Here is a 54,955-nt window from a genome sequence, read left to right as displayed (position 1 = left end):
CCGACGCCAGGGTCAGCACATGCGCGCCGAAGCCGCCGATCGCATTCTCCTCGATCGTGACCGCCACTTCATGGCTAGTCAGCATCCGGCGGATCAACGCCTCGTCGAGCGGCTTGGCGAAGCGAAGATCGGCGACCGAGGTCGACAACCCCTTGGCCTCCAGCGTGTCGGCGGCGCGCAGGGCCTCCGCCAGGCGGGTGCCGAGCGAGAGGATCGCGACCGTCTTGCCCTCGCGCACGACCCGCCCCTTGCCGATCTCCAGCAGTTCGGGGGTCTGGGGCAGCGCCACGCCGACGCCATTGCCGCGCGGATAGCGGACCGCGATCGGCCCCGAGTCATGATTGACGCAGGTATGGACCATATGGACCAGTTCCGCCTCATCGGCGGCGGCCATCACCACCATGTTGGGCAGGCTGGCCAGATAGGTGACGTCGAACGAGCCCGCATGGGTCGCGCCGTCCGCGCCGACCAGCCCCGCGCGGTCGATCGCGAAACGGACCGGCAGGTTCTGGATCGCGACGTCATGGACCACCTGGTCATAGGCACGCTGGAGGAAGGTGGAATAGATCGCGCAGAAGGGCCGCATCCCCTGCGCCGCGAGCCCCGCCGCGAAGGTCACCGCATGCTGCTCGGCGATACCGACATCGAAGAACCGCTCGGGATGGCGCGCCGCGAAGCGGTCCAGCCCCGTCCCGGAGGGCATGGCGGCGGTGATCGCGCAAATCCGGGGGTCGCTCTCGGCCTCGCGGGAGAGCGCCTCGCCAAAGACATTCTGATAAGCGGGCGGTCCGGGGGGCGCCTTGGCCTGCGCGCCGGTGATGACGTCGAACTTCTGGACCCCGTGATATTTGTCCGCCGCGGCCTCGGCCGGGGCATAGCCCTTGCCCTTCTTGGTGACGACATGGATCAGGATCGGGCCCTCTTCGGCGTCGCGGACATTCTCCAGGACCGGGATCAGATGGTCGAGATTATGGCCATCGATCGGACCGACATAATAAAAGCCCAGTTCCTCGAAGAAGGTGCCGCCCATGGTCATGCCGCGCGCGAACTCGTCGGTCTTGCGCGCCGCCTGCTGGAACGGGCGCGGGAAGCGCTTGGCGAGCTTCTTCAGCGCCTCACGCACGCCCAGGAACTCACGGCTCGACACGATACGCGACAGATAGGCGGAAAGGCCGCCGACCGGCGGGGCGATCGACATGTCGTTGTCGTTCAGGATGACGATCAGGCGGTTGCCCGCCTGTTCGGCGTTGTTCATCGCCTCATAGGCCATGCCCGCCGACATCGCGCCGTCACCGATGACCGCAATGCCCTTGCCCGGTGTGCCTGCCAGCTTGTTGGCAACGGCAAAGCCGAGCGCCGCGGAGATCGAGGTCGAGCTGTGCGCCGCGCCGAACGGATCATATTCACTTTCCGCCCGCTTGGTGAACCCCGACAGGCCACCGCCCTGGCGCAGCGTGCGGATGCGATCGCGCCGTCCGGTCAGGATCTTGTGCGGATAGCATTGGTGCCCGACGTCCCACACCAGACGGTCGGCGGGCGTGTTGAACACATAATGGAGCGCCACGGTCAGTTCGACCACGCCGAGCCCGGAACCCAGATGACCGCCCGTGGTGCCGACCGCCGAAATCGTCTCGGTCCGCAACTCATCGGCCAGTTGCCGCAACTGCTCGGGCGCGAGCCGCCGGAGATCGTCGGGCGTGTGAACCGTATCGAGCAACGGGGTCTGAGGAATATCTGCCATCACACCGGCTTATCGCACCAAATCGGTGGTGTCGATTGCAACCGCCCTTCCATGTCATGAAGATGACAGGAAGCGAGACGCCAGAAACGGGACAATCCCCCGGACGGTGGTGACGGGTCTCGGCCCATGCCCCCGATCGACGGCCAAGGCGCGAGGCGTCTCGACCCCGCCCGGTTCGGCCGCGCGACTAAGCCAACACGGATCCAGCCGGGCCAAGCATTCCCCGGCTAGAGCGACGTGAACAGCACATAGCCGCCGACCACGATCACGACGGCCGCGAATCCCTTTTCCAGCAGCCCCTTACGGGTCGCCAATCGCCGTCCCAGCGCGATCCCCGCCGCCGTGCCCAGGACACCGCCGGCGACCAGCAGGCCGGTGATCGGCCAGTCGACCATCTCAGACAGCGCATAGGAGGACGCCGTGGTCAGACCCAGCGCGCTGACCACGACCAGCGAGGTGCCGATCGCATAGGGCAAGGGCATGGCAGTGGCGAGAATGAGCCCCGGCACGATCAGGAAACCCCCGCCGATCCCGAAGAACCCCGCCGCCAGCCCGACGCCCAGCCCGATCGGCACCAGCCGGGGCAGCAAGGTCGTCGCGCTCTCCCGCGTCAGCCGCACATCGGGGGCTTCCGTCCCGCGCCGCTTGCGCAGCATCGACAGGCCGACCCCGATCATGAGCAGGCCGAACAGCGCGAGCAGCCGCTTGCCGTCCATCGCCTTGCCCAGCTCGGCGCCCAGCGCGGCCCCGATCATCCCCGCCACCGCGAAGACACCGGCACAGCGCCACTTGACGCGACCCGCGCGGGCATGGCCGACCAGGCTGGCGAGCGCATTCACGGTGACCGCCACCGCCGCCGTCCCGATCGCCGCATGCGGCGAATCGACGCCGACGACATAGACGAGCAGCGGCACCGCCAGGATCGATCCGCCGCCGCCGACCAGCCCCAGGACAAGGCCGATCAGTCCACCCGACAGCAGCGTGGCAAGGATGGTATCCATCGCCCGGTCAGGCCGCCACGCGGCGATTCCAGGGCATGACGCGCAACAGATGCGCCATGCCGCACCAGCCGCTGACCCCGGCAAGGAGGAGCCCCGCCCCGACGAGCCCGGACAGCGCGAAAAAGCCGGGTGACACGAACAAGCCGAGCAGCACGCCGATCAGGACCAGCGAACCCGTCGTGATCTGCACCTGCCGCATGATTTCCATCGGCTGAGACCGGTTGGCGACGACCGGATGCCCGGCGCTACGCCATGCATCGATGCCGCCGGTCAGCACATAAGACGGCACGCCCCGCGCCGCCGCCGCCAGCGCCGCGGCATTCGCCGAGGTCCGCATGCCGGTACGGCAATGGAACACCACCGGCCGCCCGTCGGATTTCAGGTCGCTCATCCGGTCGAGCGGCACGTTCTGCGCACCGGGGATATGCTGGCGCGCATGTTCGTCGGTGCCGCGAATGTCGATCAATCGTGCGCCCGCCGCGATCGCGGTCCGGGCATCGGCGGGCGAAATCGCCTTGAGGGTCATCGCATCAATCCTTGCAATAAAGCTGATACAGGGTGGCGAGCAGCGTCTCCACCCGCGGATCGGTGATTCGATACCAGAGGGTCTGGCTCTCGCGTCGAAAGCTGACCAGCCCTTCGTCCCGCATCCGGGCCAGATGCTGCGAACAGGCCGATTGCGACAGGCCGACGTCGCGCGCGAGATCGCTCACCGCCATCTCCCCAAACTCGACCAGCTTGCACAGCAGCATCAGCCGCCGGGCATTGCCGATCGCCTTGAGCATGGCCGCGACCTCGCTCGCCTTCGCTTCGAAGGTCGCCAGATTCATGGGCGGTTTCAGCATTAAGGCTACTCCATTAGGTATTGCTAATTTAGATATAACTCACATATAGTCAAGACCATCAGGAGGAACATCATGGCGCAACCCTTCATCGAGGCGTTTTTCGACGAGCCCACCAACACGATCAGCTATCTGGTCGGCGATCCCGCGACGCGGGTCGCGGCAGTGATTGACCCGGTCCTGGACTTCGACATGGCCAGCGGCGCGGCCGACACCCGGTCGGCCGAGCGGATCGTGCATTTCGCGGAGGCCCAGGACTGGCGGATCGCCATGGTGCTGGAAACCCATGCCCATGCCGACCATCTGTCCGCCGCCCCCTTCATCAAGGCGCATACCGGGGCATGGATCGGGATCGGCGCGCATATCCGGGATGTGCAGAAGATCTTTCGCCCGGTATTCTGCATGACGGAATTGAACACCGACGGCTCGGATTTCGATCGGCTGTTCGAGGATGGAGACCGGTTCGCGATCGGCGAATTGACGGTGGAGGTGATGCATGTCCCCGGCCACACGCCGGCCGACATCGCCTATCGGATCGGCGATGCGGTCTTTGTCGGCGACACGCTCTTCATGCCCGACTACGGCACCGCGCGCGCCGACTTCCCCGGCGGCGATGCGCGCACGCTCTACCGCTCGATCCGCAAGCTGCTGTCGCTACCGGATGAGACGCGGCTGTTCATGTGCCATGACTATAAGGCGCCGGGGCGGGGCGATTATCGCTGGGAAACGACGGTCGGTGAACAGCGGCACACCAGCGTCCATGTCCATGACGGGGTGAGCGAGGATGATTTCGTCGCGATGCGCGAGGCCCGCGACACCACCCTGGCGGTGCCCAAGCTGCTGCTGCCGTCGATCCAGGTCAATATCCACGCCGGTCACTTCGCCCCCGCCGAGGCGAACGGCGTCTCCTATCTGCGCATTCCGGTAAAGTGGCAGGGCGAAGGCGCGCCGCCCGCAGGCTGATCCCCCGTCCGGCCTTGGCGGCCAGTCCTTGGCCGTCAGTCCTTGGCGCAATCGGCGCAGCGACCACGCACCTCGATGACCGGCCGCTCGGGGCGGAACCCCGCCCCGCGTGCCGCGTCACGGACCGCATCGGTCAGCCGGTCGTCATCGATATGGGTCGTCTGCCCGCACTGGTCGCACACCAGGAAGATGCAGTCATGAAGGCAATCGGGATGCGCGTTCGCGACATAGGCATTGGCACTTTCCACCCGCCGCGCCAGATTTGCGCCGACAAACAGGTCTAGGATACGATAGATGCTGTTCGCCGCGACGCGCCGCCCTTGCGCCTTGGACATGGCGTCGGCGATGTCATAGGCCGAGGCGGGCTTTTCAAACCCCGCCAGCACCTCGAACACGCTCGCGCGCATCGCGGTCCATTGCTCGCCCGCCCGTTCGAGCGTCGCCTTGGCCGCCTGAGCCAGATCGGCCCCTTCGGGCTCCTGATGGTGATGCATCTGCGCCATGGGCTCGACTTAAGGGCTGACCGGGGCCGGAGCAAGGCCAGCGCCCTGCTTCGACGGACACGCAATGGCTCTGGCGACGCGATCGGCGTTGCCCATGGCCCGGACGCCATTACGCCGCAGAGCATGACGGCACGCGATATCCTGAATGGCGGCCATCGCGATCGAAAAAGGGGCATTACGTCCACTATCGCCCGATATCCACAGTTCCTATGATGAGGGCATGTTGCAACCAAGCCCCGCTTTCATGGTCACTGCCCGTCCCCGCGCCCTTGCCCGCTGGCTGTTCACCGTTGCCGCGCTGATCGTCGCGATGGTCGTCGTCGGCGGGATCACCCGCCTGACCAATAGCGGGCTTTCGATCACCGAGTGGAAGCCGATCACCGGCATCGTCCCCCCGCTCACCCAGGCGCAGTGGCAGGCCGAATTCGACAATTACAAGCGTATTCCCGAATATTGGACCTTCAACCGCGACATGACGCTCGCCGGGTTCAAGGCGATCTTTTTCTGGGAATATCTGCACCGGGTGCTCGGACGCGTGATCGGCATGGCCTTTGCCCTGCCGCTCCTCTGGTTCTGGCTGCGCAAGGCGATTCCCGTCGGCTATAAGCCGCGCCTGCTGGCGCTGCTCGCGCTGGGCGGGCTGCAAGGGGCGATCGGATGGTGGATGGTCGCCTCCGGTCTGGTCGATCGTACCGATGTCAGCCATATCCGGCTGACCGTCCATCTGCTGACCGCGCTGTTCATCCTGGCCGGGATTGTGTGGACCGCGCTCGATCTGCGCGCGCTGCACCAGGACCGGCTGGCCGCGCCGGCGCGCCCGACCCTGCTGGGCGCGGGCGCGGTGCTGACGCTGTTCGTGCAGTTGATGTTCGGCGCGCTGACCGCCGGGCTGGACGCGGGCTATGCTTTTTCAAGCTGGCCGCTGATGGGCGACGCATGGTTCCCCGCCGGCACGCCGATGATGACCCCCGCCATCGCCAATGCCTTCGACAACCCGGTCGTGGTGCAGTTCATCCATCGCTGGTTCGCCTTCGCCGCCGCGGCGATGCTCATCTGGATGGCCAGCCGCACGATCCGCGCCGGGGCACTGCGCGCTGGCTGGCTGGTCGTCGTGCTGGTCCTGGTGCAGATCGGCCTGGGCATCGCCACACTGCTGAGCGGCGTCCAGATCGACATCGCGGTCACGCACCAGGCCAATGCCGCGCTGCTGCTCATCGCCGCGACCACCTGCGCCCACCGGCTCGGCAGCGCCCGACGGAACCATAGGGTATCATAATACCCGTCAGCAAAGGCCCGCTTTGCTTGACTTTTTAGGGTGTCTCCAGCATTGGCCACTCGTCCGCGCCGCCCGAGACAAAGGGCGGCGTGTTGCATTTCAAACCGAAAGGTCTCACGCCCATGAAGGCGCTCATGAAGACCACCAAGGCGGCCAAGCCGCACGAGGTGGAGAAGAAGTGGCATATCGTCGACGCCGACGGCCTTGTTGTCGGCCGCGCCGCCACCATCATCGCGAACATCCTGCGCGGCAAGCACAAGCCGTCCTTCACCCCGCACGTCGATTGCGGTGACAACGTCATCGTCATCAACGCGGACAAGGTGCGCTTCACCGGCAACAAGCTGGGCCAGAAGGTGTATTACAAGCACACCGGTTACGCCGGTGGTATCAAGGGCATCACCGCCGCCAAGGTCCTGGAAGGCCGCTTCCCCGAGCGCGTTCTGGAAAAGGCCGTGGAGCGCATGATCCCGCGCGGTCCGCTGGGCCGTCAGCAGATGCGCAACCTGCGCATCTTCGCCGGCACCGAGCATCCGCACGCCGCGCAGAACCCCGAAGTCCTCGACATCGCGGCGATGAACCGCAAGAACAAGGTGGGCGCATAATGTCCGATAACCGCCAGTCGCTCGCCGATCTCGGCGCCGCCCTCAACCAGCAGGCCGCTGTCGTCTCGGCAGAGCCCGCCGTCGCCGGTGAAGCGCCTGCCGCGCCCGTCGTCGAGCAGCCCCGCGCGCCGCTCCGCCAGCAGGAGCTGGACAAATATGGCCGCGCCTATGCGACCGGCCGCCGCAAGGACGCCGTCGCTCGCGTCTGGCTGAAGCCGGGTTCGGGCAAGATCACGATCAACGGTCGTGACCAGGAAGTCTATTTCGCGCGTCCGACGCTGCGCCTCGTCATCAACCAGGTGTTCGGCATCACCGAGCGCGAAGGCCAGTATGACGTCGTCTGCACCGTGAAGGGCGGCGGCCTGTCGGGCCAGGCCGGCGCGGTCAAGCATGGCATCAGCCAGGCGCTGACCAAGTACGAGCCGGTCCTGCGCGCGCCGGTCAAGGCCGCTGGCTTCCTGACCCGCGACAGCCGCGCCGTCGAGCGTAAGAAGTATGGCCGCGCCAAGGCGCGTCGCAGCTTCCAGTTCTCGAAGCGCTAAGACGCGGGCAGCCCTGGATGGCCAAAGCCATCCGAGGACTTGCCACGAAGCACGAAGGAGCGGTCCGGCAACGGGCCGCTCTTTTCGTTTGTGGCTGGCGCACTCCGTCATGCCGTCATGAAAGGGATACCCGATGTCGAACCCCCTATGGATTCCCGCCACCATCGCCGCCGCCACCTTTCAGGTCGGTCGCAACGCGCTGCAACGCGGGGTTATGTCCTCCTCGGGGCCCTGGGGGGCGACGCTGGTCCGGTTCCTGTTCGGCCTGCCCTTCTCGATCGTCTTCGTCACCGTCGCGCATTTCGCCATGCCCGGTGCCGATCTCCACTGGAACGGCGTCTTCTGGCTGTCGGCGATCGTCGGCGCGACCTCGCAGGTGCTGGCCACCGCCGCGCTCCTCGACGCCATGCGCCGCTCGGGCTTCGCGGTCGGCACCGCGCTCCAGCAAAGCTCGTTGCCGCTGGCCGCGCTGCTCGGGCTGATCGTCTATCAGGACCGGATCAGCACAGTGGCCTGGATCGGTGTCGCCATCACCACGGCGGGCCTTGTCGCCCTGTCCTGGCCCCCGGCGGAACAGCGCAAGGCGTCGCTGATCGGCGCGGCGATGGGGCTGGCATCGGGGTTGTTCTTCGGCTTTTCGCTGAACGCCTTTCGGCACGCCGCGCTCGCGCTCGACCCGGGGCATCCCGTTTTCGCCGCCCTGGTCTGCGTGGCGGTGGTGCAGGCCATGCAGGCCGTCGCGCTCGGCCTGATCCTGGCCTTGCGCGATCCCGCGACACTGGCCGAAGTGCTGCGGCGTTGGCGGCCATCGCTCGGCGCCGGGCTGTGCGGAGCCTGCGCCTCGGCCGGATGGTTCGTCGCGCTCGCGCTCTCGCCCGCCGCGCCGGTACGGGCACTCGGCATCATCGAAGCGCCGATCGCCGCCATGGCGGGCCACCGATTGTTCCGCGAGACGCTCGGCGCGCGGCAGATCCTGTCGGGCATCGCGATCGTCGGCGGCGTGCTTCTGACGACGCTGTTCTGAGGCCCGGACAGTATCGACGTCGCCCGATGCCCGCCCGTTCCTCGCCACGCCTGATCCAGGGAGCGTTATGCCGACCGCGACTCCACCACGCTGATTTCTCCGACCTCTTGCCCCGGTGTTGGCCGCCGGGGCTGCCCAGATCGGGGGGCGGCACCGATCGATCGAGATCAGCCGCGAGTGGGGACAGGCCTGACGCGCCCGCTCAGAGCCGGACAATCGCGGTGGCGATCCGTTCGGCTTCGTCCGGGTCATGGGTGACCATCAGGATCGGGATGCCGGTGCTGTCCCGCACCGCGACCAGCGCGTCGAGTATCTCGCCCCGCCGCGCGCGATCGAGCGAGGACAGCGGTTCGTCCAGCAACAGGACGCGCGGATCGCTGAGCAGCGCGCGCCCGATCGCGACCCGCCGCGCCTCCCCACCGGACAGGCTGCGCGGCCAGCGGTCGAGCAGATGGCCGATCCCCAACATCGCGATCACGCCGTCCCAGTCGCCTGTTCGTCCGGTCATGCCGTACCGCAGATTGGCCGCGACCCGCATATGCGGGAACAGGCGCGGCTCCTGAAAGACATAGCCGATGCGCCGCCGCTCGGGCGGAAGGTTCACCCTCGCCTGCGCGTCGAACAGCGTCGCGCCGTCCACGCGGACATGCCCGGCATCCGGGCGGAGCAACCCCGCCACCATTTGCAGGATGCTGGTCTTGCCCACGCCCGACGGGCCGAACAACACCGTCGCCCCCGGCCCCGTGACGAAGGCGGCAGCGATCCGGCGCTCCCCCCGCTGCACCCGCAACGCGACGTCAAAGGACATGCAGCCCCCGTCCCATCCGCCGCGCCAGCCATTCGGAGATGATGAGCGCGACCAGCGACAGCGCGACCGAGATCGCCGCCAGCCGCCATACCATCGCCTCGCCATCCGGTCGCTGGAGCGCCGAATAGATGGCGAGCGGCAGCGTCGCCGTCTCGCCCGGCACGTTCGACACGAAGGTGATCGTCGCGCCGAACTCGCCGATCGACCGCGCAAAGCCCAGCACCAGCCCGGCCAGCACGCCGGGCGCACAGAGCGGCAGGGTGATGGTGGCAAAGACCCGACAACGCCCCGCGCCCAGCGTCCGCGCCGCCTGCTCCAGGCGCGGATCGACCGCCTCGATCGACAGGCGCATGGCCCGCACGACCAGCGGCAACGCCATCACCCCCGCCGCAATCGCCGCCCCGGTCCAGCGGAACAACACGCTGACCCCGAACCAGTCGGCCAGCCGTGCGCCGATCGGCCCATGCGGTCCAAAGGCGAGCAGCAGCGCCCAGCCGGTCACGACCGGCGGCACCACCAGTGGCAGATGGACGATCCCGTCGAGCAGCACCTTGCCCGGAAACCGCCCGCGCGCCAGCGCCCAGGCCAGCGCGAAGGCGATGGGCACCGTAACGAGCATCGCCGTCCCGCCGACCAGCAGCGAGAGGCGAACAATTCCCCATTCTTCCGTCGACAGCATCACATCGTCAGGCTCATTTCGTCGAAAAGCCATAACGCCGGAAAATCACCTTGCCATCCGTCGACAGAAGGAAATGACGGAATCCTTCGGCCTCCGGGTTGGTCGAAGCCTTCAACCGGGCAAGCGGATAGCTGATCGGCGGGTGGCTGCCGATCGGGAACATGCCTGCCACCCGGACGCGCGGCGACGCCTTGGCATCGGTGGCGTAGACGATGCCATAAGGGGCCGCCCCCCGCTCGACCAGCGCCAGCGCGGCACGCACGCTTTCGGCGCGCACGACATGCGGCGCCACCATCGACCAGGCGCCCAGACGCTCCAGCGCGGCCTTGCCATATTTCCCCGCCGGCACGCTGTCCGTATCGGCCATGGCGAGCGGCCCGGCCGACAGCGTCTTGCCCAATGTCCGCGTGGTGACCTGTCCGCCCTGCCCCGCCGGCGCGATCACGACCAGGCGATTGCCCAAAAAGGCGCTGCGCGTCCGATCCGCGAGCAGCCCGTCGCGCTGGAGGACGTCCATCCATTCCTCATCCGCCGAAGCGAACAGATCGGCCTTGCCTCCCGCCTGCACCTGCCGCGCAAGCGCCGAGGACGCGGCGAAGGAAATGACCGGACGCGGATGGCCACGGGCAGCCCAGGCGTCCGCCGCCGCACTCATCGATTCCTGAAGACTGGCCGCCGCCAAGACCAACGGCCCCTTGTCCTGCGCCAGCGCCGGAGCGGCCATCAATGTCAGCAGGATGATGGACAGTTTACGCGCTACCATTTTCCCAACCCGAAACCTTGCCATGGTCCAATTTGCTTTCATCGTCACGACGACGGTCAATTGTTCCCCGCCTACATACAAAGCTTTGGAAATTTAACGATTGTCTGTCGGAAATTTCACGAATAGCCTCTGATGAAGCGGTACGAAAAATTCGACCGCTTATACAGGGGGAGACGATATGATGCAGGGGATTTTCATGCGCCTGTCCGGCGGACGCCGGGCGATGCTGCTGGCATCCAGCGCGCTGCTGGCCTTGCCTGCTGGAGTGCAGGCCCAATCGTTTTCCGACGGCGCGGGAATGGTCCGTCCCGAATATGCCATGGATACCGCCCATGCGCGCGGGAGCGACCGGCTCGGATCGATCCCCGACCTGAAAGTGACCGACGAATCGCAGATCGTCATCTCCCAGCCCGGCACCACGACCAGTGCGATCGACAGCGCGGGGGGCGTGAATGGCGTCGGCCAGATGTTCGTCGCCGGATCGGGGGGCGGCATCGGTCTTTGCACCGGCACGCTGATCAATCCGCGCACGGTGATCTTCGCCGCCCATTGCGTCAACGACGCCCCCGCCGACAGCTATGGCAGCGCGACCGGCGGCACGCCCATCGCTTTTGGTTTCAAGGCGAACAACCTGCCCGGCGTGCGCGAATGGTTCCTCTCGACGCTTGGCGGCGCGGCCAACCCCAACCAGTTCAAGACCAAGACCGCCAACGCGCTGTACAGCGTCAATCAGGTCGCCTGGAACCCCGCCTCGGCGAGCACCGGCTTTCTGGAGGGCGATGTCGCGCTTGCCACGCTGGACACCCCCGCGACCGGCGTTCCGACCTGGGCGATCCTGTTGTCCGCGCTGCCCGCGCCCGCCGCGATCAACAACGCGACCGGCACCGGCTATCACGTCACCGTCACCGGCTATGGCCGCAACGGCGTCGGCAATAACGGCGACACGGGCGGGATCGATTATCGCCGTCGCATCGCCGAGAACTATATCGGCCTGCTCGGTTCGCTCGACGACCGCAATCTGTGGCTGTTCGGCCAGGGCGCGAACCTGCCGCAGAATCTCTACCAGATCGACTTCGACGATCCCCGGCGCGGCTCGGCGGCGGCCAGCCGGTTCGACTTCAACCTGTTCCGCGACGACGCGCTGCCCAATGAAGGCACGACCGCGGGTGGCGATTCGGGCGGCCCGCTGATCCTCGACAAGACCTTCGCGCGCCAGGTCGTGATCGGCGTGCTGTCGGGCGGCAGCCGCTTCTACAGCGCGCAGGCCTCGTCCAGCTACGGCACCTCATCCTTCTACCAGCCGCTCTATCTTTTCTGGGACTATATCGCCGCCAACAACCCTTATCGCTATGTCGCGGCCAAGGCGGGCGACGGGGCATGGGAGGACGGCACCCATTGGGTGACGACGACCGACCCGGCCTATCAGATCATCCAGAACGGCCAGTTGGTGAACGGCGTCCCGTCCTCGCCCGGCCTCGGCACCGCCAATGATCCGAGCAACAAGTTCGGCGAGATCTGCGACGGCGTGGCGTGCTTCAACGTCCAGACCGGCACCATCGCCAGCCAGACTGGCGGCGGCGAGACGGCCCAGGGCAACGACGCCAATGCCAAGGCCAAGACGCAGCTGACCGACAACAGTCGCATCGCGCTGGACCAAGCGCAGGCCACTGGCAGCACCGCCACCACGCTGCCCGCCGCAACCCTGGCCAATGGGCTGGCGGGGGCGAGCAACTTTACGCCGAACAATGTGAACCCGGCCAAGACCGTTGCGGCGCGCTATTTCGACGTCACCCTCTCGGCGGCGGGCACCACCACGCTCAGCTCGGCGGCGGCGATCGACCGCGTCACGATCAACGGCGCGCAGGCACGGCTGACCGTCGCCAGCAGCGGCGCGCTGACGACCATGGCGGATTTCAACCACCTGACCGGCATGGTCGCCAATAACGGGACGATCACGACGGGCGGCGATTACCTGATGCTCGGCGGCGGATTGCAGGGCAGTGGCCGGATCAACGCGCCCTTCTTCACCAGCGTGGCGGGCATGATCGCGCCGGGAACGACAGGCACGATCGGCACACTGACCTTTGGCGGCAATGTCGTCCTCGCCTCGGGCACGCAGCTGCTGATCGATGTCGGGCCGGGCAACACGGCGGACCGGATCGCGGTGGTCGCCAATAACGGCACCGGCGGGCAATTGAACGTCGGCGGCTCGGTCGGCTTCGCGTCGGTCAGCGGCCATCTCATCCGCGCGGGCGACGTCTATACGATCGCCACCGCGACCGGCGGCGTGTCGGGCCGGTTCAATACGCCGACCGCGCTCAGCGCGATCCTGACCCCGACGCTGAACTATGCCGCCAATGCGGTCACGACCCAGATCGTCGCGGGCGCCTATGCCAATGTCGTCGCCAACACGCCCTATCAGACCGGCTATGCGCGCCTGCTCGACCAGAACCGGTCGGTCCAGGGCAATTTCCGCGATCTCTATGGCACGCTCGACCTGCAATCGGCGGCGACCATCCGCTCCACGCTGGAGGGGCTCGCCCCCTCGACCGAGGCGCTGAAGCGCGCGCAGGGCACGATGGCGCTCGACAACAGCGCCCGCTTCTTCCGCGATCGGCTGGCGACGCTGTCGCCGCGGGACGGCCTGGGCGGGACGCTGACCATGATCGGCAGGCCGGTCCAGGTCGCCAGCCTGGCGATGAGCAACCTGGCGGGGAGCCAGGCGCAGATGGCCACGGATAGCGGCGGCGTGTCGATGCGCGAAAATGTCCTGCCGGAAAATATCGCCGTGTTCCTCGCGGGCGGCTATCTCGACGGGCGCAGCCGGGCCTTGCCGAATACGGCGGTCTCCAACATCCGCGACCGGTTTGATGGTTTCTATATCGCCACCGGCATCGAGACCGAAGTGGACGAAGCGAGCGTGATCGGTTTCGGCTTCTCCTACACCAAGACCACCGGCAACACCTCGTTCGGCCAATATGCGCGCGGCGAACTGTATCAGGGCACGCTCTACGGCAAGGCCGAACTCGGCGGTGTCGCGCTGGACAGCCAGTTCAGCGCAGGGCTTTTCCAGGCGCGAACCGAGCGTCGTGTCTCACTGGCGGGGATCGCCTATGACCTGCGGTCGCGCGACAATGCGCTGGCGCTGTCGAGCGAGATCGGCCTGTCCAAGACCTATGATTTCGGCGCGCTGAAATTCGGTCCGCGCATCGCGGGACGGGTCAGCCATCTGGGCTTCACCCCCACGCCCGAAACCGGCGGTGGCCCGGCGCTGCGCTACGATCGGCAGGATTATAACAGCGTCCAGGCGCGCGCGGGCCTGGTGCTGAGCGCGGACGGGCCGTTCAGGCCCTATGCCTCGGCCTATTATGTCCATGACTTCGAGGACCGGCCCGGCGTGTTCGGGGCCAACTTCGCGGGCGGCATCGGCCCCTCCGCGCTGTTCGCGCTGCCCGGCCATGACCGGAACTGGGGCGAGGCCAGCATGGGCCTGTCCTACATCGCCGGCCGCGTCCAATTGTCGGTCGGGGCGGACACGACCTTCGAACGCAAGGATGTCGAGAACCAGTCCTATCGGGGGACGATCAAGATCGCCTTCTGATCGCGGCTTCCGCCAGGCGTTGAAAGGCCCGTCCGGGATACCGGGCGGGTCTTTTGACGTGGATCGCGCAAGATCGGTCGCGCGGCCATCGCCGGATCGGGGCATCGATGGTCCACCACGGACGAAGGAGATGACGGTGACGGGCAGCCCCTATCGCGATCGGATGCGCCGCGTCCTCGATCATATCGAGGGGCATGCGGACGGCGATTGCAGCGTGGAGACGCTGGCCGGGATCGCCGCCTTCTCGCCCTTTCATTTCCATCGCCAGTTCGGGGCGACGACCGGGCTGCCGGTGGCGCGCTATGTCCATCTCGTGCGGATGAAGCGCGCCGCCTATCGGCTGGCCTATCGCACCGACCGGATCACGGAGATCGCGTTCGACGCGGGCTATGACGCGCCCGACGCCTTTGCGCGGGCCTTTCGCCGATGTCTGGGACGATCGCCCTCTGCGTTCCGCAAGGCGCCCGATCGGGAACCGTGGCACGCGGCCTTCGCGCCACTCGACCAAGCCAGGAACCAATCGATGCCACCTCCCTTCACCGTCCATGATGTCACCATTCAGGACCGGCCCGCCATTCCGGTCGCGATCATGACCCATCGCGGCGATCTCACCACCCTGCCCGCCACGATCCAGCGGTTCATCGCATGGCGCAAGGCACGGGGGCTGAAGCCGAAGGATCATGCGACCTTCACCATCTTCCACACCGATCCGCGCACCACGCCGCCCGCCGAGCATCGGCTGGACCTGTGCGTCGCCACCGACCGGCGGATCGAGCCCGATGACGAGGGCGTGGTGGCCGGGCTGATCCCCGGCGGCCGATGCGCGGTGCTGCGCGTCATCGGGCAGAGCGACGATCTGGAGCCTGCCGCGCTGTTCCTCTATCGCGACTGGCTGCCCGATAGCGGCGAGGAGTTGCGCGATTTCCCGCTCCATGCGCAGCGGGTGACGTTCTTTCCCGATGTCGCGGAAAAGGATGCGGTGACCGACCTGTTCCTGCCGCTGCGATAGCAAGGCCCGGCCCTGCCCCGATCGGGACAGGGCCGGTTTGCCTCAGGATTCGTCGCCCATGCGCAGCGCGGCGATAAAGGCTTCCTGCGGGATGCTGACCGAACCGTATTCGCGCATCTTCGCCTTACCCTTTTTCTGTTTTTCCAGCAGCTTGCGCTTGCGCGTTGCGTCGCCGCCATAGCATTTCGCGGTCACGTCCTTGCGCATCGCGCTGATCGTCTCGCGCGCGATCACCTTGCCTCCGATCGCCGCCTGGATCGGAATCTTGAACAGATGGCGCGGGATGAGTTCCTTCAACCGCTCGCACATGCCGCGCCCGCGCGTCTCGGCGGTGCCGCGATGGACGATCATCGACAGCGCATCGACCGGCTCCTCGTTGACAAGGATGCTCATCTTGACGAGGTCGCCCTCGCGATAGCCGATCTGGTGATAGTCGAAGCTGGCATAACCCTTCGACAGCGACTTCAGCCGGTCGTAGAAGTCGAACACCACCTCGTTGAGCGGCAGTTCATAGGTCGCCTGCGCCCGCCCGCCGACATAGGTCAGGTTCTTCTGGATACCACGCCGATCCTGGCACAGCTTCAGGATCGAGCCGAGATATTCGTCGGGGACATAGATGGTCGCCTCGATCCACGGCTCGCTGATCGACGCGATCTTGTTGGGATCGGGCATGTCGGCGGGGTTGTGCAGGTCGATCTGGCCGCCGTCATGGCTCAGTTCGATCTGGTATACCACCGACGGCGCGGTGGTGATGAGATCGAGGTCATATTCGCGGGTCAGCCGCTCCTGGATGATCTCCAGATGCAGCAGCCCCAGAAAGCCGCAACGGAAGCCGAAGCCCAAAGCCGCCGACGTCTCCATCTCGAAGCTGAACGAGGCGTCGTTGAGCCGCAGCTTACTGATCGACTCGCGCAGCTTTTCGAAGTCGTTGGCGTCGACCGGGAACAAGCCGCAGAACACCACCGGCTGGACTTCCTTGAAGCCCGGCAGCGCCTGCTCGGTCGGCTTCTTGGCATCGGTCAGCGTGTCACCGACACGCGCCTGCGCCACGTCCTTGATCTGCGCGGTGATGAAGCCGATCTCGCCCACGCCCAGTTCGGACAGCTGCTCGATCTTGGGCCGGAAACAGCCGACGCGGTCGATCAGGTGGGTGGTGCCCGCCTGCATGAACTTGATCTGCTGCCCCTTTTTCAGCGTCCCTTCCATGACGCGGACCAGGATCACGACGCCCAGATAGGGGTCGTACCAGCTATCGACCAGCATCGCCTTGAGCGGCGCGGTCGCGTCCCCCTTGGGCGCGGGAATGTTCTTGACGATCGCTTCCAGGATCTCGCCGATGCCGATCCCCGACTTGGCGCTGGCCAGCACCGCGCCGGACGCATCGATGCCGATCACATCCTCGATCTCCGCGCGGACCTTTTCGGGTTCGGCGGCGGGCAGGTCGATCTTGTTGATGACGGGCACGATCTCATGGTCATGCTCGATCGACTGATAGACATTGGCCAGCGTTTGCGCCTCGACGCCCTGCGCCGCATCGACGACCAGCAGCGCGCCCTCGCACGCCGCCAGCGACCGACTGACCTCATAGGCGAAGTCGACATGGCCCGGCGTGTCCATCAGGTTCAGCGTGTACGTCTCGCCATCCTGCGCCTTGTACGCCAGGCGCACCGTCTGCGCCTTGATGGTGATGCCGCGTTCCTTCTCGATCTCCATATTGTCGAGAACCTGTTCGCTCATCTCGCGGTCGGTCAGGCCGCCGGTGAACTGGATCAGGCGATCGGCGAGCGTCGACTTGCCATGGTCGATATGCGCGATGATGGAGAAGTTGCGGATCTTGTCGAGCGGCGTGGACACGGGGGGAATGGTTTCCTGAAAAGCTTTAGCGCACGCCGTTAGCAAAGATGCGCGCGGATGCCAAAGCGCTCTATCGCCGCCCTCGCATTTGCGGGACGGCCTTCGCCCCGCCGCCAGCCCCGCGGACAGGCGATGAAGATCGCGACAGGACCGGGCTCAGCCCGGCACGATCGCCTGTCGGACCGCCTCCATGCGCAAATTGGGGAAGACCTGTTCGATCGGCTTAGAGTCGGGCAGGATATAGACGTAGCCGCCCTTCTTCTGGAACAGCGGCCGCAGCGCCTTGGCATAGAAGGCCTTGGGCACGTTGATACAGCCAAAGGTGATACGATTGTCGTCGGGCGTGGACGACAGCATCCGCTCGCGCCGTTTTTCCCTGGGGCCAGCATCGCCGGGGATCGGATGAATCGCAACCGAGGTGGCATAATCGACCCACAGGATGCGTTCGCCCGCCACCGGTATGCCGAAGCGTGCCAGATAGCGTCCGGCCGGGGTGGTCTTTTCCGCCGGGCCCAATTGTCCCAGTCGCTTGCTGCCGACACCCGGCGTCGCCTCGTCCCCGGTCGCGATGCCGACCAGCACCGGCACGGCGGCGCGCGGCTTTCCCCTGGCGTCGAACAGGAACATCGCGGCATTGCGCTTGTCGACGACGACCCAGGGTAGCGCGTGATTGTCGCCGGTCGCCGAAATCCAGTCGATGACCCGAACCGCCTCCGCCGACGGAGCGATTCGCACGGCATCGGCAGCGGGGGCCGCCGCGCGCGCGGCTTTGGTCGCTTTGGGCTTATGCCCGCGGGGCGGTTGCGCCGGGGCCGCAGCGGGCAGCAGCAGCGCCACGCCCAACGCGACACGAATCAGGATTTTCGTCTGCAAGGCATGCTCAACAAGGATCGGCCCCTCTCGCGAAAGAGAGGCCGATAGAAAGAGGACCGTCCTGGACCGCGCACCCGGCCATCATGGGCGCGCCGCATCCGATCAGTAACGCACGATCAGTGGCGCGGCCGCCGGGCGGGCTTGCGCTCCTGCACGGTCAGGCGCTGTTCGACGCCGTCGACGCGACCGTTGAGCTGATCCAGCCGCTGGCCGTTATTCTGCGCCTGTCCGGCGGCGGCCTGCGCCTGGGCCAGCGCCGACTTGGCCGTGCCGTCGGTTTCCTGCAACCGACCCTCCAGCGTGTCCACACGCTGGCTCACCGGCGCGATCTGTTCACGAACGAAGGACTTGGTGGCGCAACCACTCAGCCCGAGGCCACCCGCCACGATCATCGCAGCAAGCAGGGATTTTGACGCGTAAGCAACCATTACTATTCTTCCAGTCGTTAACTAGCCGGAACGTTCAAGCCCATACGCCCAACTCTGCCAATACGCATTATGACTGATCGTGCATCTTCGTCGGTGAACCGAAAACTACAAACATGACAACTTATTATTGGGGCGCTTCATCGTATCCTGACAGGTCACCGGGCCTGGCGCGATGGGTGGCGCGGCGTGTGGGCGAACGGATCGCGAGGGATGTCCCCCGGCGCAACTGTGTCGCGTGCTTGCGCCCTGGGCGGGCTGCGCAGCCCATCGACGCAGCGACGTAGCGCCGTCACGGCCGCCCCGCTGCCGTCCAGCGCCAGCCGTTCGACCGGCACATCGCCCCGCGCGATCGCCAGCATCGCCGCACTGGCGAAATAGCCCGGGAATTTGGGTTCGAAGCTGGTCACGAAGCCACGTTTTCCGTCCGACGCGATGCCGATCGCGAAATGGCGAGGATAGCTCCCCCTGGACAGGCGGAAATCGAGCTTCAACCTGTCCTTCGGCCGGATCGACCAATTGGCGTTCAGCACGGACAGATGGTTGCTACCATCCCGATCGAGCCCGAGCAGCAGCGTGGTGTCCCCGCTGCGATCATATTGGCGCGTAAGGAAACAGCCCTGCCGGTCCTTGCTGACCGTCACGGTCCATGCGCCGAGCTGGCGCGGTGCTGGATCCTCGGCCTGCAAGGGGGCAGCAGCTGCGCCCGCCAGTCCCAGGGTCAGCGCGGCCCAGATCATGCGCCGATCATGCCTTATCATCCTCTGCCTTTCCGCTGCCGCCGCCAAGCCTTCCAAACGCCGATCCCGCCGCCGCGTTTCGATCGGCGGCAATGGCGACGAAGGGGCGCTATGGCCGGGCCTCCCGCAACCGGGGATGAACGCGAGCGTCAGGCCATATGTTCGCGCACCACCTTTTCGAGAATGTCGAGCGGCATCGCGCCCAGCGTCAACACCTGGTGAAACGCCTTCGGGTCCCAATCCGCGCCCGCCTTCGCCCTCGCCGCGTCGCGCAGGCGGACCCAGACGGTGTGACCGATCTTGTAGCTGCACGCCTGTCCCGGCCAGACGGTGTAGCGATCAATCTCGCCCTGGCTCCGGCCGCGCGCGATACCAGTGGTGGCGATCAGATAGTCGGTCGCCTTTTCGCGGCTCCACCTTTTGGCATGCATCCCCGAATCCACGACCAGCCGGGTCGCGCGGAACAGCAGCGATTGCAGGAAGCCGACCTGCCCCAGCGGGTCACCCTCATACATGCCCATTTCGTCCGCCAGTTGCTCGGAATAGAGCGCCCAGCCCTCCGAATAGCCCGAATAGAAGCCACGCCGCCGGATCAGCGGGATGTCCTGGCTCTCCAGCGCCGACATGACCTGAAGATGATGGCCGGGCACCGCCTCGTGATAGCTAAGCGTGGCCAGCCCGAATTTGGGCCGGTCGAACGTATCGCGCAGATTGATGAAATAGATGGCGGGGCGGCTGCCGTCGAGCGAGGCGGACTGGTAATAGCCGCCGGGCGCGCCCGCCTGGATCGCCTCGGGCACGCGACGGATTTCGACCGGTGCCCTGGGCAGGACCGCAAACTGCTGGGGCAGGCGCCGGGTCATCGCCGCCACCTGTCCGCGCAATTGCGCCAGCAGCGCCTCGCGGCCCGGATCGGTGTTGGGATAGAGCTGGTCGGGGCGCTTGTTGAGCGCGACCAGACGATCGCCAACGCTGCCCTGGCGCATCCCCTGCGCCTGCAGGATGGTGTCGATCCGCGCGCCGATCTCCGCCACCTGCGCCAGACCCAATGCGTGGATCTCGTCGCCGGTCATTGCCGTGGTCGTCGCGGCCGCGACCGCGGCGCTGTAATAGGCCTCGCCATCGGGCAGGCGCCAGACGCCCGCGTCATGTACCGCCAAGCCGCGCAACTCGGTCACGAGCGCGCGCTGCCGGTCGAGCGCGGGAAAGACGCGCTCGCGCATCACCTGCGCCACCGCCTGCGCGCGGTCGGGCGGCAGGCTGGCGGCCTTCAGCTTGGCGGCCAGATCGACGACCGGGCCCGTCTGCTCGGGCGGCCTGTCGCGTACCGCCGCCAGCTGCCGGAGCGTCGTGTCGAGGATATAGTCCGGGGCGAAGATGCCCTTGCCCCTGCCCGCATCCTCGCGCTGCCGCTCGGTCTCGGCATCGATCACCCCGGCAAGCGCCGCGACCCGTGCGACATAGGCATCCGCATCGGCGACGTCCGCCACGCGGTGCTGACTCGACAGGAAATCGGGCACGTCGCGATACGCGCCGCTCAGCTGCGTCAGGACATAGGGCGCATAGCGCCCTGCAGCCGTCCCGAAGCCGTAGCGTTCGCCCGCCACCACCTGGTCCAGGCTATAGGCGACGATGTCGTAATCCAGTCGCGCCGCATCCCCCAGCGCCTCGCGCGGAATGGCCCGCAACGCCGCCAACTCGCGCCGGGCCCGCGCGAAATCCCGAGCCTGGCCCGCGCGCGACGTGTCGTCCAATCGCGACTTCAGCGCGGCGCGCGGCCCCACGTCCAGACCCAGCGAGGTCGCCTGTTCGGGGCTGTCGTCCAGCCGGTCGTAGAAGAAACGATCAAGCAGCGCGCGCAACTCTGCATCGCGGGCCCCGGGGGCGGCAAAGGCGCGATACGGCAAGGCAGCCGCGACGACGGTCAGGCTGGCCGAGGCGAGGAACTGGCGACGGTGCATGGGCTCTCCCGATGACGCAAGGGCGTCCCCCCTATGGCTAGGCCGCCGATCGCCGGGCGCAAAGCCCTTTATCCTCCCTCCGCTTGTGAGCGGGCGCAAACGAGGGGTATCAATGTCCGACAAGGATCGAGGAGGGGATGACATGAAGACCGGATTTGCCGCAGCACTGACAGGTGCCCTGCTGGTCGCCACGCCGCTGGCCGCGCAGACCAGGATTCCCGGCGATCCCCATGCCGACGATCCGGCCGGTATCGTCGACAGTCCCTGCCCCACCGACCATGGCATCGAACAGGCAGGCGGGTGGCAGATGACCAACCTGCACATGCTGACCCGCGATTTTGGGCAGCTTTGTCGCTATCGCGAAGACAATGCCCGGCTGCTCGCCGCGCGCACGCCGGTGCGCGTCGTGTTCATGGGGGATTCGATCACCGATGGCTGGATCAACGCCGATCGCGACCTCTTCACGAACGGGCTGGTCGATCGCGGGATCAGCGGCCAGACCACGCCGCAAATGCTGGTCCGCTTTCGGCAGGACGTGATCGCGCTCCATCCCCGTGCCGTCCATATCATGGCGGGTACCAATGACATCGCGGGCAATACCGGCGCGGCGACGATGGAGACGGTGCAGGGCCATATCCAGTCAATGGCCGAACTGGCCCGGGCGCACGGGATCAAGGTGATCCTTGCCTCCATTCCGCCCGCGATCGCCTTTTCCTGGAACCCCGCCAAGCGCCCCGCGCCGCAGATCCAGGCCTTCAACCGCTGGCTGCAGGATTATGCGAGGCGCAACGGCTTCACCTATATCGATTATCATCATGTCCTGGCGACGCCGGACGGCGGGATGAAGCCGGGCTTTGCCAAGGACGGCGTCCACCCCACCGTCGCCGGTTATGCCGCGATGCGTCCCCTGACGCTTGACGCGATCCGGCGGACGCTGGAGCGGTAAACCCCCGATCGACACACGCGACCGCCTCACTGCGTCACGAAAGTTACTCCGCCGGCGCCATGAGAACGGGTTGATTGAAACGGTACGTCTGTTGCAGCAGGCCTCAGGCGTCGACCGGCAGGGCCGCTGCGCGTGCATCCCGCGCCGCTTCGGTCCGCAGCGAGCGCTGCGCCATCGCGGCCCAGGCCGCCTCGGCGCGCAGGCAGCGGTCCCGGACATTGGCCAGTTGGGACTGGTCGGCCTGGGTACGACAATCGGCGGCACGCTGAAGATACATTTCGGAATCACGCATGACGGCGACCTTTCATGGCGACGGACCCCAGGCCCGTCAGGGAAAAACCGTGGCGCGGCCCGCGATTGGACCGCGCCGTAGCGTCCGCGTCAGTCGGCGGGCTGAAGATTGACCGCCGCCATCTTGCCGCGACGATCCTCTTCCAGCTCATAGCCGATACGCTGGTTCTGTTGCAGCGAGATCATGCCCGCCCGCTCGACCGCCGAGATGTGAACGAACGCATCCGCGCCGCCCTGATCCGGCGTGATGAAACCATAGCCCTTGTCGGCGTTGAAGAATTTGACGGTGCCGTTCTGCTGGCTCATGCGATGGTCCTTCTTGAAACAGGGCTGACCGGGAATCGATCGGCCCGGGGGCCTCGACAGCAGGGAAAGAAGGAAGAAGGGCGGCCAAGCTCCGAAAACCGTCGATATGCGACTAAAGCGCCATCAATATGGGGATCAGGCAGCCCGTTCGCAACCCGGCAATCCGGAGGAGGACGGCGCGACCTGATGATAATCGGCGGCGAGCCGCACCACCTCCTCGGGCGTGAAGCGCAAATCCAGCATCGAGGCGTCACCGTCGCGCTCTCGCCAGTGATCGATCGCCGACATCCGCACCGGCCGGCGGGCGACCAGCCCGACCCAATGGGCCAGCAGCACATCCAGTTCCCGAAAGGCATTGCGGGTCACGCGGGCGCGCACGATCCGCTGGCGATCGGACAGCGGCTTTGCCGTCCTCGCCCAGAGTGGTGCGATCCGGTCCTGCACCGCCTGGACCCCATCGGTCAGCGCGCGGCGAACCCGCTCATGGTCCTCGGCGGATCGGGGCGAGCGGCTCATCGTCGCGCCGCCATGCGCTTCCAGTAACGACGGCGCAGCCAACGGGTGAACAGACGTGCGATCATGCCCCGCCCGTCCCCGCTGCAATATGGAAGAAACCCATCAACCGGCTCCAGCGCGACAAGCGGGAGCCCAGCGTCTCTCAGTCGCCAGCGCTTGCAGTCATCAAACCGGCGATGAAGCGGGCTTACCACCTCGCCCCTGCCCTGTCGCGATGTTTCTCGGCATGGCGCACGGGCCAGAGAATCGCGTCGAAACCCCGGAAAACAAGCCTCGATCGCCGAAACCTCTTTGCAAGCGCTGGGAATTTCGTACCGCTATCATCCTCGATGCCGGAGGGGGCGATCGTGAGGGGAGCAAGACGGGCAAATGAACGACGCGATCGACAGTCTGTGGCGGACCGCCGGCGGCATCCTGGAACCGCATGGTCCCGCCACGGCGGCCAGCGCCGCCAGCTATGCGCCCGGCGATTACAGCACCCATTTCTTCCTGCAACTCGCAGTGATCCTGTTCGCGTGCCGCGTGGTCGGCTGGCTGGGACAGCGTTTCCTGGCGCAGCCGCCGGTGGTGGGCGAAATGATCGCGGGCGTCGTCCTCGGCCCGTCGCTCCTCGGGCTGGCCTTCCCCGACCTTCAGGCGGCGATCTTTCCCAGGGACACGCGCAACATGCTCTATGCCGGGGCCCAGCTGGGCGTCGCGCTCTACATGTTCCTGGTCGGCCTGACCCTGCGCCTCGACCATTTTCGATCCAAGGCGCGCAGTGCGCTGGCGGTCTCCGCCTCGGGCGTGATCGCGCCCTTTCTGATCGCCGCCGCCCTCACCCCCTTCCTGCTGCGCATTCCCGGCCTGTTCGCGCCGGACGTCAGCCGGGGCAATGCGACGCTGTTCATGGGGGCCTGCATCGCGCTCACCGCCTTTCCCATGCTGGCGCGGATCATCAACGAGCGCGGGCTGGCGGACAGTCCGCTCGGCACGCTGTCGCTGGCGGCGGGCGCGTTCGACGATGCGGCGTCCTGGTGCGTGCTGGCGGTGGTGCTGGCGACCTTTGGCGGCGGCAGCGGCGTCGCCATCCTCGCGATCGGCGGCGCGGCGCTCTATGTCGGCTTTCTGCTGCTCTTCGGCCGCCGCATCCTCGCACCACTGGGCCATGCTGTCGAGCGTCGGGGCGAGATGAGCATGACGGTGCTGGCCCTCACGCTGATGGCCTTCTGCATCTCCGCCTTCATCATGGATGCGATCGGCATTCATGGCATCTTCGGCGGCTTCATCCTCGGCGTGTTCATGCCGCGCGGCCTGTTCGTCGCGGAGTTGAAGAAGAAGGTCGAACCGCTGGCGGTCGTCCTGCTGCTGCCGATGTTCTTCACCTATTCGGGGCTCAACACCCGGATGGACATGGTCAATTCGGGCTCGCTGCTGCTGATCGCACTGGGGGTGCTGGCCGCGTCGATCCTGGCCAAGTTCGGCGCCTGCTACATCGCCGCACGGCTTTGCGGGGAAGACAACCGGACGGCGCTGGGCATCGGCGCGCTGATGAACTCGCGCGGCCTGATGGAACTCATCATCATCAATATCGGTCTGCAAAAGGGCATTATCGGCCCGACGCTCTTCTCGATGCTGGTGCTGATGGCGATCGTCACAACGATGATGGCCAGCCCATTGTTCGAGCTTGTCTATGGCCGCAGGGCGCGTGTGCTGGGTGAGATGGAAATGATGAAGACCGGGTCACGGTGACACGACCTACAGGCGGTCGGTTATGGCCGACCGCTTTGCCGCGACTGGACCACATACGAAAAAGAGCGGCCCGAGGCCGCTCTTTCACGCTCCGCCTGTAGCTATGAACGGACGCCGCACAGCAAGATCAGGCCACCGTCCTACGGCGACGGCGCGACGCGGCGACGAGGCCACCGAGTCCGAGGCCGAACAGCGTCAGCGTCGCAGGCTCGGGAACCGAGGTCGGCGAGGTGTTGAAGAACGACACATTGTCCAGTTCGAACGCGGTGCTTCCCGAAGTGAACTTCAGGCCGCCGATCTTCTGTCCGCTCAAGCTGTCCAGCGTGAACGTTACGTATTGATTATACTTTGGATCGTTATAATTGCTGCCCCAAGCATCGGCACCCGGCGCGGCGAAATCCAGCCCGGTGATCGTCTTGATAACCCGATAGGTGGTGTCGAGAATTGACAGCTTGTTGAAAGAATCCGCCGAACCCCAATACAGGCTGACACCATCAAAGCCCTTGCCACCGGTTTTCAGCACGGCCGTCTTGCCACCATTGACCATCAGATACTGGGTTGTGTCGTTCAACGGCTGGCTCCAGCCCTTGGCCGAACCGGTCGTCAGCAAACCGCCCGAAAGCGAAAACCCGTTGGGGAGACTGGTTCTGCCGTTGGTACCGTTGAAATCGACCAGGACCGAACCCTCACGCGGGGTCTGGTCGCCCGCCACCGAGGTCAAAGTGCCAGCGCTCGCGGAAGTCGAACCCAGCGTGCCGGCCATAACGGCCGCCATCGCCATCATCTTTGCAAAACCCGCCATCTTCAGTCTCCCTGCTATCCTGACAAAGGCCGATCCGGTTAGCATCGCTGGCTGGGTGGACATTGGTTCCGCCACCCGACATCGGTTCAACCCTCGGCGCTGCGTTCACGAATTCCCTTCAAACCCAATTCTCTTTCTAACTCTGCCATTATGTATATCGTCGTCCGAACGGTTATCGCACCCGTTAAATAATCCATAAATGTCGTATAAATACAATATGTTGCCATAGCATGTTTCAAGATAAGACAGGCAATCGGGACTGCCGCCGGGCTTTTACGCTATGTCAATGCGAATCAAGCGATACGGATCGTCAATTGAGTCTGGCAGGAATGATCAATGAAACGCCGCAAGCTTCTCGTCATCGCGGGCATTCTGCTCGTCCTGGTCATGCTGGCGATCATCGCGGCGGCATTGCTGCGACGTCCCTCGGACAAACCCACGCTCACCCCGGTCTTCGTCGATCGCCCCGCCCCGGCCCTTGCCCCGGCTGCCGCGCAGGCCGTCGCGGCCAAGGCCCCCGGCGATGCGGTTGCGCAGAAGCAACTGGGGGACGCGATGCTGGCCAAGCGTCGTTTCGACGAAGCGGCAACCGCCTATCGCGCATCGCTGGCGATCGACCCCAACCAGTCGACCGCCTGGTCGGCGCTGGGCGAAGCGTTGATGCAGACCACCAAGTCCAACGACGTCAACCTGCCGCCCGCCGCCGCTGAGGCATTCCGCAAGACATTGGCGCTCGATCCGCGCGATGCCCGTGCCCGTTTCTATTTCGCCATGGAAAAGGACTTCCAGGGCAAGCATGACGAAGCCATCGGCGAATGGATCGCGCTGCTTCGCGAAATCCCGGCGGGTTCGGACGCGGACGAGGCGCTTCGTTCGACGCTGGCCGCCTCGATCAAGCGCAACATCGCGCTGATCCGGCAGGCGGTGGACGAGGCGGGCCGCGCCCAGCCGCGCTACAAATCCAAACCATGATCTGATCGCCGCCATCAGGAAGCCGCACCTCCGGGGCACGGATCGCGAACCGCGGTCCGTGCCCTTTTTGCTGCGCTCCGATGCCGAGGTGGAGGGACAGGAACATCCGGGCAATCGCACGGGCCGAAACCTGCCAGCCTGTTACAACGTCTGCCTCGACCGGGGAGAGGCTCCATCGCCCCGGCTCAGCCTCTGGTGAAGCGGCGAGATGGGAGAGGCGCCCCCGGTCAGCCCGGCCGCGCGCCGACCGCCGGATCAGGCGGCTCGGGCCGTGACGATCGCCTCATCCCGTACCGGGTCGAGGATCAGGATCGCGGTCGCGCCCTTCCCCTCCCCCTCGCTTCGCAGCTCCAGGCCGCCCCCCATCGCCGCCATGGAATTGGCGCACCAATGGAGCCCCAGACCGCCCGACTTGTCCTTGCGCATCGAATAGCCCGGCTGGAAGAGCCGGGCCTGCACGGCCGGGTCGAAGCCTTCGCCGTCATCGACGATCCGCGTCACGACCTGTCCGACCGGGTTGGCCTCGACCTCCACCTGGATATGACCGGCCTCGCGCCCCGTCGCGACGATCGCCTCCACCGCATTCGCAAAGAGATTGCCGACGACCTGGCTCAGGATCACGCGGTTGGCGAGGACCGGAACCGGCCCTGTCGGGACGTCGATCGCGATCGCCACATCCTGCGCATAGCGTGCGATCGTCGCGTTGTTCGCCAGGATCTCGGCCATGTCGCACCGTTCGCGTTGCGGCCGTTCGTTCGCCCGCGCCTGCTGCGTGCCGATGATCTCCAGCGTCTGGCGCATCGCGTCGCGACCGATTTCCAGTTGCTCGCGAACCCTGTCCCGCGCCAGCGCCTCCGCCTCGATCGCCGCGCGGACAAAGGCGACCAGCCTCGTCCGGCGGCCAGGCGGGACGTTCGCGTCGCCCAGTTCGCGCAGCGCGCGGTCGAGCAGCGCGGGGTCGGCGGACGGGGTGCGTCCGGCGCCATGGCTCAGGATGGTGCCCAGCGGAGCCAGCGCGTTGCGGACATTGTGCAGCACGGCCACCGCACTCTCAGAACGCCCCAGTGCGAAACTCTGGATCTCATTCTGCTCGCGCAGACCCTTCAACTGGCTGAGCATCGCATTGAAGCTCCGGCCGAGCGAGCCGATCTCGTCATCGCGCCCCGCCCTGGCGTTGAACGGCATCAGGACGCCGGACATCCGCACGCGCTGCATATGCTGTTCGATCTGGCCCAGCGGCGCGAGCACGAGCTGGCTGATCGCCCGCCGGAGCAGCACCAGCATGAAGACGAGCAGCAGGATCGACCCCGCAATGGCCAGCAGCATCGTTCGCCGACCCAGCAGCGCCAGTTCGCGCGGGGTGGTGAAGGCGGCGGTCGCCACCGCGCCGCCATCGGGGCCCCGGATCGGGATCGACACGGACACCGACCGGCGGCTCCAGGTCGCCATCGAACGATCGGCGGGAGAGCGGAGGTCGATCCGCGCCGGCCGGTCGATCATGTGACCGAGACGCTGCGGCGTCAGCAGATGGACCAGCGCGACATAGCTGGCATCGTCGCCACGCCCGACCGGATCGGGGATCCGCGCCACCCCGATCGCGGCGATCCGATCGCCCAGCCGGGTATAGAAATGCGCGCTCCCCTCCCGCCCGGTCCACCGCGCGAGATCGAGCCGCGACAGAATCGCGGCGAGTGCCGCCCGCGTCGCGACCTGTTGCCGCGCGGTATCGGGGTGCTGCCAGGCGATGTGCCATGTCGCCTCCCCCGCCCGGCGATAGGCTGATCCCTCGATCCGGTGATCGGCATAGACGGTTCGCGCCAGTCGGACAGGCAAGGCTTCCCTGGACGCCGAGAGCCCCGCGCCCGCCATGCTCGCATGATCGCGGGCGATGCCTTCGGCACGTTCCGCAAATCCGTCCAGCCGCCGTTCGACTCTTTCCATGGCGGCTCTGACCGACTGGTCTTCCAGCCGGTCGAAGCTCGGCGCGATGACGAAGCCGAGCAGGGCGGCGAGGGAGACCGCGCCGATGATCCCCGCGACCGTCAACACCGCCACCATGGCGTCGGGCAGCGACTGGCGCGGCCTCCGCGCCCAGCCGGACAAACTCCGCATCGTCACCCTCGATCAGGCCCGCGCAGCGAGGACCGGCCGTTCATGGGTGGCGCCGATGGCGAACGGCATGGAACGCTGCGCCGCGAGCGTCCTTGCCTCGCCCCCGGCAACAGGTTCGGAAAAGAGATAGCCTTGCAGATGGCTGGCCCCCGCGACCCGCAGGGCCTGGGTCTGCGCCTCGGTCTCCACGCCCTCGGCGATGACGCCCAGGCCCAGCGCGCGGCCCAGATGGATGATCGAATGGACGATCGCGACCGACTCGCGCTCGCGCCCCATGCCCTCGACGAAGCTGCGATCGATCTTCAGGCAATCGAGCGCGAACTTGCGGATATTGTACAGGCTGGAATAGCCCGTGCCGAAATCATCGAGCGCGATCCGGAATCCCAACTCGCGGAGCCGGGTCAGTGTCTGTGCCGCGCCGTCGGCATCGTCAAAGATCGCGGTTTCGGTGATCTCGATCTGCACCCGGCGCGGATCGACACCCGCCGAACGGACCCGGTCCACGACATGCTCGACAAAATGCGCGCGACGGAACTGCGCCGGGCTGAAATTGATCGAGACATATTGACCGGGCCAGTGACGCGCTTCGGCCAGCGCCTGATCCAGCACCCAGTCGCCGAGTTCGTGGATAAGGTTGCTTTCTTCGGCGATGGGGATGAACAGGCTGGGCGTCACAAGGCCGTGATCGGGCGAGCGCCACCGGACCAGCGCCTCGAAACCGACAATGTCGAGCTGGCCACGGTCGACGATCGGCTGAAACATCAGGCTCAGCTCGTCGCGCCGCAACGCCTCGCCGAGGCCCGCCTCGATCCCCCGGCGGACCCGGACACCCTCGTCCATCGCCGCGTCGAACACGCGGACCACGCCGCGCCCCTGGCGCTTGGCATCGTTCAAGGCCGTGTCGGCGCTCCGCATGAGGTCGATCGGATCGCGATTGCCCCCCTCATGGCTGATAACCAGTCCGCAGGAGACGCCGCATCGCACCGCCTGACCCAGGATCATGAAGGGCGTCGCGCACGCATCGATGATCCGCTGGCATGCCGACACCGCATCGGCTTCACAGTCGCTATCGAAAAGGATGCCGAACTCGTCGCCGCCCAGCCGCGCGACCATCGCGCCCGGCGGCGCGCTCTGCTTTATCATCGCATGGACGTCGCGGATCAACTCGTCCCCGGCAAGATGGCCCAATGTGTCGTTGACGCGCTTGAACCGGTCGAGATCGAGCATGGCGGCGACGAAGCTGCCCGGTCGCCGCCCGCGTTCGCCGAGACCGCGCAGAAAGGCCGCGCGGTTGGGCGCATCGGTCAGCGCGTCATGCATCGCGATGTGCATCGCCCGGCTTTCATTCGCCGCCAGTTCCGCCGTCTTTTCCTCCAGCGCGACGACCTGCCGGGCCAGCAACGCGCGCGTCCGGGCGAGTTCGCGATCATTGTGCCAGCGGCGTCCCAGCGCCAGCGCGGTCTGCGCGACCTCCGCCACCTCGAACGGCTTCACGATGTAGAATATGCGGTCGGCCGGCCCGGCGACACGGCCGATATCGGCGGGCGCGAAATCGGAATAGCCGGTAACGATGACCAGGTGAATATCGGGATCGAGCGCCCGGATACGACGCGCGGTTTCCCGCCCGTCAATCCCCGGCGGCATCCGGACGTCGATAAACGCGACGGCATAGGGATCGCCTTCGGCCCGCGCCTGTTCGACCGCGGCCACCGCATCGATCCCCTGTTGCACATGATGCGGCCGAAACCGCACCGGGTCCGCCGCCGCCGCGCCCGGCTCGCTGCCGAACAGGTCCGCCGCCATCGCATCCAGGCGCTCGGTTTCCCCACCCGCCACGCCCGGAAAGCACAAGGCGTAGCTGTCATGGACAGCCGGTTCGTCGTCAACGATCAGAATACGCATCCGGCTACCATCATCCGTCCCAGGGGCCCATTACGGAACGATGGTAAGCCGGCATGCTTAATCCGGCGTAAACGATCCTTTATTCGACCGTGACGCTCTTCGCCAGGTTGCGCGGCTGGTCGACATCGGTGCCCTTGGCCACCGCGACGTGATAGGCGAGCAGCTGCACGGGCACCGCATAGACGATCGGGGCGATCAGCGGATGGACCTTGGGCATGGTGATCGTGGCGATACAGCCTTCCCCGGCCGCCTCGATCCCGTCATAGTCGGAGATCAGGATGACCTTGCCGCCGCGCGCCTGCACCTCCTGCATGTTCGACACCGTCTTTTCGAACAACGGGCCCGAGGGGGCGATGACGATCACAGGCACATTCTCGTCGATCAGGGCGATGGGGCCGTGCTTCATCTCGCCCGCCGCATAGCCCTCGGCGTGGATATAGCTGATTTCCTTCAGCTTGAGCGCACCCTCCAGCGCCAGCGGATAGTCGGTGCCGCGACCGAGATACAGTACGTCGCGCGCGCCGGCGACCGCGCCGGCCATCGCCTCGATCGCCTCGTCATAGGCTAGGGCGCCGTTGATCGCGGCCGGGGCCTCGCCCAGATGGCGCGCGATCTGCTTTTCCTCGTCGACCGACAGCCGTTCCTTGGCCTTCGCCAGATTCGCCGCCAGCGCCGCGAGCACGCTCAACTGGCAGGTGAAAGCCTTGGTCGAGGCGACCCCGATCTCCGGGCCCGCATGGGTGGGGAGAAGCAGGTTCGCCTCGCGCGCCATCGAACTGGTCGGCACGTTGACGACCGCGGCGATGGTCTGGCCCTCCGCCTTGGCATGACGCAATGCCGCGAGCGTGTCAGCGGTCTCACCCGACTGGCTGATGACGATCATCAGGCCGCCCGGCTCCATCACCGGCGCGCGGTAACGGAATTCCGACGCGACATCGATATCGACCGGCACGCGCGCAAATTGCTCGAACCAGTATTTGGCGACCATTCCGGCGTAAAAGCTGGTGCCGCACGCAACGATGGTCACGCGCTTGATGCCGGACAGGTCGAAATCGGGCAGCGGCAGGGCGATCCGCCCTTCCAGCCTGTGCAGATAGGAGCGCAGCGTCTGGGCAACGACGATCGGCTGCTCGAAGATCTCCTTCTGCATGAAGTGGCGATGATTGCCCTTGTCGATCAGCGCGCCGGTCACGCCGGACATGGTGACGGCACGCTCGACCGGATTGTCGTCGCGGTCATAGACCTGCACGCCGTCGCGGGTGCAGACGACCCAGTCGCCTTCGTCCAGATAGGAGATACGCTGGGTCAGCGGGGCAAGCGCCAGCGCGTCCGAACCGAGATAGGTCTCCCCCTCGCCATAGCCGACGACCAGCGGCGAGCCGAGACGCGCACCGATCAACAGGTCCGGGCTGTCGCGGAACAGGATCGCCAGCGCGAAGGCGCCGTGAAGGCGCGGCAGCACCTCGCGCACCGCGGCGACCGGATCAAGGCCCTGTTCGACCTTCTCGCTGACCAGATGCGCGACGACCTCGGTATCGGTCTCGCTGGTGAAGACACGGCCGCGGCCGATCAGCTCATCGCGCAACGCCTTGAAATTCTCGATGATGCCATTGTGCACGACCGCGACATGCTCGGTGGCATGCGGATGCGCATTGTTGGTCGTCGGGCCGCCATGCGTCGCCCAGCGGGTATGGGCGATGCCCACTTCGCCGGGCAACGGATGCGCCGCCAGTTCCTTCGCCAGGTTGATCAGCTTGCCGGAGGCGCGCCGCCGCTCGATCACGCCATGATCGATCGTCGCGATGCCCGCCGAATCATAGCCGCGATATTCAAGGCGACGGAGACCGTCGAGCAGCCGCTCGGCCACATCCGCACCACCCAGGATTCCAACGATACCGCACATGGCCTTGTTACTCCCCAGTCTTCTTCGCGGCTTTTCGGCCCAGCATCATCTCTCGGAAACGTTTTGCCCAGCCGGGCTTGGTCGAACGCTCCGCACGAACCAGCGCCAGCGCATCGGCTTCGACATCGCTCGTCACGACCGCGCCGGCCCCGACGATCGCGCCGGCACCGATCGTCACGGGCGCGACCAGTGCCGAGTTCGATCCGATAAAGGCCCCTTCACCGATCACGGTGCGATATTTGAAGAACCCGTCATAATTGCAGGTGATGGTGCCCGCGCCGATATTCGCGCCCGCCCCCACCTCGGCATCGCCCAGATAGGTCAGGTGGTTGGCTTTCGCGCCCGGGCCGAGGATCGCCTTCTTCATCTCGACGAAATTGCCGACCCGCGCCCGTTCGCGCACGTCCGCGCCGGGACGAAGCCGCGCATAGGGACCGATATCCGCGCCGCTGGCCACGGTCGCGCCCTCCAGGTGGCTGAACGCATGGATCGTTACGCCGTCCGCCACCTGCACGCCGGGGCCGAAGACGACATGCGGTTCGATCACCACGTCGCGTCCGACCACCGTATCATGCGCGAACCAGACCGTGTCCGGCGCGATCAGCGTCACGCCGTCCGCCATGGCACGGGCGCGGCGGCGACGCTGCCAATCGCCCTCCACCCCCGCCAGTTCGGCGCGACTATTGACACCCGCGACCTCCGCCGCGCCCGTTTCGATCACCGCCGAACGCCGCCCGTCCGCCGCCGCGAGCATCACGATATCGGGCAGATAATATTCGCCCGCCGCATTGTCGTTGCCGACACGCGCGAGCAGGCCGAACAGATCCTCCGACCGCACCGCCATCAGCCCGGAATTGCACAGGGTGACGGCGCGCTCCTCGGCATCGGCGTCCTTGAACTCGACCATCCGGTCGATCCGCCCGTCCATGTCGGCGATCACCCGGCCATAGGCTCCGGCATCGTCCGGGCGGAAGCCGAGGACCACCGCCGCCGGCGCGTCGTCCTGACCCAGCCGGTCGAGCATCCTGCGCATCGTCCGCGTCTCGACCAGCGGCACGTCGCCGTAAAGGATCAGAATGTCACCGACAAAACCGTCCAGCGCCGCCGCCGCCTGTGCGACGGCATGGCCGGTGCCCAGTTGCTCGGCCTGCACCGCCGTCCGCACGCCCAGCGGAGTCACCGCCCCCTCGACCTGCTCTCGCCCGGCGCCCGTCACCACGACCATGCGTTCGGGCGACAGCGCCGTCACCGCATCGATCAGGTGGAGCAGCATCGGCCGTCCGGCAATGGGATGCAGGACCTTGTGCAGGTCCGACTTCATGCGGGTACCCTTGCCCGCGGCAAGGATGATGGCAGCGACTGGTCTCGTCATGATGGTTGCGCCTGCCATGATTTTCTTGCCAAGGCCAGTATAGAAACCGGCTGCAGGATTGGTCCATGGACGCGCATTCATCCCTTGTCTTTCCATTCTCCATTATCGGCTTCGATCTGGACGGAACGCTGCTCGATACCAGCGGGGACCTGGCGGCGGCCGTCAACCATGCGATCGGCACCATCGGTCGCCCCCCGCTTCCGGTCGAAGCGGTGAAACCGATGATCGGCGGCGGTGCGCGGCGAATGCTGGAACATGGACTGACCACCACGGGGGGATGCGATCCGGTGACGCTGGACATGCTGCACCGGCGGCTGCTCGACTATTACGAAGCGCATCTCGCGGTTCATACCCGCCCCTTTCCCGGCGCGCTCGATGCGCTCGATGCGCTGACGGCCCAAGGCGTCACGCTTGGCCTGATGACCAACAAGCTGGAGCGATTCGCCCGCGCCATTCTCGACGCGCTCGATCTGACACATCGCTTCGCGGCGATCATCGGCGGCGACACGCTGGGCGCCGCCAAGCCCTCGCCGCGCCCGATCCAGGCAATGGTCGCGCAATGCGGCGGCGGCCGGGCGGCCTTTGTCGGGGACTCGATCTTCGACGTGCAGGCGGCGCGGGGCGCGGGCCTGCCGGTCGTCGCCTGTGCCTTCGGCTTCCTGAGCCAGCCGGTCGAAACGCTGGGCGCCGATGCGGTCATCCAGGGCTATGAAGCCCTTATCCCGACGCTGGCACGGCTGGGCTCGTCCGGCCCTTCCGCCACTTTATCCACAAATGCTGCATGAGCAGCGGCAGCGGCATACGGATCAGGTGCGACCGGATATAAAAGCCCAGTCGCAACGCCGCATGCCGCCCCCGCCCCCAGCCATCCCTGGCCATCATCCGCCCGCGATAAAGCCGATCGGTCGCGGTCATCCGACGCCAGCCAGCGGGCACCGGGGTGCCGTAGAGCGCATGGCTCAGCCGCATCGCCCGCGCGACATGCGAGGCCAGCCCGTGATGGCGGGCGCGCTCGGCCAGTCCGTCGATCCCGTTCTCCACGACCAGCGCATGGATATCCCAGAGATTGCGCAAGCCCCCGGTCAGATCACCATCGGCGAACAGATGCGCGGCGGCATGCACGATCATGTCGTTGTGCGACAGCACCGCCAAGCCCCGCTCCAGCGACATCGCATCCGCGATCAGCGCCGCCGCATCCGGCCGGGGCCGAGCGGTGGGCGGCAGGATCGTGTGATGCACGTCGAGCATCCGGTCACGCTCGCGGTGGATCAGCGGCGGCAGTTCGTGCATCCACCGGCGATAATAGAGATCGTCATAGGGATCGGGCTTCACCCACTCCCACCCTGCCCCGCTGAGCAGCGTCTCGGCCTCGGCCAGACGATCGCGCGGCAGCAGGATGTCGCAATCGCCGATCGAGCGTCCCTGCCCGGCCAGCAATCCCGCCGCGACAAAGGCGCTGCCCTTCAACAGGATGACGGGACACCCCAATGGACCCAGGGCATGGGCCACGCGATCGGCCTCCCACAAGGCGGTCCGGCGGATCTGCAAGGCCTCCACCCGCGCATCGGCCAGCACCGCCGCCACGGCATCGGGCAGCGCCAACCCCTCCAGCCGGCAGCCGAGCGTCCCCAATAACTGTTCGGCGCGGGCGACGGTCAGCACCCCGGTCCATTGCGACAGGGTCAGACACGCGGCCTTCGCCGGATCGCGCAGCATCAGGACCAGGTGCTCGACCGCGGTCATAGCGCGGACCACAAAGCTTCCACCGCCGCCACCCCGGACGGGCCGTCGGGATAATCCAGCGCGATGGCGGGAATACTGCGCCGGAGCCGCACCATCGCCCGAAAGCCCGCTTCCCCCAGCGCGACATAATTGGTCGATGCCTGGGTCAATCGCACGAAGGTTTCGGCGGGCATCAGCCCTCGCGTCTCCAGCGGGAAGCCGAAGCGCGGAAAGATCAGCAGCGCGGGCAGCGCCGGCTCACCCATCATCGACAGGCAGGCGGCACCGGGCGCGACATGCCGGATCGCGCCCTTCGGCGTGCCGGACAGCAATGGCCCCTTGTGGCTGTCGTCGGGAATGACGGCCAGGCTGCCATTTTTGAGGCTGATCGGCCGGGGGAAGGGAAAGGCCAGGCCGCTGTCGGGGTCGATCAATGCGAACTCGTCGCCCAGGAAGCGCCAGCCCTTCCGCATCAGCAACAGCGACAGCGTCGACTTGCCCGCCCCCGATACGCCGCTCATCAGGAGCGCGCGCCCGTCGCGTTCAACCACCGACGCATGCAGCAGCAAGTGTCGCCGATGGCCAAGCGCCATTTGCAGGTTCATCCCCAGTTCGGCCGCCAGCAGGCCATGGCGCAGCGGCAGCGGCGCCGCTTCGGGAAGGCGATAATCGCCACCGATCCCGATCGATGGCCGGACGAACCGCCGCCACCAGGCGGTCGCCTCCAGCCTCACGGTATAATCGGCGAACGCGGCGCGCGGATAATCCCGGTACAGCGCATCGATCGCCGCGATGGGCGCTCGCCAGTCGGAACCGATGCGAAACGCCACCGGCCCCACGCGCAAGGTGATGGCATGTTTCACAGGCGCTCGATCAGCCCGACCGCCTCTAGTTCATCGAGCCGTTCGCGCAGCAAGGCTGGACCCTCCGCCTCGCCAAGGTCGAATTCGCGGGCCAGCCGCGTAAGCAGCGAAACCGCGTCGAGCGGTTGTTCCCCCAGCGCGGCCAGGATCTGCGGCGCGGGTTCCGACAGGATATGGGTGATCCCCGAAGGCCGGTGGAACAGGGCCGTGAACAGGTCGAGCGGTTCGACGAGAATCGACTCCGCCGCCACCGCGCGATAGCGCGGACCGGCCATCGATCAGCCGCCGGGCATCTGGAGCGAGGCATAGCAGGTGAAGCCCGCCTGCCCCCGCTGCAGATTGCGGATATACCGCAAATAGGCGTGGTTGCTGAAATAATTGGTGCCGGGCAACATGCCGCCCTGCAACGCCCGTTTCACCTCTTCGCCAGTATAAGGGCGGTTGGGCGGCGGAAAGGAGAACAGGCTGTGCGGCGGCACCGTCGATCCGTCCAGCGCAATATAGCTGCCCGCGCGCCCCGGATCGGGGATCGGAATCTCGCAGTGCAGGACCGAACCGGTCGTCTGGGCCAGCGCGGGCCGGATCGCGACCACGGTACTGGCCCCGATTGCGCCCAGCATCAGCGCGCGCCGACTGGTCGCGCCCGATCCCGGCGCATCGGCGGGCGCGGCGTCGCTCTCGGGCTCCGGTGGCTTGTGCGTGTCGTCCATGCCCTTGCGATCTCCCATATTCCAGGCGCAGCGACAAGCGGCGGGATCGGCGGCACTGCCCCATGTTGGGAGGAAGACAGGCCCCGCGCGGCTCGCTACAGCGACAAATCATGGGATTCGGCATTCGCACCTTGTGGGCCATCGTCGTCGCGATCGTCGCGGCCGTCGCGGTTTTGATGACCGCCGGGACCGGAGCGGCGATCCTGACCCTTGTCGGCGGAGTCGCGGCCGCCGTCATCGCCAGCGAGGGCGTCCCCGGCGCCGCCGATGAGGAAGAGGATGTCGAGGGGGAGCATGACATGCTCTCGCCTTTCCTAGGGGAAGCGCTGGACGCGATCATCGAGCCGGTGCTTCTGATCGAGCATGGCCGCGTCATCCTGGCGAATCGCGCCGCCCGCGCCCTGCTGGGCGCGCATATCGTGGGCGAGGACGCGCGAATCGCGATCCGCCACCCGGCCGCCGCCGAACGGCTGCTGGCGGCTGGCACGGTCGACAAGGAGCCCGTGTCGCTGGTCGGCCTGGGGTCGCTCGACCATCGCTGGGAAATGCGCGTCGCCGACCTTTCGGATGGGCAGCGGATCGTCCATCTGATCGACCAGACCGGCCACGACGCCGCCGAGCGGATGCGCGTCGATTTCGTCGCGAACGCCAGCCATGAGCTGCGCACGCCGCTGGCGTCGATCCTGGGCTTCATCGAAACCTTGAGCGACGAGGCGGGCGAGGACGCCGATATCCGCGCGCGCTTCCTGAAGGTGATGTTCGACGAGGCCCGGCGGATGCAGCGGCTGGTCGAGGACCTGATCTCGCTCAGCCGGATCGAGGCGGAGAAATACCGCCTGCCTGCCCAGCCCGTGGCGATGGACGATCTGGTCCAGGACGTCTGGGAGGAACTGCTCGACTCGGGCTCGACACGCGCGCGCGACATTGGCTGCGATATCGCCGACGAACTGCCGCCGGTCGCGGGCGACCAGGTCCAGCTGTCGCAGATGCTCCACAATCTGATCGGCAACGCGATGAAATATGGCAGGGCCGACACGCCCGTCCGGGTATCGCTCGACCGCGACGGTGCGATGCTGCGGCTCGTCGTCGCGGATCGCGGCGAAGGCATTGCCGCCGGCCACATCCCCCGTCTGACCGAACGCTTCTATCGCGTCGATGCCGGGCGCAGCCGCACGATCGGCGGCACCGGACTGGGCCTCGCGATCGTCAAGCATATCGTCGAACGGCATCGCGGACGCCTGGACATCGCCAGCGAGGTCGGCGTCGGCACGACCGTAACCGTGCGCCTGCCAATAAAAGGCGCCAGCAAAGTCATTTCCGAGGGCGCTGTCACAAAATAGAAACAGAAATGTCACACGGAGGTCCGGCGGGCATGGCAGCGCCGGTTCGCACCTATTTCGGTGGCTCCAAGGAAAATCATGCGCCTGCCCTGCCTTCTCGCCGCGAGTCTCGCGCTGGCGGCCTGCCACGATCAGGCCAATGGCGGCGGTGCGGGCCTGCGCGAGCAGATCACGGCGGTCGGCTCGTCCACCGTCTACCCCTTCACCACGATCATCGCGGAACGCTTCGTCGCGGCCGATCCCGACGCCAAGGCGCCGGTGATCGAATCGACCGGGACGGGCGCGGGCATGAAGCTTTTCTGCGCGGGGATCGGTGCCGCCCATCCCGATATCGAGAATGCCTCGCGCCGGATGAAGAAAAGCGAATATCGCGATTGCGTCGCGCATGGCGCGGGCGACATACTTGAAATCCCGATCGGCATTGACGGCATCGCCTTTGCCGAATCGAAGCGCGGGCCGGCCATGCGCCTGACCACCATCGACCTGTATCGCGCCCTGGCGGCACATCCGGGTGGTCGCCCGAACAGCGCGCGGACCTGGCAGGACGTCAATCCCGCTCTGCCCGCGGTTCCGATCCAAGTATATGGCCCGCCCGCGACCAGCGGCACCCGCGATGCGCTGGCCGAACTGATCCTGATGCGCGGCTGCGACGCGGTCGAACCGGGGGCCGAGGCGCTCTCCCATCGCGACCCGGAAGCACATCGCGTCTTCTGCGCCCGCGTCCGCGACGACGGCGCCTATATCGACGCGGGCGAGAACGACAATCTGATCGTCCAGAAGCTCCAGTCCAATCCGAATGCGATCGGCGTGTTCGGCTATTCCTATCTGGAAGAAAACAAGGCGACGGTCCGCGGGGTGACGATCAACGAGGTCGAACCCAGCTATGCGGCGATCGCCGCCGATCGCTATCCGGGATCGCGACTGCTCTATCTTTACGTCAAGAAGGCGCATCTCGACGCCATTCCCGGCCTTCGCCAGTTCCTGAAGCTCTATGCCGCCAATTGGGGGCAGGACGGGCCGCTGGTCCGCCGCGGGCTGATCGCCGCGCCCGCCGGAATCCAGGAGACGGCGCGGTCGATCATCGCGCATGAAACCGTGCTCGACCCCGCGAGCCTGCCGTCATGAGCGGCCTGGTGCTCCTCCTCCTTGTCGTCGGCCTCGGCCTGATCGCGTGGGCCTCGACGCGAATGCGCGCGCTCGGCTTTCGGCGAGCGTCGGGCAAGCGGGTCCGCTCGCTTCCGCATCATTATGGCTGGTATGTCGCGCTGTGGACGGTGGTGCCACCGCTGATCTTCCTGGCGATCTGGGCCGCGACCTCGCCCGCGCTGGTCACCGACATGGTGCTGGGAACGCCAGGCGCCGCCACCTTGCCGCCGCCCGGTTTCGAGCGCGCCGCGATCCTGTCGGAGGCGCGCGCGCTGGCCGCCGGGGAAGCCCATGGCGCATTTCATACGCTGTCGCGCAGCCTCGCGCCGGCTTATGCTGCGGCGCAGGCCCGCGCCAATACCATCGCGACCGCGATCGTCCTGCTGCTCGCGCTGGCCGGGGGCGCTTATTCCTACATGCGGGTGCGCCCCGATTTCTCGGCGCGCACCCGGATCGAACGCGTGGTGCTGGGACTGCTGCTGGCCGCCTCGCTGATCGCGATCCTGACCACCGCCGGAATCGTCGCGTCGCTCATCTATGAAGCCGGACGCTTCTTCTCGGTCGTGCCGCTGACCGACTTTCTGTTCGGCACCCATTGGAGTCCGCAGGCGATCGATCCGCGCGACCCCGGTGCCTCGCTGGGAGCCGTGCCGCTCTTCTGGGGCACCTTCTTCATCGGCGCGGTGATCGCGATGGCAGTCGCCATCCCCTTCGGCCTGATGAGCGCGATCTATCTGACCCAATATGCCGCGCCCCGCGCGCGCCGGATCATGAAGCCGGTGCTCGAAGTGCTGGCCGGTATTCCGACCGTGGTCTACGGCTATTTCGCGGCGTTGACCGTCGCGCCAGCGGTCCGCCAATTCGCGGTGGCGATCGGCATCGACTGGGCTTCGTCCGAAAGCGCACTGGCGGCCGGGCTCGTGATGGGCGTGATGATCATCCCCTTCATCTCCTCCATGGCCGATGACAGCCTGGCGGCGGTCCCCCATGCGATGCGCGACGGCAGCCTGGCGATGGGGGCGACCCCGTCCGAGACGATCACCCGGGTCATGCTGCCCGCGGCGTTGCCCGGCGTCGTCGGCGGCGTCCTGCTGGCGGTCAGCCGGGCGATCGGCGAGACGATGATCGTCGTCATGGCGGCCAGCGGCGTCGCCACCCTGACCGCCAATCCCTTTGCCAGCACGACCACGGTCACGCGGCAGATCGTCGACCTGCTGACCGGCGAGGCGGAGTTCGACAGCCCCAAGACGCTGGCCGCCTTCGCCCTGGGCCTGACGCTGTTCATCATCACGCTGCTGCTCAATATCGTCGCGCTGACCGTCGTGAAGAAATATCGGGAAACCTATGAATAGGCCGCACAATCCCGTGCATGATCCACGGCCGGCGGGGCCCACCGTCTGGAACAGCCAGGCGATGATGCGGCGTCTCCGGCGGCGCTATGCGGCCGAGCGGCGGTTCCGTGCGATCGGCGTCGCGGCGGTCGCCCTGTCGGCGGCGTTCCTCGCCTTCCTGCTGATCGTCATGCTCGCGCAGGGGATGCACGGTTTCACCGAGACCCGGGTCACGCTGCCGGTGAATGTCGCGGCGGCCGATCTGCCGATCGAGCCTTCGCGCGTGATCGGGCGCGCGGGGAATCTGGCGCTGGCGGGTGCCGGCCTGGAGGATGCGGTCGAAACCGCCGCGACCCGCGCGTTCGGGGCGGACGGCACCGACCTGCTCTCGCCCGGTGCGTGGATCGTAGTGCGCGATGCGATCACGGCCGACCCGTCGCTGCTTCGCCGCAGCCAGACCTTCTCGCTGCCCGTCGCCAGCCGCTTTGACGTCGCGGCCAAGGGGGTCGGCTCGCCGGAGGCCGAACAGGTCGTCGCCCGGCTCAAGGCGCGCGGCGTTCTCACCACGGGGTGGAACTGGAATTTCCTGACCGATGCCGATGCCACCGATCCGACACGGGTCGGCATCTGGGGCGCGGCGAAGGGGTCGCTGCTGACCATGCTGGTCACGCTGACGCTCGCCTTCCCCATCGGCGTGCTGGCGGCGCTCTATCTGGAGGAATATGCGCCCAAGAACCGCTGGACCGACCTGATCGAGGTATCGATCAACAATCTCGCGGCGGTTCCCTCGATCATTTTCGGCCTGCTCGGGCTGGCCGTCTTCCTCAACACCTTCGGCCTGCCGCGTTCGGCGCCGCTCGTCGGCGGGCTGACGCTGGCGCTGATGACCATGCCCGTCATCGTCATCGCGGGACGCAACGCGATCAAGGCGGTGCCGCCCTCGATCCGCGATGCCGCGCTGGCGATCGGCGCGTCGCGGGTGCAGGTGATCTTTCACCATGTCCTGCCGCTCGCGCTGCCCGGCATCCTGACCGGCACGATCATCGGCATGGCCCGCGCGCTGGGCGAGACCGCGCCGTTGCTGATGATCGGCATGCGCGCCTTCATCGCCGCGCCGCCGCGCGGGCTGACCGATCCGTCGACCGTGTTGCCGGTGCAGATCTTCCTCTGGTCCGACCAGGTCGATCGCGGCTTCATCGAAAAGACTTCGGCCGCGATCATCGTCCTGCTGGTTTTCCTGCTCGCGATGAACGGGCTGGCCATCTATCTCCGCAACCGTTTTGAGACACGCTGGTGACGACACCCAAGATAACCGCCCGAAACGTCAGCGTGTTCTACGGCGCCAAGCAGGCGATCCGGGACATTTCGATCGATGTCGAAATGGATCACGTCATCGCCTTTATCGGCCCGTCGGGCTGCGGCAAATCGACCTTCCTGCGCACGCTCAACCGGATGAACGACACGATCCCGTCCGCGCGGGTGGAAGGCGAAATCCGCCTGGACGGACAGGATATCTACGCCCCCGAAATGGACGTGGTGCAACTGCGCGCGCGGGTCGGCATGGTGTTCCAGAAGCCCAACCCCTTCCCCAAGTCGATCTATGAGAACGTCGCCTATGGCCCGCGCATCCACGGCCTCGCGACGTCGCGCGGAGAGCTGGACGGGATCGTCGAGCGTTCGCTGACCCGCGCGGGCCTGTGGAGCGAGGTCAAGGATCGCCTGTCGGAAAGCGGCACCGCGCTGTCGGGTGGCCAGCAGCAGCGGCTGTGCATCGCGCGCGCCATCGCGGTCGATCCGGAAGTCATCCTGATGGACGAGCCGTGCAGCGCGCTCGATCCGATCGCGACCGCCAAGATCGAGGAACTGATCCACGACCTGCGCGGCCGCTATGCCATCGCGATCGTCACCCATAACATGCAGCAGGCCGCCCGGGTCTCTCAGCGCACCGCCTTTTTCCACCTCGGCACCCTCGTCGAATATGGAAAGACGTCCGATATCTTCACCAACCCGCGCGAAGAACGGACCAAAGACTATATCACCGGCCGGTACGGCTGAGGACGAGGATCATGGACCACACCGTAAAGGCTTTCGACAACGATATCGGTCGGTTGCGCGGTCTCATCAGCCAGATGGGCGGCATGGCCGAGGAGGCGATCGCCAACGCGATCAAGGCGTTGCAACGCTCGGACCTGGAGCTGGCGCGCAAGGTGCGCGAGGACGACAGGGCGATCGACGTGATCGAGGCCGAGGTCGAGCGGCTGGCCGTGCGGACCATCGCCCTGCGCGCGCCGATGGCGAACGACCTGCGCGAGGTCGTCGCCGCGCTGAAGATCGCCAGCGTCGTCGAACGAATCGGCGACTATGCCAAGAACATCGCCAAGCGCGTCCCCATGATCGAGAGCGAAGACCGGATCGAGCCCGTCTCGATCCTGCCCGCCATGGCCAAGATCGCCTCGACGATGGTGCATGACGTGCTCGACGCCTTCGCCGCCCGCGATGCCGAAGCGGCGGTGCGCGTCCGCGACAGCGATACGGCGCTCGACGATTTCTACGATTCCATCTTCCGCACGCTCGTCACCCATATGGTCGAGAATCCCAAGACGATCGGGCAGGTCGCGCACCTGCTCTTCATCGCCAAGAATCTCGAACGCATCGGCGACCATGCGACCAATGTCGCGGAGATGGTCTATTTCGCCGCCACCGGCACGCAAATGGGCGAGCGGGAACGCGGCGGTCTTTTGTCCTGAGGGAAGCGGACACGATGGCACGGGTAAAGATGTTGCTGGTCGAAGACGATGCCGCCTTGGCGGAATTGCTCGTCTTTCATTTCAAGCGCGAGGATTTCGACGTATCCCATACCCCCGATGGCGAGGAGGCGCTGCTGCTCGCGCGGGAGAATGCGCCCGATATCGTGCTGCTCGACTGGATGGTCGAGGGCATTTCGGGGATCGAAGTGTGCCGCCGCCTGCGCCGCGCGCCCGAGACGGCGAATGTGCCGATCATCATGCTGACCGCGCGTGGCGAGGAAGAGGATCGGGTGCGCGGGCTGGAAACCGGTGCCGACGATTATGTCACCAAGCCCTTCTCGCCGCGCGAGCTGGTCGCGCGGGTCGGCGCGGTGCTGCGCCGCGTGCGTCCGGCACTGGCCGGAGAGGCGCTGGTCTATGCCGATATCGAGATGGACACGGTGGGGCACAAGGTGCGCCGCGCCGGCGAGGTCGTCTCGCTCGGCCCGACCGAATTCCGCCTGCTCAAGCATTTCCTTGAGCATCCGGGCTGGGTCTTTTCGCGCGAACGGCTGCTCGACGCCGTCTGGGGTCATGACTCGGATATCGAGAGCCGGACGGTCGATGTGCATATCCGCCGCCTGCGCAAGGCGATCAACATCGGCGACCGGCCGGACATCATCCGCACGGTGCGTTCGGCGGGCTATTCGCTGGACGCCGGGGTCTGATCGCGTTCCTGAACAAAGAGTCAGATTTGGGCCGGAAGCGAAACGAGGGAGCCAAGTGCGGCGTCGGGCGTTCAACCCCACGCGCTAACGCACTTGCGCTTCTGAACAGGAGATTCGCATGAAGCTCGTTTTTCTGGTGGCCACCGCATTGATGGCCGCGCCCGCTTTTGCCCAGGACACCACGCAGACGGATGCCGCCAGCACGACGGCCCCCGCTCCGGCGGCTCCGGTCACCGGCGGTTATCAGCCCGCGCAGCCGGCGATCAGCGGACCGGCCCAGCCCGGCGCGCCGGTGGTCTTCAAGGAGGCGCCGAGCCCGCAACAAGCTTATCCCGCCCCCGCGCCGCTCCAGAGCTACCCGATCTGCAAAAAGGGTCAGTTCGACCAGTGTCGCCAGCGTGGCGGCAAGTAATCGCTCCTGATAGCCAGGAATGATCGAAATGCCGGTCCCTGCGGGGGCCGGCACTTTTCGTTGCGCCCGGTCAGTTCTCGACCAGCTTCATCAATCGGCGCTCGACCGGGGCCAGCACCGGGCCCAGATCATGGCCGCGCTTCAATACCGCGCCAGCCTCGCCGATCAGCGCCCACATGCCCTGTCGATGGCGTAGCGCCGGACGCTTCTCGATCCGATATTCCGGCCGTTCGGCGGACCGGCGAAAGGCGGAGAACACCGCCGCGTCGCGGCCCATATCCATGGCGTAATCGCGCCAATGCCCCGCCGCCACCATCCTGCCGTACAGATCCAGGATGCGCGTCAGCTCGATCCGATCGAACCCGATCTGTTCCGGGCCACGCGGAAAGGGCACGATCCCCATCAGGCGCGGTCGCGCTTGTCTTCCTGTTCGGCCAGCATCGTATCGAGCCGCCGCCGCATCGTCTCCAGTTCGCAACGCAGCATCTCCACCCGTTGGGTCTGCGGGTCGAACAAGTCGGCACAGGGGGTGCCATAGGGAACGAAGCGTGGTTCGGGCGCGGCCCCGCCCTCGACGACCGTGGGGCGGGCGGGAATGCCGACCATCACCGCGCCCTCGGGGACGTCGCGCGTCACCACTGCATTGGCGCCGACCCTGGCGCGCGGACCGACGGTGATCGGCCCCAGCACCTGCGCGCCCGACCCGATGATCGCACCATCCATCAACGTCGGATGGCGCTTGCCCGCCACGCCATTGTCCGGGCTGGTCCCCCCCAGCGTCACGCATTGATAGATGGTGACATCGTCGCCGATCTCCGCCGTCTCGCCGATCACGACGAACCCGTGGTCGATGAAGAAATTGCGCCCGATCTTCGCGCCCGGATGGATGTCTATCGCCGTCAGGAACCGGGTGAGATGGTTGATCAGCCGCGCGAGGAAGAAGGCCCGGTAACGGTAGAGGCGATGCGCCACCCGATGCCCCGCCAGCGCCCACACGCCGGGATAGAGCAGGATTTCGACCCGCGAATGCGGGGCCGGGTCACGCGCCCGGATCGAATCGAGATAGGCGGCCAATCGGCTCGGCATGAATATGTCCCCAATTGCGATACCGGCATTTAGGCACACCACCCGCCGAAATCCAGATCGTTACACCCCGGTTCCTCCGCCGCGCTCCCCCGCCGCAAAGCCTATCTTTGTTGCAGCACCGATCGTCACGCGGCATGGCGCAAACATCAGCCGGTTGCGGTCGGCATAATCTACGGAGACATGATGGACCCGACCAGTTCCGAACTGATCCACATCCTTCCCTTTATTGCCGTCGGCTTTGCCGCGCAGGTCGTCGACGGAGCGCTGGGCATGGCGTTCGGCGTGATCTCCAACACCCTGCTCATCAGCCTGGGCGTGCCGCCCGCCGCCGCCTCTGCCGGGGTGCACAGCGTCGAGACCTTCACGACCGCCATATCCGGCATCAGCCATGCGCTGCACCGCAATGTCGACTGGCGCCTGTTCCTGCGCCTGATGATCCCGGGCGTCATCGGCGGCGCGCTGGGAGCCTATGTCCTGTCCAATGTCGATGCGGCGGTGGTGAAGCCGTTCATCCTCGCCTATCTGACGGGCATCGGCCTGTACCTGCTCGTCCGGGCCTGGCGCCACCGGACCCACGCGCGCGAGCCCAGGGTGGTCGAGCCGCTCGGACTGGTCGGCGGCTTCCTGGACGCGGCGGGCGGCGGCGGCTGGGGCCCGGTCGTGACCTCCAACCTGCTGGTGCAGGGCGCATCGCCACGGACGACGATCGGCACGGTCAATACCGTGGAATTCTTCCTGACCGCGACCATCTCGGCGACGTTCATCACGCAACTGGGCTGGGGCGCGTTCACCATGGCCACGGTCGGGTTGCTGATCGGCGGGATATTCGCGGCCCCCTTCGGCGCGATCCTGGCCAAGCGGGTTCCGCCACGGGTGTTGCTGACGCTGGTCGGCATCATCCTGACGCTCACCAGCTTCTGGGGGCTCTACAACAGCTTGCGCCATTGACGTCGCCGGTGCCGGCGGCCACGGGGCCCGCCGGCACCGGCCGTCAAGACATCAGGCGACCGCCGCGTGGGTCGTCGCCACTGCCTGCATGACCGCCGCGATCCGGACCGAGGTCTGGATGATCTCGGCCCCGACGCCCGCCTTCTTCAGCACGGCCTCATGCGCGTCGATGCACATGCCGCAGCCGTTCATCGCCGAAACGGCAAGACTGAACAGCTCGAAATCGATCTTGTCGATTCCCGGCGCACCGATGACGTTCATGCGCAGCTTGGCCGGCATGTTGCGATATTCCTGGTTCCCGGCCAGGTGGGTGAAGCGATAATAGACATTGTTCATCGCCATCACCGCCGCCGCCGCACGCGCCGCATTGGCCGCCTCGGGCGACAGCTTGGGCGCGCATTCCGCCTCGGCCGCATCGACCAGCGGCTTGTGCCCCGACCCATGGGCGCAGGCGAGCAGCAGGCCATATTTGCGCTGGTCGTTCAGCACCGCCTCGTTCAGCAGCGAGCCGACGTTCAGGCGGATGTCCTTGGCGAAATCGGGCAACTGCCCGGCAAATTCCTTGAGCGACATGCGATTGCTCCAGATGAACGACGCCCCAGTCCGAACCGCCGACGGCATGGCCGGCGGCCCTCGCTGGGGCGTCGGGAAAGACAGGACGGGGACGCGGGCGATGACCGCCACGCCCCCACCGTTTCAGGACTTACTCGGCGGCGAGCTGGAGGACGTCGTCGCCCTTGTTCCAGTTGCACGGGCACAGCTCGTCGGTCTGCAGCGCGTCGAGAACACGCAGGGTTTCCTGCGGGTTGCGGCCGACGTTCAGGCCGTTGATCGTCACGTGCTGGATCACATTGTCGGGGTCGACGATGAAGGTCGCGCGATAGGCGACATGCTCGTTCTTGTCGACGATGCCCAGCGCGTCGGCCAAGACGCGGCCATTGTCCGCGATCCACGGGAAATCGGCGGCGGCCAGATCCGGGTCCGACTTGCGCCACGCCAGGTGAACATGGGCGGTGTCGGTCGATGCGCCGATCAGCACGGCGTCACGGTCGGCGAAATCATCCTTCAGCTGCGCATAGCCGACGATCTCGGTCGGGCAGACGAAGGTGAAATCCTTCGGCCAGTAGAAGAGGACCTTCCACTTGCCCTCATAGGAGGTGTCGCTGATCGTCTCGCCCGCGGGCAGGGCGTTGGTGCCCTGCTGGACGGGAACGGTGAATGCGGGGAGCTTGTCTCCAACGGTCAACATGGCGATGTGCCTCCTTCTTTTCCCAAAATTCGGCTCCAGGCCATCCTCTGTCGCAATGCCCAACGGCCGGCGGTTTACCCACCTTGCGCGTCGATGCCTCGATATGGGGACTGGCGCGTTCAATCCAACAAGCTATTTGTCAAAGCGCAATCGACTGAGGCGATCAATGGCCGCGACCTATCTACCGACTTTGAAACAGCTCCAATATCTCGTGGCGCTTCAGGACCACGGCCATTTCGGTCGTGCGGCCGATGCGTGTTTCGTGACCCAGTCGACCCTGTCGGCGGGCCTGCGCGAGCTGGAAACGCTGATCGGTGTGACGCTGGTCGAGCGGACCCGGCGCGTGGTGCGTTTCACGCCGCTGGGCGAGCGGATCGCCGAGAAGGCACGCCGCGTGCTGCGCGAGGCCGACGAGCTGGGCGACATGGCGCGCGCCGCGGGGCGACCGCTGTCGGGCGAGATGCGGATGTCGGTCATCCCGACGATCGCGCCGTTCATGCTGCCGCGCATCCTCCCCCGGCTGCGTCGCGACTATCCCGATCTCAAGCTGTTCCTCCGTGAGGAGCCGAGCGCGGCGGCCTGCGAGCGGCTCCACAATGGCCGCACCGATTGCGTGCTGCTCGCCCTGCCCTTCGCGTGCGGGGAAGTGACGGCCGAGCCTTTGTTCGATGACCGGCTGTTCGTGGCCTTTCCCACCGATGACAACCTGTCACCACCGCCCGCCTTTCCCGCCGCGGCGATCGACGAGACCAGGCTGTTGCTGCTTGAGGACGGCCATTGCCTGAAGGATCATGCACTGGCCGCATGCAATCGCCCCGAATTGCGCGCCGAGGCCACGATGCTGGGCACCTCGCTCCACACGATCGTCCAGATGGTGGACAATGGACTGGGAATGACGATGCTGCCCGAAATGGCGCTGCGCGCGGGCATCCTCGACAACACCCATATCACCGCGCGACCGCTCGACGCCGAGAACGCCATGCGCAAGATCGCGCTGGTCTGGCGGCGGGCGAGCCCGCGTGAAAAGGACTTTCACCTGTTGGCGCAGGTGCTGGCCGAAGCCGTCTGATCCGACCCCGACGCAACCAGGGCATCGGCGTCGCGTATCGACCCACGCTGTCCCGCTATTCGTAAAGGAGAAACCGCCATGACTTCCATCGCCAAGCGACTGATCGCCGTCATGCCGGTCGCCACACTGATCGCGCTAAGCGCATGCGGAAAAGGCGTTGAGGCGCCTGCGACACCCTCCAGGCCGGCACCGATCGCTGCCCCGACCCCGATGCCCACCGACCAGCCGATGGCCGCGTCCCGCACGATCCTGGACAATATCGCGGGCACCCAGTCGCTATCGACCCTGTTGTCCGCGATCCGCGCGTCGGGGCTGGCCACCACGCTGGCGGGACCGGGGCCCTATACCCTGTTCGCGCCATCCAATGCGGCGTTCGGCCGCCTGGCACCGGGGGTGCTGGACCAGCTGCTGCAACCCACCAACCGCGATTCGCTCGTGCGGCTGCTGCGCTTTCACATGGTATCGGGCGTCGTGACCGTCGCTGACCTGCAACAGAAGATCGCCGCGGGCGGCGGCACCGCGACCATCATGACGGTGCAGGGCGAGCCGTTGACCGTCAGCATGACGCAATCGGTCATCACCCTGACCGACAGCGCTGGCAATCGCAGCTATGTCGAGGCAGGCGACATGCCCCAGGCGAATGGCGTCATCCATATGGTGAACGGCGTTTTGGTACCCAAATTGGATTAAGGGCGTTACATCCCCCGCGCCGCCCGCTTTGATCCCAATGTATGGGATCGTGGCGGGCGACGACCCTTCCATTGCGGCGCACCCAGACGGGCTCGCCGCCAGAAGAACGGGAGTAGCGTTCCATGTTTCAGACTTTTGCGATCCTCGCTTCGGCCACCGCACTGGCCAGTGCCGGTGGCGCCATTGCCCAGACGACTCAGGCTCCGGCTCAGGCCCCGACTCAGGCCCCAGTTCCGGCGCAGGCCGCCCCGGTCACGCCGCCTTCTGCGCCGCCCCAGGCTGCGCCGGTGGCGGCCGGAAATATCACGCAGGTGCTGGCCTCCCTGTCCGATCGCAGCACGCTGGCGCGCTTAGTGAACACCGCCGGGCTGACCAGCGACCTGTCGGGCCCGGGCCCCTTCACGCTCTTCGCGCCCAGCGATGATGCGTTCAGCCGCATGCCACCCGGGGCACTCGACCAATTGAGCCTGCCGGCGAACAAGGCCGCGCTGGCGACGATCCTCAAATATCATGTCGTATCGGGCAAGGTGACGGCCGACCAGCTCAAGGCGCAGATCGCCGCCGGCAACGGCAAGGCGACCCTCACCACGCTGGCGGGTCAGCCGCTGACCGCGCAACTCGGCCCTAATGGCAACATCATGCTGACCGATGTGAATGGCCAGAAGGCCTATGTCGACAAGGCGGACGTGAACGCGACCAACGGCATCGTTCACCTGACCAACGGCATCAGCATTCCCAAGATCGGCTGATGGCCGGACGGGAATGGTCAGGGAAAGGCGGGGCTGCGGCTCCGCCTTTTTCACGGTCCCCTGCCCTCATATGCTCCAGCGCCGGGCTGCGGCGTCATCGCTGCCCCGCGCGTCGACCCAGCGAGGTTCGCCATTCCGGGTTTCCCGCTTCCAGAACGGCGCATCGGTCTTCAATCGATCGATCAGATAGGCACAGGCCTCCAACGCTTCGCCGCGATGCGCGGCGGCCGCCGCGACGAAGACAATGCGTTCGCCAGGCCGCATCGGCCCGACCCGGTGGACGACCGTCGCCGCGTCCAACGACCAGCGTTCGACCGCCGCCTGCGCGATGCGCGTCAGCGCCGCCTCGGTCGCGCCGGGATAGTGTTCGAGTTCGAGCTGGTCGACGCCGTCATCCGCCCGGACCAGCCCGCAAAACGTGGCGACGCCCCCCACCCCCGCGACCTCGGCCCGCGTCATTTCCTGGGCCAGGTCGATCGATTCAGCGGTGACGACGATGCGGATCATCCGCCGGTGACCGGCGGAAAGATCGCGACCTCACGCGCGCCGGCGATCGGCGCGTCCAGATCGACAAAGGCCTGATCCACCGCCGCGCGCAGGCGGCCGCGCTCGGAAAAGGCCTCGGCATAGCCGCCGCCCCGCTCCGCCAGCCAATCGACCAGATTGCCCACCGTGTGCACCGCCTCCGGCGCCACGACCCGTTCCTCCGCCAGCCCGATCCGTTCACGGACCCAGGCAAAATACAGGATGGTCAGCATGATCGATCAGCTGTCCATATGCTTGAGGCCGACACGCAGATAGTCCCAGCCGGTAATCAGCGTCAGGACCGCCGCCCCCCAGAGCGAGATGAGCGCCAGCGTCCCGATCCATGGCCAGAGCGGCAACGCCCCCGCCAGAATCAACCCGCCAAGCGCGACCAGTTGCAGTGTCGTCTTCCACTTGGCCAGCCGCGAGACGGGCACCGATACCTGCAACTGCGCCAGGAACTCGCGCAGTCCCGAAACCGCGATCTCGCGCAACAGGATGATCAGGCCTGCGATCACGCTGAACCCGCTGATGACCTGGACCGCGACCAGGATCAGGATGACCGAGGCCACCATGATCTTGTCCGCGATGGGATCAAGAAAGATGCCCAGTTTCGACACCGTGCCCTTGGCACGCGCCAGATAGCCGTCGAAATAATCGGTGATGCCCATCAGGCAGTACAGGGCGAAGGCAATGCCATAGCCCCATTCCCAGCGCGGTTCCCACAACAGCCCGACCAGGAGGGGCACAGCCAGAATGCGCGAGAGCGTCAACAGGTTGGGCAGCGTCAGCATAACGCCTTCTAACGAGAAGCCCGGCCAGCACAAACCGCTTTAAGCGGTTGGCGATGGGCACCCGCATCGTTATGTTACGGTCATCCTGTTGCCACGATCGGGCCAATTACCGTTATGCTTAACGCCCTCGGGCTCCTGAAGCGGCACCGGTTCCTGCCGCTTTTCTCCACCCAGTTTCTCGGCGCCTTCAACGACAATCTGTTCAAGACGTCGATGGTGCTGTTCGCCACCTATACGATCTTCACCGATCCCCATGCGGAAGCGATCTTCAACGCGGTGGCCACCTTCGCGTCGATCGTGCCCTTCGTCCTGTTGTCCGCCCTGTCCGGGCAGTTGGCCGACAGCCAGGACAAGGCGCGGATCATCCGCGTGGTCAAGACCGCCGAGATCGGCATCATGATCGTCGGCGCCAGCGGCCTGATGATCGCCAAGGCTGGCTATACCAGCCTCGGCCTTGCGCTGATGCTGGGCACGGTCCTGGCGCTGGGCGTTCACTCGACCTTTTTCGGGCCGATCAAATATGCGATCCTGCCCCAGCATCTGGAGCCCCAGGATATCCTCGGCGGCACCGGACTGGTCGAGGCGGGAACCTATCTGGCGATCCTGCTGGGCACGGTCGCCGCCGGGTGGATTCCGATCGAGGCCTCGGCGATCTGCGTGCTGGTCGTCGCGGCGATCGGCTGGATCACCGCGCGGCAGGTCCCGCCCGCCCCGCGCGAAGGGCCCCCGCTCAAGCTCAACTATAATCCCTTCACCGCGTCGTGGCGGCTGATCGCCGCGACGCTGCATATCCGTCGCCTGTTCCTGGCGATCGTCGCAATCAGCTTCTTCTGGACGATCGGCGCGGTGCTCATCATCATCTTCCCGCCGCTGGTGAAGAATGTCCTGACCGCCGACAAGGAAGTCGCCAGCCTCGCCATCGCGATCTTCTCGGTCGGCGTGGCCATCGGTTCGGTCGTCATCAACACGATGCTGAAGGGACAGATTTCGGCGCGCTATTCGCCGATCTCGGTCATCGCCATGGGCGCGTTCGTCGTCCTGTTCTCGGTGCTGTGTCGCAACTGGACGCCCGCCCCCGCCGGGATGCTCTACAGCTGGCAGGCCTTCATGGCGGAACCGCGCGCGATCGGTATCCTGGCGACGCTGCTGGCGATCGCGACGACGGGCGGCATGTTCGTGGTACCGCTCTACGCCTTCCTGACGACCACGGTGGAAAAGGATCAGACCGCGCGAACGGTCGCGGCGAACAATATCGTCAATTGCTTCGCGATGGTGATCGGCTCGGGCATGGTCTTCGCGATCAGCGCTGCGGGGGTCACGCCCCAGAATATGCTGTTCGTCGTCGCGGCCATGTGCCTGATTTCGGCGTGGCTGGCGTTGCGCCTGCACCGCGCCTGCGACAATGAATGCCCGGCGGCGGGCTGAACGCCGCGCACTTTAAGGATGGTCGAAATCGTACGCCAAGGGTTCGCTCCGGCTAACGGCGGGGTGACATCCCAACGTCGGCAACGGTCCCGGTTGGGATCGAATTTTGGGAATCGCTGGCAGTGGACCTCAGATGCTATCGATGGAGCGAAGCGACGGCAGGGGGATCGAATGCCTACGGCTCACCTTATGTTCGGCTTCTTAGGGTCGGGAAAAACGACGCTAGCCAAGCGTCTTGAGCTTGAACATAGCGCCGTACGTTTCACGCCTGACGAATGGATGGCACGCCTGTTTGGTGAAGACCCGCCCGCTGACACGTTTCAGCATAGGGCAGCGGCTATTCGCGACATCATGCAGCCTATCTGGGTTCGTTGCCTCTCGCTGGGGCTCGACGTTATTCTCGATTACGGTTTTTGGTCTCGGGCGGAGCGAGATCGAGTGCGGGAGGTGGTCGCGGACATGGGGGCAACCTCTGTGTTGTGGGCTGTAAGCTGCTCCGATGCCGAGGCCCGAAAGCGTATCGCCCTCAGGAACGAGGCCGCTCACCGAAGCCTGTATATTGCCCCTGCCACCTTTGACCTGCTCAAGGCGCGGGTTTAGCCGTTGGACATGGACGAGCCGCACGCGGTGATGTGAGCATACCGGCGCCGCTTTCCCGAATGGGAACGGCCAGTGAGACAGCCGAGGCATTCTCACAAGGGTGGAGTTTTGGGAATGGGGCGCTCCCATGGGGTGCGCCCCATCCATATAGCTGCGTGGTTACAGCACGCCGATATTGCGCAACCATTGCTCAACCTGCCCCGGCCATTCCCTTGTGATCGGAGCAGCGGTCGGCCGCATTCCGAACGCATGTCCTCCCTTAGCGTAGAGGCGCATGTCAACCGGCACACCTGCGTCGTTGAGCGCCAAGGCGTAGGCTATTGGCTCTCTAACCGGGTCAACAGGATCATTCATGGCATGAATGATTAAGGTCGGCGGTGCCTTTGGGTTGATCTTTACCCATGGCGCGAGTTGGAGTGCGTTTTCGCCCTTTTTGTAGTCGAGTACGCGAGCGGTGTAAGCAACGATCGCGAAGTCAGGACGTGGCGACACCCGATCGGCTGCATCCCGGATAGGATATGTTCTTTCGTAATCGTTGCTCATATTCGTTACGAGGTACGCTCCGGCCGAAAAACCGATGACACCAATCTTGTTCGGATCAATTCCATAGGACGCGGCCTGGCTACGCAATAGGCCCATGGCGCGTTGGGCGTCTTCTAGGGTCAGGACTCGTTGATCACAGCCAGAAGATGACGGTTGCAGCGAGCGCGATGGCGGAGAGGAAGACGGTCGGGCACCGATCGTAGCGGGTGGCGACGCGGCGCCAGTCCTTCAGGCGTCCG

Annotated in this window: 58 protein-coding genes and 1 pseudogene (1 of these 59 cut by a window edge); 25 read left to right on the top strand and 34 right to left on the bottom strand. The window is 66.2% G+C overall.

Translation table 11 applies throughout. From position 1 onward, the window contains the following. From dxs to RN629_RS13525, 4 genes are all read right to left on the bottom strand, one after another. Nucleotides 1–1,741: the 5' portion of a 1-deoxy-D-xylulose-5-phosphate synthase gene (dxs, locus tag RN629_RS13540; RefSeq protein WP_407035671.1), read on the bottom strand. The gene continues 197 nt to the left of window position 1, outside the view; only the first 1,741 of its 1,938 coding nucleotides appear in the window; the start codon lies at nt 1,739–1,741; the stop codon falls past the left edge of the window. A gap of 227 nt (nt 1,742–1,968) precedes the next feature. Beyond that, nucleotides 1,969–2,742: a sulfite exporter TauE/SafE family protein gene (locus RN629_RS13535; protein WP_407035670.1), complete on the bottom strand. Its 774-nt coding sequence runs from the start codon at nt 2,740–2,742 to the stop codon at nt 1,969–1,971. A gap of 7 nt (nt 2,743–2,749) precedes the next feature. Then, nucleotides 2,750–3,268: a rhodanese family protein gene (locus tag RN629_RS13530; RefSeq protein WP_407035669.1), complete on the bottom strand. Its 519-nt coding sequence runs from the start codon at nt 3,266–3,268 to the stop codon at nt 2,750–2,752. A gap of 4 nt (nt 3,269–3,272) precedes the next feature. After that, nucleotides 3,273–3,587, bottom strand: coding sequence for an ArsR/SmtB family transcription factor (locus RN629_RS13525; RefSeq protein ID WP_407035668.1), 315 nt, complete (start codon nt 3,585–3,587; stop codon nt 3,273–3,275). 72 nt (nt 3,588–3,659) lie between these two features. On the opposite strand from RN629_RS13525, the gene RN629_RS13520 reads away from it, so the two are divergent. Continuing rightward, entirely contained in the window at nt 3,660–4,547 is an 888-nt protein-coding gene (locus tag RN629_RS13520; protein ID WP_407035667.1) for an MBL fold metallo-hydrolase, read from the top strand. Nucleotides 4,548–4,582: 35 nt separating this feature from the next. Here RN629_RS13520 and RN629_RS13515 read toward each other — a convergent pair whose 3' ends face one another. After that, nucleotides 4,583–5,050 carry a Fur family transcriptional regulator gene (locus RN629_RS13515; protein ID WP_407035666.1) on the bottom strand — a complete coding sequence of 156 codons (468 nt, stop codon included), beginning with the start codon at nt 5,048–5,050 and terminating at the stop codon, nt 4,583–4,585. Between the two features lie 220 nt (nt 5,051–5,270). On the opposite strand from RN629_RS13515, the gene RN629_RS13510 reads away from it, so the two are divergent. From RN629_RS13510 to RN629_RS13495, 4 genes are all read left to right on the top strand, one after another. Next, on the top strand, nt 5,271–6,326 hold the full coding sequence (locus RN629_RS13510) for a COX15/CtaA family protein (protein WP_407035665.1): 1,056 nt from the start codon (nt 5,271–5,273) through the stop codon (nt 6,324–6,326). Nucleotides 6,327–6,448: 122 nt separating this feature from the next. Next, the gene (rplM, locus tag RN629_RS13505; RefSeq protein ID WP_407035664.1) at nt 6,449–6,928 is read left to right on the top strand and encodes a 50S ribosomal protein L13; all 480 of its coding nucleotides are present in this window, start codon (nt 6,449–6,451) and stop codon (nt 6,926–6,928) included. After that, complete coding sequence (rpsI, locus tag RN629_RS13500) at nt 6,928–7,470, top strand: 30S ribosomal protein S9 (RefSeq protein WP_407035663.1); 543 nt, start codon at nt 6,928–6,930, stop codon at nt 7,468–7,470. The genes rplM and rpsI overlap by 1 nt, the downstream gene beginning before the upstream one ends. 133 nt (nt 7,471–7,603) lie before the next feature. Further along, complete coding sequence (locus tag RN629_RS13495; protein WP_407035662.1) at nt 7,604–8,494, top strand: DMT family transporter; 891 nt, start codon at nt 7,604–7,606, stop codon at nt 8,492–8,494. A 202-nt stretch (nt 8,495–8,696) separates the two neighbouring features. Here RN629_RS13495 and RN629_RS13490 read toward each other — a convergent pair whose 3' ends face one another. Genes RN629_RS13490 through modA form a run of 3 tightly spaced genes read right to left on the bottom strand, consistent with a single transcriptional unit; the run spans nt 8,697 to nt 10,744 of the window. Further along, nucleotides 8,697–9,302 carry an ATP-binding cassette domain-containing protein gene (locus RN629_RS13490; protein ID WP_407035661.1) on the bottom strand — a complete coding sequence of 202 codons (606 nt, stop codon included), beginning with the start codon at nt 9,300–9,302 and terminating at the stop codon, nt 8,697–8,699. Continuing rightward, nucleotides 9,292–9,981, bottom strand: a complete 690-nt coding sequence (modB, locus tag RN629_RS13485) for a molybdate ABC transporter permease subunit (protein WP_407035677.1) — start codon at nt 9,979–9,981, stop codon at nt 9,292–9,294. The genes RN629_RS13490 and modB overlap by 11 nt, the downstream gene beginning before the upstream one ends. A 13-nt stretch (nt 9,982–9,994) precedes the next feature. After that, nucleotides 9,995–10,744: a molybdate ABC transporter substrate-binding protein gene (modA, locus tag RN629_RS13480; RefSeq protein ID WP_407035660.1), complete on the bottom strand. Its 750-nt coding sequence runs from the start codon at nt 10,742–10,744 to the stop codon at nt 9,995–9,997. A gap of 178 nt (nt 10,745–10,922) precedes the next feature. On the opposite strand from modA, the gene RN629_RS13475 reads away from it, so the two are divergent. Further along, nucleotides 10,923–14,345: an autotransporter family protein gene (locus tag RN629_RS13475; protein ID WP_407035659.1), complete on the top strand. Its 3,423-nt coding sequence runs from the start codon at nt 10,923–10,925 to the stop codon at nt 14,343–14,345. Nucleotides 14,346–14,475: 130 nt separating this feature from the next. Beyond that, entirely contained in the window at nt 14,476–15,354 is an 879-nt protein-coding gene (locus RN629_RS13470; protein WP_407035658.1) for an AraC family transcriptional regulator, read from the top strand. A 42-nt stretch (nt 15,355–15,396) separates the two neighbouring features. On the opposite strand, the gene lepA is transcribed toward RN629_RS13470, so the two are convergent. From lepA to RN629_RS13445, 5 genes are all read right to left on the bottom strand, one after another. Beyond that, a complete protein-coding gene (gene lepA / locus RN629_RS13465) occupies nt 15,397–17,208 on the bottom strand; it encodes a translation elongation factor 4 (RefSeq protein WP_407035657.1) in 1,812 nt (603 codons plus the stop codon). A gap of 156 nt (nt 17,209–17,364) precedes the next feature. Next, complete coding sequence (locus RN629_RS13460) at nt 17,365–18,081, bottom strand: hypothetical protein (protein WP_407035656.1); 717 nt, start codon at nt 18,079–18,081, stop codon at nt 17,365–17,367. Between the two features lie 116 nt (nt 18,082–18,197). Next, nucleotides 18,198–18,509: a hypothetical protein gene (locus RN629_RS13455; RefSeq protein WP_407035655.1), complete on the bottom strand. Its 312-nt coding sequence runs from the start codon at nt 18,507–18,509 to the stop codon at nt 18,198–18,200. 155 nt (nt 18,510–18,664) lie between these two features. After that, a complete protein-coding gene (locus tag RN629_RS13450; RefSeq protein WP_407035654.1) occupies nt 18,665–19,246 on the bottom strand; it encodes a hypothetical protein in 582 nt (193 codons plus the stop codon). A gap of 149 nt (nt 19,247–19,395) precedes the next feature. Beyond that, entirely contained in the window at nt 19,396–21,207 is a 1,812-nt protein-coding gene (locus tag RN629_RS13445) for a DUF885 domain-containing protein (RefSeq protein WP_407035653.1), read from the bottom strand. A gap of 142 nt (nt 21,208–21,349) precedes the next feature. On the opposite strand from RN629_RS13445, the gene RN629_RS13440 reads away from it, so the two are divergent. Then, a complete protein-coding gene (locus RN629_RS13440) occupies nt 21,350–22,153 on the top strand; it encodes an SGNH/GDSL hydrolase family protein (protein ID WP_407035652.1) in 804 nt (267 codons plus the stop codon). A 103-nt stretch (nt 22,154–22,256) separates the two neighbouring features. On the opposite strand, the gene RN629_RS13435 is transcribed toward RN629_RS13440, so the two are convergent. The 3 genes from RN629_RS13435 to RN629_RS13425 form a co-directional block, all read right to left on the bottom strand. After that, nucleotides 22,257–22,445 (bottom strand): hypothetical protein, encoded by a 189-nt coding sequence (locus RN629_RS13435; protein WP_407035651.1) that lies wholly within the window; start codon nt 22,443–22,445, stop codon nt 22,257–22,259. Nucleotides 22,446–22,534: 89 nt separating this feature from the next. After that, nucleotides 22,535–22,750, bottom strand: a complete 216-nt coding sequence (locus RN629_RS13430) for a cold-shock protein (RefSeq protein WP_407035650.1) — start codon at nt 22,748–22,750, stop codon at nt 22,535–22,537. 135 nt (nt 22,751–22,885) lie between these two features. After that, nucleotides 22,886–23,266, bottom strand: a complete 381-nt coding sequence (locus RN629_RS13425) for a hypothetical protein (protein ID WP_407035649.1) — start codon at nt 23,264–23,266, stop codon at nt 22,886–22,888. A gap of 369 nt (nt 23,267–23,635) precedes the next feature. Between RN629_RS13425 and RN629_RS13420 the strand changes: the two genes are divergently transcribed. Beyond that, the gene (locus tag RN629_RS13420; protein WP_407035648.1) at nt 23,636–24,997 is read left to right on the top strand and encodes a cation:proton antiporter; all 1,362 of its coding nucleotides are present in this window, start codon (nt 23,636–23,638) and stop codon (nt 24,995–24,997) included. Between the two features lie 127 nt (nt 24,998–25,124). Here RN629_RS13420 and RN629_RS13415 read toward each other — a convergent pair whose 3' ends face one another. After that, on the bottom strand, nt 25,125–25,799 hold the full coding sequence (locus RN629_RS13415) for an Npun_F0296 family exosortase-dependent surface protein (protein WP_407035647.1): 675 nt from the start codon (nt 25,797–25,799) through the stop codon (nt 25,125–25,127). A 336-nt stretch (nt 25,800–26,135) separates the two neighbouring features. Here RN629_RS13415 and RN629_RS13410 point away from each other — a divergent pair, with 336 nt between their 5' ends. After that, nucleotides 26,136–26,771 (top strand): tetratricopeptide repeat protein, encoded by a 636-nt coding sequence (locus RN629_RS13410; protein ID WP_407035646.1) that lies wholly within the window; start codon nt 26,136–26,138, stop codon nt 26,769–26,771. Between the two features lie 255 nt (nt 26,772–27,026). Here the strand turns inward: RN629_RS13410 and RN629_RS13405 are convergent, their stop codons facing one another. The 4 genes from RN629_RS13405 to glmU form a co-directional block, all read right to left on the bottom strand. Beyond that, nucleotides 27,027–28,883, bottom strand: a complete 1,857-nt coding sequence (locus RN629_RS13405) for an ATP-binding protein (RefSeq protein ID WP_407035645.1) — start codon at nt 28,881–28,883, stop codon at nt 27,027–27,029. Nucleotides 28,884–28,895: 12 nt separating this feature from the next. Then, nucleotides 28,896–30,785: a putative bifunctional diguanylate cyclase/phosphodiesterase gene (locus tag RN629_RS13400; protein WP_407035644.1), complete on the bottom strand. Its 1,890-nt coding sequence runs from the start codon at nt 30,783–30,785 to the stop codon at nt 28,896–28,898. Between the two features lie 79 nt (nt 30,786–30,864). Next, nucleotides 30,865–32,688 (bottom strand): glutamine--fructose-6-phosphate transaminase (isomerizing), encoded by a 1,824-nt coding sequence (gene glmS, locus RN629_RS13395; RefSeq protein ID WP_407035643.1) that lies wholly within the window; start codon nt 32,686–32,688, stop codon nt 30,865–30,867. A gap of 7 nt (nt 32,689–32,695) precedes the next feature. Continuing rightward, the gene (glmU, locus tag RN629_RS13390; RefSeq protein WP_407035676.1) at nt 32,696–34,063 is read right to left on the bottom strand and encodes a bifunctional UDP-N-acetylglucosamine diphosphorylase/glucosamine-1-phosphate N-acetyltransferase GlmU; all 1,368 of its coding nucleotides are present in this window, start codon (nt 34,061–34,063) and stop codon (nt 32,696–32,698) included. A 62-nt stretch (nt 34,064–34,125) separates the two neighbouring features. On the opposite strand from glmU, the gene RN629_RS13385 reads away from it, so the two are divergent. Next, nucleotides 34,126–34,845 (top strand): HAD-IA family hydrolase, encoded by a 720-nt coding sequence (locus RN629_RS13385; RefSeq protein WP_407035642.1) that lies wholly within the window; start codon nt 34,126–34,128, stop codon nt 34,843–34,845. On the opposite strand, the gene RN629_RS13380 is transcribed toward RN629_RS13385, so the two are convergent. Genes RN629_RS13380 through RN629_RS13365 form a run of 4 tightly spaced genes read right to left on the bottom strand, consistent with a single transcriptional unit; the run spans nt 34,778 to nt 37,355 of the window. Continuing rightward, nucleotides 34,778–35,803: a nucleotidyltransferase domain-containing protein gene (locus RN629_RS13380; RefSeq protein ID WP_407035641.1), complete on the bottom strand. Its 1,026-nt coding sequence runs from the start codon at nt 35,801–35,803 to the stop codon at nt 34,778–34,780. The genes RN629_RS13385 and RN629_RS13380 overlap by 68 nt on opposite strands. Then, nucleotides 35,800–36,645 carry an HprK-related kinase A gene (locus RN629_RS13375; protein ID WP_407035640.1) on the bottom strand — a complete coding sequence of 282 codons (846 nt, stop codon included), beginning with the start codon at nt 36,643–36,645 and terminating at the stop codon, nt 35,800–35,802. The genes RN629_RS13380 and RN629_RS13375 overlap by 4 nt, the downstream gene beginning before the upstream one ends. Further along, a complete protein-coding gene (locus tag RN629_RS13370; protein WP_407035639.1) occupies nt 36,642–36,920 on the bottom strand; it encodes an HPr-rel-A system PqqD family peptide chaperone in 279 nt (92 codons plus the stop codon). Before RN629_RS13370 ends, RN629_RS13375 begins: the two co-directional genes overlap by 4 nt. Nucleotides 36,921–36,923: 3 nt before the next feature. Continuing rightward, the gene (locus RN629_RS13365) at nt 36,924–37,355 is read right to left on the bottom strand and encodes a hypothetical protein (RefSeq protein ID WP_407035638.1); all 432 of its coding nucleotides are present in this window, start codon (nt 37,353–37,355) and stop codon (nt 36,924–36,926) included. A gap of 110 nt (nt 37,356–37,465) precedes the next feature. Between RN629_RS13365 and RN629_RS13360 the strand changes: the two genes are divergently transcribed. The 8 genes from RN629_RS13360 to RN629_RS13325 all read left to right on the top strand — a co-directional run bounded on the left by RN629_RS13360 (nt 37,466) and on the right by RN629_RS13325 (nt 45,038). Further along, nucleotides 37,466–38,695, top strand: a complete 1,230-nt coding sequence (locus RN629_RS13360; protein ID WP_407035637.1) for an ATP-binding protein — start codon at nt 37,466–37,468, stop codon at nt 38,693–38,695. Nucleotides 38,696–38,773: 78 nt separating this feature from the next. Next, nucleotides 38,774–39,820 (top strand): substrate-binding domain-containing protein, encoded by a 1,047-nt coding sequence (locus tag RN629_RS13355; protein ID WP_407035636.1) that lies wholly within the window; start codon nt 38,774–38,776, stop codon nt 39,818–39,820. Beyond that, a complete protein-coding gene (gene pstC, locus RN629_RS13350; protein WP_407035635.1) occupies nt 39,817–41,193 on the top strand; it encodes a phosphate ABC transporter permease subunit PstC in 1,377 nt (458 codons plus the stop codon). Before RN629_RS13355 ends, pstC begins: the two co-directional genes overlap by 4 nt. 61 nt (nt 41,194–41,254) lie before the next feature. Further along, nucleotides 41,255–42,469, top strand: a complete 1,215-nt coding sequence (gene pstA, locus RN629_RS13345) for a phosphate ABC transporter permease PstA (protein ID WP_407035634.1) — start codon at nt 41,255–41,257, stop codon at nt 42,467–42,469. After that, nucleotides 42,463–43,227, top strand: a complete 765-nt coding sequence (gene pstB, locus RN629_RS13340; protein WP_407035675.1) for a phosphate ABC transporter ATP-binding protein PstB — start codon at nt 42,463–42,465, stop codon at nt 43,225–43,227. Before pstA ends, pstB begins: the two co-directional genes overlap by 7 nt. An 11-nt stretch (nt 43,228–43,238) precedes the next feature. Further along, nucleotides 43,239–43,919 carry a phosphate signaling complex protein PhoU gene (gene phoU, locus RN629_RS13335; RefSeq protein ID WP_407035633.1) on the top strand — a complete coding sequence of 227 codons (681 nt, stop codon included), beginning with the start codon at nt 43,239–43,241 and terminating at the stop codon, nt 43,917–43,919. Between the two features lie 14 nt (nt 43,920–43,933). Further along, nucleotides 43,934–44,626 carry a phosphate regulon transcriptional regulator PhoB gene (phoB, locus tag RN629_RS13330; protein WP_407035632.1) on the top strand — a complete coding sequence of 231 codons (693 nt, stop codon included), beginning with the start codon at nt 43,934–43,936 and terminating at the stop codon, nt 44,624–44,626. A 118-nt stretch (nt 44,627–44,744) separates the two neighbouring features. Continuing rightward, nucleotides 44,745–45,038, top strand: coding sequence for a hypothetical protein (locus RN629_RS13325; RefSeq protein ID WP_407035631.1), 294 nt, complete (start codon nt 44,745–44,747; stop codon nt 45,036–45,038). Between the two features lie 70 nt (nt 45,039–45,108). On the opposite strand, the gene RN629_RS13320 is transcribed toward RN629_RS13325, so the two are convergent. Together RN629_RS13320 and epsC are read right to left on the bottom strand one after the other, a co-directional pair. Next, the gene (locus tag RN629_RS13320; RefSeq protein ID WP_407035630.1) at nt 45,109–45,441 is read right to left on the bottom strand and encodes a DUF2794 domain-containing protein; all 333 of its coding nucleotides are present in this window, start codon (nt 45,439–45,441) and stop codon (nt 45,109–45,111) included. Then, complete coding sequence (gene epsC / locus RN629_RS13315; RefSeq protein ID WP_407035629.1) at nt 45,441–46,124, bottom strand: serine O-acetyltransferase EpsC; 684 nt, start codon at nt 46,122–46,124, stop codon at nt 45,441–45,443. Before epsC ends, RN629_RS13320 begins: the two co-directional genes overlap by 1 nt. A gap of 183 nt (nt 46,125–46,307) precedes the next feature. On the opposite strand from epsC, the gene RN629_RS13310 reads away from it, so the two are divergent. Continuing rightward, a complete protein-coding gene (locus RN629_RS13310) occupies nt 46,308–47,072 on the top strand; it encodes a sulfite exporter TauE/SafE family protein (protein ID WP_407035628.1) in 765 nt (254 codons plus the stop codon). Between the two features lie 51 nt (nt 47,073–47,123). Here RN629_RS13310 and RN629_RS13305 read toward each other — a convergent pair whose 3' ends face one another. After that, on the bottom strand, nt 47,124–47,645 hold the full coding sequence (locus RN629_RS13305) for a carboxymuconolactone decarboxylase family protein (protein WP_407035627.1): 522 nt from the start codon (nt 47,643–47,645) through the stop codon (nt 47,124–47,126). A gap of 130 nt (nt 47,646–47,775) precedes the next feature. Next, nucleotides 47,776–48,321: a peroxiredoxin gene (locus RN629_RS13300; RefSeq protein ID WP_407035626.1), complete on the bottom strand. Its 546-nt coding sequence runs from the start codon at nt 48,319–48,321 to the stop codon at nt 47,776–47,778. 166 nt (nt 48,322–48,487) lie between these two features. Here RN629_RS13300 and RN629_RS13295 point away from each other — a divergent pair, with 166 nt between their 5' ends. The 3 genes from RN629_RS13295 to RN629_RS13285 all read left to right on the top strand — a co-directional run bounded on the left by RN629_RS13295 (nt 48,488) and on the right by RN629_RS13285 (nt 50,829). Further along, nucleotides 48,488–49,390 carry a hydrogen peroxide-inducible genes activator gene (locus RN629_RS13295; protein ID WP_407035625.1) on the top strand — a complete coding sequence of 301 codons (903 nt, stop codon included), beginning with the start codon at nt 48,488–48,490 and terminating at the stop codon, nt 49,388–49,390. Between the two features lie 78 nt (nt 49,391–49,468). Then, the gene (locus RN629_RS13290) at nt 49,469–50,080 is read left to right on the top strand and encodes a fasciclin domain-containing protein (protein ID WP_407035624.1); all 612 of its coding nucleotides are present in this window, start codon (nt 49,469–49,471) and stop codon (nt 50,078–50,080) included. Nucleotides 50,081–50,202: 122 nt separating this feature from the next. Further along, on the top strand, nt 50,203–50,829 hold the full coding sequence (locus RN629_RS13285) for a fasciclin domain-containing protein (protein ID WP_407035623.1): 627 nt from the start codon (nt 50,203–50,205) through the stop codon (nt 50,827–50,829). Nucleotides 50,830–50,895: 66 nt separating this feature from the next. Here RN629_RS13285 and RN629_RS13280 read toward each other — a convergent pair whose 3' ends face one another. Genes RN629_RS13280 through pgsA form a run of 3 tightly spaced genes read right to left on the bottom strand, consistent with a single transcriptional unit; the run spans nt 50,896 to nt 52,148 of the window. Next, nucleotides 50,896–51,336, bottom strand: a complete 441-nt coding sequence (locus RN629_RS13280) for a molybdenum cofactor biosynthesis protein MoaE (RefSeq protein WP_407035622.1) — start codon at nt 51,334–51,336, stop codon at nt 50,896–50,898. Further along, entirely contained in the window at nt 51,333–51,587 is a 255-nt protein-coding gene (gene moaD, locus RN629_RS13275) for a molybdopterin converting factor subunit 1 (protein ID WP_407035621.1), read from the bottom strand. The genes RN629_RS13280 and moaD overlap by 4 nt, the downstream gene beginning before the upstream one ends. Before the next feature lie 6 nt (nt 51,588–51,593). After that, nucleotides 51,594–52,148, bottom strand: a complete 555-nt coding sequence (gene pgsA, locus RN629_RS13270; protein ID WP_407035620.1) for a CDP-diacylglycerol--glycerol-3-phosphate 3-phosphatidyltransferase — start codon at nt 52,146–52,148, stop codon at nt 51,594–51,596. Between the two features lie 114 nt (nt 52,149–52,262). Here pgsA and RN629_RS13265 point away from each other — a divergent pair, with 114 nt between their 5' ends. Continuing rightward, nucleotides 52,263–53,573, top strand: coding sequence for an MFS transporter (locus RN629_RS13265; protein WP_407035619.1), 1,311 nt, complete (start codon nt 52,263–52,265; stop codon nt 53,571–53,573). An 18-nt stretch (nt 53,574–53,591) separates the two neighbouring features. After that, nucleotides 53,592–54,173 carry an AAA family ATPase gene (locus tag RN629_RS13260; RefSeq protein WP_407035618.1) on the top strand — a complete coding sequence of 194 codons (582 nt, stop codon included), beginning with the start codon at nt 53,592–53,594 and terminating at the stop codon, nt 54,171–54,173. A 159-nt stretch (nt 54,174–54,332) separates the two neighbouring features. Here the strand turns inward: RN629_RS13260 and RN629_RS13255 are convergent, their stop codons facing one another. Both RN629_RS13255 and RN629_RS13250 read right to left on the bottom strand, forming a co-directional pair. Next, on the bottom strand, nt 54,333–54,839 hold the full coding sequence (locus RN629_RS13255) for an alpha/beta hydrolase (RefSeq protein WP_407035674.1): 507 nt from the start codon (nt 54,837–54,839) through the stop codon (nt 54,333–54,335). 10 nt (nt 54,840–54,849) lie between these two features. Next, nucleotides 54,850–54,955 (bottom strand): annotated as a pseudogene (locus RN629_RS13250) (IS5/IS1182 family transposase); the annotation flags it as partial.

It is taken from the genome of Facivitalis istanbulensis, assembly GCF_040560405.1.
Taxonomy (GTDB): Bacteria; Pseudomonadota; Alphaproteobacteria; order Sphingomonadales; family Sphingomonadaceae; genus Sphingomonas; species Sphingomonas istanbulensis.
This window is presented reverse-complemented; position numbering and strand designations above follow the sequence as displayed.

Bases quoted from the DNA above. Each gene is read 5' to 3' on its own strand.
- RN629_RS13510 (WP_407035665.1), top strand. From the start codon at position 5,271: ATGTTGCAACCAAGCCCCGCTTTCATGGTCACTGCCCGTCCCCGCGCC.
- RN629_RS13530 (WP_407035669.1), bottom strand. From the start codon at position 3,268: ATGACCCTCAAGGCGATTTCGCCCGCCGATGCCCGGACCGCGATCGCG.
- glmS (WP_407035643.1), bottom strand. From the start codon at position 32,688: ATGTGCGGTATCGTTGGAATCCTGGGTGGTGCGGATGTGGCCGAGCGG.
- RN629_RS13495 (WP_407035662.1), top strand. From the start codon at position 7,604: ATGTCGAACCCCCTATGGATTCCCGCCACCATCGCCGCCGCCACCTTT.
- pstC (WP_407035635.1), top strand. From the start codon at position 39,817: ATGAGCGGCCTGGTGCTCCTCCTCCTTGTCGTCGGCCTCGGCCTGATC.
- RN629_RS13370 (WP_407035639.1), bottom strand. From the start codon at position 36,920: ATGGCCGGTCCGCGCTATCGCGCGGTGGCGGCGGAGTCGATTCTCGTC.
- RN629_RS13475 (WP_407035659.1), top strand. From the start codon at position 10,923: ATGATGCAGGGGATTTTCATGCGCCTGTCCGGCGGACGCCGGGCGATG.
- RN629_RS13385 (WP_407035642.1), top strand. From the start codon at position 34,126: ATGGACGCGCATTCATCCCTTGTCTTTCCATTCTCCATTATCGGCTTC.
- epsC (WP_407035629.1), bottom strand. From the start codon at position 46,124: ATGCCGAGCCGATTGGCCGCCTATCTCGATTCGATCCGGGCGCGTGAC.
- RN629_RS13515 (WP_407035666.1), bottom strand. From the start codon at position 5,050: ATGGCGCAGATGCATCACCATCAGGAGCCCGAAGGGGCCGATCTGGCT.
- RN629_RS13520 (WP_407035667.1), top strand. From the start codon at position 3,660: ATGGCGCAACCCTTCATCGAGGCGTTTTTCGACGAGCCCACCAACACG.
- rplM (WP_407035664.1), top strand. From the start codon at position 6,449: ATGAAGGCGCTCATGAAGACCACCAAGGCGGCCAAGCCGCACGAGGTG.
- RN629_RS13440 (WP_407035652.1), top strand. From the start codon at position 21,350: ATGAAGACCGGATTTGCCGCAGCACTGACAGGTGCCCTGCTGGTCGCC.
- RN629_RS13290 (WP_407035624.1), top strand. From the start codon at position 49,469: ATGACTTCCATCGCCAAGCGACTGATCGCCGTCATGCCGGTCGCCACA.
- rpsI (WP_407035663.1), top strand. From the start codon at position 6,928: ATGTCCGATAACCGCCAGTCGCTCGCCGATCTCGGCGCCGCCCTCAAC.
- RN629_RS13310 (WP_407035628.1), top strand. From the start codon at position 46,308: ATGGACCCGACCAGTTCCGAACTGATCCACATCCTTCCCTTTATTGCC.
- RN629_RS13435 (WP_407035651.1), bottom strand. From the start codon at position 22,445: ATGCGTGATTCCGAAATGTATCTTCAGCGTGCCGCCGATTGTCGTACC.
- RN629_RS13400 (WP_407035644.1), bottom strand. From the start codon at position 30,785: ATGCGTATTCTGATCGTTGACGACGAACCGGCTGTCCATGACAGCTAC.
- RN629_RS13305 (WP_407035627.1), bottom strand. From the start codon at position 47,645: ATGTCGCTCAAGGAATTTGCCGGGCAGTTGCCCGATTTCGCCAAGGAC.
- RN629_RS13445 (WP_407035653.1), bottom strand. From the start codon at position 21,207: ATGCACCGTCGCCAGTTCCTCGCCTCGGCCAGCCTGACCGTCGTCGCG.
- pstA (WP_407035634.1), top strand. From the start codon at position 41,255: ATGATGCGGCGTCTCCGGCGGCGCTATGCGGCCGAGCGGCGGTTCCGT.
- phoU (WP_407035633.1), top strand. From the start codon at position 43,239: ATGGACCACACCGTAAAGGCTTTCGACAACGATATCGGTCGGTTGCGC.
- RN629_RS13360 (WP_407035637.1), top strand. From the start codon at position 37,466: ATGGGATTCGGCATTCGCACCTTGTGGGCCATCGTCGTCGCGATCGTC.
- RN629_RS13415 (WP_407035647.1), bottom strand. From the start codon at position 25,799: ATGGCGGGTTTTGCAAAGATGATGGCGATGGCGGCCGTTATGGCCGGC.
- modB (WP_407035677.1), bottom strand. From the start codon at position 9,981: ATGCTGTCGACGGAAGAATGGGGAATTGTTCGCCTCTCGCTGCTGGTC.
- RN629_RS13430 (WP_407035650.1), bottom strand. From the start codon at position 22,750: ATGAGCCAGCAGAACGGCACCGTCAAATTCTTCAACGCCGACAAGGGC.
- RN629_RS13525 (WP_407035668.1), bottom strand. From the start codon at position 3,587: ATGCTGAAACCGCCCATGAATCTGGCGACCTTCGAAGCGAAGGCGAGC.
- RN629_RS13365 (WP_407035638.1), bottom strand. From the start codon at position 37,355: ATGGACGACACGCACAAGCCACCGGAGCCCGAGAGCGACGCCGCGCCC.
- moaD (WP_407035621.1), bottom strand. From the start codon at position 51,587: ATGCTGACCATCCTGTATTTTGCCTGGGTCCGTGAACGGATCGGGCTG.
- RN629_RS13260 (WP_407035618.1), top strand. From the start codon at position 53,592: ATGGTCGAAATCGTACGCCAAGGGTTCGCTCCGGCTAACGGCGGGGTG.
- RN629_RS13380 (WP_407035641.1), bottom strand. From the start codon at position 35,803: ATGACCGCGGTCGAGCACCTGGTCCTGATGCTGCGCGATCCGGCGAAG.
- phoB (WP_407035632.1), top strand. From the start codon at position 43,934: ATGGCACGGGTAAAGATGTTGCTGGTCGAAGACGATGCCGCCTTGGCG.
- RN629_RS13455 (WP_407035655.1), bottom strand. From the start codon at position 18,509: ATGGTTGCTTACGCGTCAAAATCCCTGCTTGCTGCGATGATCGTGGCG.
- RN629_RS13320 (WP_407035630.1), bottom strand. From the start codon at position 45,441: ATGGGGATCGTGCCCTTTCCGCGTGGCCCGGAACAGATCGGGTTCGAT.
- RN629_RS13300 (WP_407035626.1), bottom strand. From the start codon at position 48,321: ATGTTGACCGTTGGAGACAAGCTCCCCGCATTCACCGTTCCCGTCCAG.
- RN629_RS13410 (WP_407035646.1), top strand. From the start codon at position 26,136: ATGAAACGCCGCAAGCTTCTCGTCATCGCGGGCATTCTGCTCGTCCTG.
- RN629_RS13470 (WP_407035658.1), top strand. From the start codon at position 14,476: ATGACGGTGACGGGCAGCCCCTATCGCGATCGGATGCGCCGCGTCCTC.
- RN629_RS13450 (WP_407035654.1), bottom strand. From the start codon at position 19,246: ATGATCTGGGCCGCGCTGACCCTGGGACTGGCGGGCGCAGCTGCTGCC.
- RN629_RS13280 (WP_407035622.1), bottom strand. From the start codon at position 51,336: ATGATCCGCATCGTCGTCACCGCTGAATCGATCGACCTGGCCCAGGAA.
- modA (WP_407035660.1), bottom strand. From the start codon at position 10,744: ATGGTAGCGCGTAAACTGTCCATCATCCTGCTGACATTGATGGCCGCT.
- RN629_RS13425 (WP_407035649.1), bottom strand. From the start codon at position 23,266: ATGAGCCGCTCGCCCCGATCCGCCGAGGACCATGAGCGGGTTCGCCGC.
- RN629_RS13405 (WP_407035645.1), bottom strand. From the start codon at position 28,883: ATGCGGAGTTTGTCCGGCTGGGCGCGGAGGCCGCGCCAGTCGCTGCCC.
- RN629_RS13420 (WP_407035648.1), top strand. From the start codon at position 23,636: ATGAACGACGCGATCGACAGTCTGTGGCGGACCGCCGGCGGCATCCTG.
- pgsA (WP_407035620.1), bottom strand. From the start codon at position 52,148: ATGCTGACGCTGCCCAACCTGTTGACGCTCTCGCGCATTCTGGCTGTG.
- RN629_RS13285 (WP_407035623.1), top strand. From the start codon at position 50,203: ATGTTTCAGACTTTTGCGATCCTCGCTTCGGCCACCGCACTGGCCAGT.
- RN629_RS13355 (WP_407035636.1), top strand. From the start codon at position 38,774: ATGCGCCTGCCCTGCCTTCTCGCCGCGAGTCTCGCGCTGGCGGCCTGC.
- RN629_RS13535 (WP_407035670.1), bottom strand. From the start codon at position 2,742: ATGGATACCATCCTTGCCACGCTGCTGTCGGGTGGACTGATCGGCCTT.
- RN629_RS13295 (WP_407035625.1), top strand. From the start codon at position 48,488: ATGGCCGCGACCTATCTACCGACTTTGAAACAGCTCCAATATCTCGTG.
- RN629_RS13265 (WP_407035619.1), top strand. From the start codon at position 52,263: ATGCTTAACGCCCTCGGGCTCCTGAAGCGGCACCGGTTCCTGCCGCTT.
- RN629_RS13325 (WP_407035631.1), top strand. From the start codon at position 44,745: ATGAAGCTCGTTTTTCTGGTGGCCACCGCATTGATGGCCGCGCCCGCT.
- RN629_RS13490 (WP_407035661.1), bottom strand. From the start codon at position 9,302: ATGTCCTTTGACGTCGCGTTGCGGGTGCAGCGGGGGGAGCGCCGGATC.